General features: G+C 63.7%; 46 protein-coding genes (2 of these 46 cut by a window edge). 25 read left to right on the top strand and 21 right to left on the bottom strand.

From position 1 onward, the window contains the following. The 4 genes from ACXR2T_RS01535 to ACXR2T_RS01520 all read left to right on the top strand — a co-directional run. A protein-coding gene (locus tag ACXR2T_RS01535; protein ID WP_458840079.1) for an ABC transporter substrate-binding protein crosses the window boundary here: on the top strand, positions 1 to 1,327 show its 3' portion. 215 nt of this gene lie to the left of the window's left edge; only the last 1,327 of its 1,542 coding nucleotides appear in the window; its start codon lies off the left edge, out of view; its stop codon occupies positions 1,325 to 1,327. Between the two features lie 43 nt (positions 1,328 to 1,370). Beyond that, entirely contained in the window at positions 1,371 to 2,459 is a 1,089-nt protein-coding gene (locus tag ACXR2T_RS01530) for an aldo/keto reductase (RefSeq protein ID WP_458840080.1), read from the top strand. A gap of 55 nt (positions 2,460 to 2,514) precedes the next feature. Next, positions 2,515 to 3,495: an AraC-like ligand-binding domain-containing protein gene (locus ACXR2T_RS01525; protein WP_458840082.1), complete on the top strand. Its 981-nt coding sequence runs from the start codon at positions 2,515 to 2,517 to the stop codon at positions 3,493 to 3,495. 105 nt (positions 3,496 to 3,600) lie between these two features. Then, a complete protein-coding gene (locus ACXR2T_RS01520; RefSeq protein WP_458840084.1) occupies positions 3,601 to 4,080 on the top strand; it encodes a hypothetical protein in 480 nt (159 codons plus the stop codon). A 126-nt stretch (positions 4,081 to 4,206) separates the two neighbouring features. Here the strand turns inward: ACXR2T_RS01520 and ACXR2T_RS01515 are convergent, their stop codons facing one another. The 7 genes from ACXR2T_RS01515 to ACXR2T_RS01485 all read right to left on the bottom strand — a co-directional run bounded on the left by ACXR2T_RS01515 (position 4,207) and on the right by ACXR2T_RS01485 (position 13,188). Further along, positions 4,207 to 6,126 (bottom strand): HNH endonuclease signature motif containing protein, encoded by a 1,920-nt coding sequence (locus ACXR2T_RS01515; RefSeq protein WP_489945470.1) that lies wholly within the window; start codon positions 6,124 to 6,126, stop codon positions 4,207 to 4,209. 199 nt (positions 6,127 to 6,325) lie between these two features. After that, positions 6,326 to 6,772, bottom strand: a complete 447-nt coding sequence (locus tag ACXR2T_RS01510; RefSeq protein ID WP_458839686.1) for a hypothetical protein — start codon at positions 6,770 to 6,772, stop codon at positions 6,326 to 6,328. A gap of 59 nt (positions 6,773 to 6,831) precedes the next feature. Then, positions 6,832 to 7,812 carry a GNAT family N-acetyltransferase gene (locus ACXR2T_RS01505; protein WP_458839688.1) on the bottom strand — a complete coding sequence of 327 codons (981 nt, stop codon included), beginning with the start codon at positions 7,810 to 7,812 and terminating at the stop codon, positions 6,832 to 6,834. A 35-nt stretch (positions 7,813 to 7,847) separates the two neighbouring features. Then, on the bottom strand, positions 7,848 to 9,602 hold the full coding sequence (locus ACXR2T_RS01500; RefSeq protein ID WP_458839689.1) for an ABC transporter ATP-binding protein: 1,755 nt from the start codon (positions 9,600 to 9,602) through the stop codon (positions 7,848 to 7,850). Between the two features lie 2 nt (positions 9,603 to 9,604). Further along, positions 9,605 to 10,555: an ABC transporter permease gene (locus tag ACXR2T_RS01495; RefSeq protein ID WP_458839691.1), complete on the bottom strand. Its 951-nt coding sequence runs from the start codon at positions 10,553 to 10,555 to the stop codon at positions 9,605 to 9,607. 8 nt (positions 10,556 to 10,563) lie between these two features. Further along, a complete protein-coding gene (locus tag ACXR2T_RS01490; protein ID WP_458839693.1) occupies positions 10,564 to 11,574 on the bottom strand; it encodes an ABC transporter permease in 1,011 nt (336 codons plus the stop codon). 72 nt (positions 11,575 to 11,646) lie between these two features. Further along, complete coding sequence (locus tag ACXR2T_RS01485; protein WP_458839695.1) at positions 11,647 to 13,188, bottom strand: ABC transporter substrate-binding protein; 1,542 nt, start codon at positions 13,186 to 13,188, stop codon at positions 11,647 to 11,649. A gap of 297 nt (positions 13,189 to 13,485) precedes the next feature. Between ACXR2T_RS01485 and ACXR2T_RS01480 the strand changes: the two genes are divergently transcribed. Genes ACXR2T_RS01480 through ACXR2T_RS01465 form a run of 4 tightly spaced genes read left to right on the top strand, consistent with a single transcriptional unit; the run spans position 13,486 to position 17,172 of the window. After that, positions 13,486 to 14,310, top strand: a complete 825-nt coding sequence (locus ACXR2T_RS01480) for a helix-turn-helix transcriptional regulator (protein ID WP_458839697.1) — start codon at positions 13,486 to 13,488, stop codon at positions 14,308 to 14,310. A gap of 1 nt (position 14,311) precedes the next feature. Continuing rightward, the gene (locus ACXR2T_RS01475) at positions 14,312 to 15,595 is read left to right on the top strand and encodes a multidrug effflux MFS transporter (RefSeq protein ID WP_458839699.1); all 1,284 of its coding nucleotides are present in this window, start codon (positions 14,312 to 14,314) and stop codon (positions 15,593 to 15,595) included. Continuing rightward, positions 15,592 to 16,047, top strand: coding sequence for a hypothetical protein (locus ACXR2T_RS01470; RefSeq protein ID WP_458839701.1), 456 nt, complete (start codon positions 15,592 to 15,594; stop codon positions 16,045 to 16,047). Before ACXR2T_RS01475 ends, ACXR2T_RS01470 begins: the two co-directional genes overlap by 4 nt. Beyond that, on the top strand, positions 16,048 to 17,172 hold the full coding sequence (locus ACXR2T_RS01465) for a DmpA family aminopeptidase (protein ID WP_458839703.1): 1,125 nt from the start codon (positions 16,048 to 16,050) through the stop codon (positions 17,170 to 17,172). 70 nt (positions 17,173 to 17,242) lie between these two features. Here the strand turns inward: ACXR2T_RS01465 and ACXR2T_RS01460 are convergent, their stop codons facing one another. Both ACXR2T_RS01460 and ACXR2T_RS01455 read right to left on the bottom strand, forming a co-directional pair. Next, positions 17,243 to 18,778, bottom strand: coding sequence for an ABC transporter substrate-binding protein (locus ACXR2T_RS01460; protein WP_458839705.1), 1,536 nt, complete (start codon positions 18,776 to 18,778; stop codon positions 17,243 to 17,245). 40 nt (positions 18,779 to 18,818) lie between these two features. Beyond that, the gene (locus ACXR2T_RS01455) at positions 18,819 to 19,298 is read right to left on the bottom strand and encodes a hypothetical protein (protein ID WP_458839707.1); all 480 of its coding nucleotides are present in this window, start codon (positions 19,296 to 19,298) and stop codon (positions 18,819 to 18,821) included. A gap of 427 nt (positions 19,299 to 19,725) precedes the next feature. Between ACXR2T_RS01455 and ACXR2T_RS01450 the strand changes: the two genes are divergently transcribed. Further along, positions 19,726 to 21,120: an ABC transporter substrate-binding protein gene (locus ACXR2T_RS01450; protein WP_458839709.1), complete on the top strand. Its 1,395-nt coding sequence runs from the start codon at positions 19,726 to 19,728 to the stop codon at positions 21,118 to 21,120. A gap of 50 nt (positions 21,121 to 21,170) precedes the next feature. Here the strand turns inward: ACXR2T_RS01450 and ACXR2T_RS01445 are convergent, their stop codons facing one another. Then, positions 21,171 to 23,072 carry an FAD-dependent monooxygenase gene (locus ACXR2T_RS01445; protein ID WP_458839710.1) on the bottom strand — a complete coding sequence of 634 codons (1,902 nt, stop codon included), beginning with the start codon at positions 23,070 to 23,072 and terminating at the stop codon, positions 21,171 to 21,173. Positions 23,073 to 23,218: 146 nt separating this feature from the next. Here ACXR2T_RS01445 and ACXR2T_RS01440 point away from each other — a divergent pair, with 146 nt between their 5' ends. After that, positions 23,219 to 23,959 (top strand): IclR family transcriptional regulator, encoded by a 741-nt coding sequence (locus ACXR2T_RS01440; protein WP_458814031.1) that lies wholly within the window; start codon positions 23,219 to 23,221, stop codon positions 23,957 to 23,959. Between the two features lie 198 nt (positions 23,960 to 24,157). Here ACXR2T_RS01440 and ACXR2T_RS01435 read toward each other — a convergent pair whose 3' ends face one another. Next, positions 24,158 to 25,570, bottom strand: coding sequence for an MFS transporter (locus tag ACXR2T_RS01435; protein WP_458839712.1), 1,413 nt, complete (start codon positions 25,568 to 25,570; stop codon positions 24,158 to 24,160). A 298-nt stretch (positions 25,571 to 25,868) separates the two neighbouring features. Between ACXR2T_RS01435 and ACXR2T_RS01430 the strand changes: the two genes are divergently transcribed. Further along, a complete protein-coding gene (locus ACXR2T_RS01430; protein WP_458839714.1) occupies positions 25,869 to 27,716 on the top strand; it encodes a thiamine pyrophosphate-binding protein in 1,848 nt (615 codons plus the stop codon). Between the two features lie 51 nt (positions 27,717 to 27,767). On the opposite strand, the gene ACXR2T_RS01425 is transcribed toward ACXR2T_RS01430, so the two are convergent. Next, positions 27,768 to 28,397, bottom strand: a complete 630-nt coding sequence (locus ACXR2T_RS01425) for a TetR/AcrR family transcriptional regulator (RefSeq protein WP_458814025.1) — start codon at positions 28,395 to 28,397, stop codon at positions 27,768 to 27,770. Positions 28,398 to 28,509: 112 nt separating this feature from the next. Here ACXR2T_RS01425 and ACXR2T_RS01420 point away from each other — a divergent pair, with 112 nt between their 5' ends. The 8 genes from ACXR2T_RS01420 (at position 28,510) to ACXR2T_RS01385 (ending at position 37,768) form a co-directional block, all read left to right on the top strand. Then, positions 28,510 to 29,583, top strand: a complete 1,074-nt coding sequence (locus ACXR2T_RS01420) for a phosphotransferase enzyme family protein (protein ID WP_458839716.1) — start codon at positions 28,510 to 28,512, stop codon at positions 29,581 to 29,583. Between the two features lie 107 nt (positions 29,584 to 29,690). Then, positions 29,691 to 30,965 (top strand): aspartate aminotransferase family protein, encoded by a 1,275-nt coding sequence (locus ACXR2T_RS01415; protein WP_458839718.1) that lies wholly within the window; start codon positions 29,691 to 29,693, stop codon positions 30,963 to 30,965. 128 nt (positions 30,966 to 31,093) lie between these two features. After that, entirely contained in the window at positions 31,094 to 31,993 is a 900-nt protein-coding gene (locus ACXR2T_RS01410) for an AraC-like ligand-binding domain-containing protein (RefSeq protein ID WP_458839763.1), read from the top strand. A gap of 272 nt (positions 31,994 to 32,265) precedes the next feature. Further along, on the top strand, positions 32,266 to 33,102 hold the full coding sequence (locus ACXR2T_RS01405) for a MoaF C-terminal domain-containing protein (RefSeq protein WP_458839720.1): 837 nt from the start codon (positions 32,266 to 32,268) through the stop codon (positions 33,100 to 33,102). Positions 33,103 to 33,153: 51 nt separating this feature from the next. Continuing rightward, positions 33,154 to 34,335, top strand: a complete 1,182-nt coding sequence (locus ACXR2T_RS01400) for an ABC transporter substrate-binding protein (RefSeq protein ID WP_458839722.1) — start codon at positions 33,154 to 33,156, stop codon at positions 34,333 to 34,335. Between the two features lie 124 nt (positions 34,336 to 34,459). Beyond that, a complete protein-coding gene (locus ACXR2T_RS01395) occupies positions 34,460 to 35,335 on the top strand; it encodes a branched-chain amino acid ABC transporter permease (protein ID WP_458839724.1) in 876 nt (291 codons plus the stop codon). Continuing rightward, a complete protein-coding gene (locus tag ACXR2T_RS01390; RefSeq protein ID WP_458839726.1) occupies positions 35,322 to 37,076 on the top strand; it encodes a branched-chain amino acid ABC transporter ATP-binding protein/permease in 1,755 nt (584 codons plus the stop codon). Before ACXR2T_RS01395 ends, ACXR2T_RS01390 begins: the two co-directional genes overlap by 14 nt. Next, complete coding sequence (locus tag ACXR2T_RS01385) at positions 37,073 to 37,768, top strand: ABC transporter ATP-binding protein (RefSeq protein ID WP_458839728.1); 696 nt, start codon at positions 37,073 to 37,075, stop codon at positions 37,766 to 37,768. Before ACXR2T_RS01390 ends, ACXR2T_RS01385 begins: the two co-directional genes overlap by 4 nt. A 158-nt stretch (positions 37,769 to 37,926) precedes the next feature. Here ACXR2T_RS01385 and ACXR2T_RS01380 read toward each other — a convergent pair whose 3' ends face one another. Continuing rightward, positions 37,927 to 38,835, bottom strand: coding sequence for an SDR family NAD(P)-dependent oxidoreductase (locus ACXR2T_RS01380; protein ID WP_458839729.1), 909 nt, complete (start codon positions 38,833 to 38,835; stop codon positions 37,927 to 37,929). A 249-nt stretch (positions 38,836 to 39,084) separates the two neighbouring features. Here ACXR2T_RS01380 and ACXR2T_RS01375 point away from each other — a divergent pair, with 249 nt between their 5' ends. The 3 genes from ACXR2T_RS01375 (at position 39,085) to ACXR2T_RS01365 (ending at position 43,274) form a co-directional block, all read left to right on the top strand. Further along, the gene (locus ACXR2T_RS01375; RefSeq protein WP_458839731.1) at positions 39,085 to 40,731 is read left to right on the top strand and encodes an amidohydrolase; all 1,647 of its coding nucleotides are present in this window, start codon (positions 39,085 to 39,087) and stop codon (positions 40,729 to 40,731) included. 42 nt (positions 40,732 to 40,773) lie between these two features. Further along, positions 40,774 to 41,076 (top strand): EthD family reductase, encoded by a 303-nt coding sequence (locus ACXR2T_RS01370; protein ID WP_458839732.1) that lies wholly within the window; start codon positions 40,774 to 40,776, stop codon positions 41,074 to 41,076. Positions 41,077 to 41,192: 116 nt separating this feature from the next. Further along, positions 41,193 to 43,274 carry a primary-amine oxidase gene (locus tag ACXR2T_RS01365; RefSeq protein ID WP_458839734.1) on the top strand — a complete coding sequence of 694 codons (2,082 nt, stop codon included), beginning with the start codon at positions 41,193 to 41,195 and terminating at the stop codon, positions 43,272 to 43,274. A gap of 625 nt (positions 43,275 to 43,899) precedes the next feature. Here ACXR2T_RS01365 and ACXR2T_RS01360 read toward each other — a convergent pair. The 5 genes from ACXR2T_RS01360 to ACXR2T_RS01340 are packed head-to-tail and all read right to left on the bottom strand — an operon-like array spanning position 43,900 to position 49,641. After that, complete coding sequence (locus tag ACXR2T_RS01360) at positions 43,900 to 46,221, bottom strand: arylsulfatase (protein WP_458839736.1); 2,322 nt, start codon at positions 46,219 to 46,221, stop codon at positions 43,900 to 43,902. Between the two features lie 2 nt (positions 46,222 to 46,223). Then, positions 46,224 to 47,021, bottom strand: coding sequence for an ABC transporter ATP-binding protein (locus tag ACXR2T_RS01355; RefSeq protein WP_458813999.1), 798 nt, complete (start codon positions 47,019 to 47,021; stop codon positions 46,224 to 46,226). Further along, positions 47,018 to 47,854, bottom strand: coding sequence for an ABC transporter permease (locus ACXR2T_RS01350; RefSeq protein ID WP_458813997.1), 837 nt, complete (start codon positions 47,852 to 47,854; stop codon positions 47,018 to 47,020). Before ACXR2T_RS01350 ends, ACXR2T_RS01355 begins: the two co-directional genes overlap by 4 nt. Further along, on the bottom strand, positions 47,854 to 48,633 hold the full coding sequence (locus tag ACXR2T_RS01345) for an ABC transporter permease (RefSeq protein ID WP_458813995.1): 780 nt from the start codon (positions 48,631 to 48,633) through the stop codon (positions 47,854 to 47,856). The genes ACXR2T_RS01350 and ACXR2T_RS01345 overlap by 1 nt, the downstream gene beginning before the upstream one ends. Before the next feature lie 3 nt (positions 48,634 to 48,636). After that, complete coding sequence (locus tag ACXR2T_RS01340) at positions 48,637 to 49,641, bottom strand: ABC transporter substrate-binding protein (RefSeq protein WP_458839737.1); 1,005 nt, start codon at positions 49,639 to 49,641, stop codon at positions 48,637 to 48,639. A 215-nt stretch (positions 49,642 to 49,856) separates the two neighbouring features. Between ACXR2T_RS01340 and ACXR2T_RS01335 the strand changes: the two genes are divergently transcribed. Further along, positions 49,857 to 50,465, top strand: coding sequence for a TetR/AcrR family transcriptional regulator (locus ACXR2T_RS01335; protein WP_458839739.1), 609 nt, complete (start codon positions 49,857 to 49,859; stop codon positions 50,463 to 50,465). A 42-nt stretch (positions 50,466 to 50,507) separates the two neighbouring features. Here the strand turns inward: ACXR2T_RS01335 and ACXR2T_RS01330 are convergent, their stop codons facing one another. The 3 genes from ACXR2T_RS01330 to ACXR2T_RS01320 all read right to left on the bottom strand — a co-directional run bounded on the left by ACXR2T_RS01330 (position 50,508) and on the right by ACXR2T_RS01320 (position 56,277). Beyond that, entirely contained in the window at positions 50,508 to 52,130 is a 1,623-nt protein-coding gene (locus ACXR2T_RS01330; RefSeq protein WP_458839765.1) for a GMC family oxidoreductase, read from the bottom strand. 226 nt (positions 52,131 to 52,356) lie between these two features. Beyond that, positions 52,357 to 53,886, bottom strand: a complete 1,530-nt coding sequence (locus tag ACXR2T_RS01325; protein WP_458839740.1) for an ABC transporter substrate-binding protein — start codon at positions 53,884 to 53,886, stop codon at positions 52,357 to 52,359. A gap of 54 nt (positions 53,887 to 53,940) precedes the next feature. Then, on the bottom strand, positions 53,941 to 56,277 hold the full coding sequence (locus ACXR2T_RS01320) for an arylsulfatase (protein WP_458839742.1): 2,337 nt from the start codon (positions 56,275 to 56,277) through the stop codon (positions 53,941 to 53,943). A 156-nt stretch (positions 56,278 to 56,433) separates the two neighbouring features. Here ACXR2T_RS01320 and ACXR2T_RS01315 point away from each other — a divergent pair, with 156 nt between their 5' ends. Beyond that, entirely contained in the window at positions 56,434 to 57,027 is a 594-nt protein-coding gene (locus tag ACXR2T_RS01315; protein ID WP_458839744.1) for a TetR/AcrR family transcriptional regulator, read from the top strand. A 117-nt stretch (positions 57,028 to 57,144) separates the two neighbouring features. Beyond that, positions 57,145 to 57,671, top strand: the 5' portion of a protein-coding gene (locus tag ACXR2T_RS01310; RefSeq protein ID WP_458812249.1) for a TetR/AcrR family transcriptional regulator. Its footprint extends 67 nt past the window's final position; only the first 527 of its 594 coding nucleotides appear in the window; it begins with the start codon at positions 57,145 to 57,147; its stop codon lies off the right edge, out of view.

Here is a 57,671-nt window from a genome sequence, read left to right as displayed (position 1 = left end):
CGACCAGCTCTATGAGGGTCTGGCCGCGACCAATGGCGACGGGGAGTTGGTCTACAAGCTCGCCGAATCTATTGAGCCGGGTGACTCACTCGATGAGTGGACAATCAAGCTGCGCGAGGGTGTGAAGCTGCACAACGGCGAAGATTTCACCGCAGAAGACGTGGTGGAGAGCATCAACTGGATGATCGACCCCGAAAATGCGTGGGCATTTGCCAAGTACCTCGACTTTATGACCCCAGAGAGTATGGAGATCGTTGATGATCACACCATCAATCTTCACCTCGACGAGCCTTACGGTCTCGTGCGCCAGATGTTCTCGATGGACCGGATCCTTATGCGCAGCCTCAAAGGCGCAAGCGTCGACGAGCCGGTGGGAACAGGCCCCTTTAAGATCGAATCTTTCGCACCGGGCCAGCAGACCGTCGTCACGAAGTTCGATGATTACTGGGGCGACCCCGCCACGCTGGACACCGTCACATTTACGTTCTTCCAAGATCAACAAGCCGTCTCAAACGCCATTAGGGGCGGGCAGATCGATGTCGCGCACGGCATCGCGTTCCCCGATATTCCGGCGCTCCAGGAAACCCCGGGGCTTGACACTCTCGTACACGAAACCGCGGCCACTCCCCTGGTGGGCATGCGCGTTGACACCACTCCGACTGACGACCCACGCGTGCGCGAAGCGATCCGCTTGGCCGTCGACCGCGACCTGATCGTCGAGAATGCGTTCGGTGGTTTCGCTTCGGTAGCAAACGACTTCATCGGCAAGAACACTGCCTGCCCTACCCCCGACGTACCGCAGCGCAAGCAAGATCTTGAAGCAGCAAAGAAGCTGCTGGCCGAAGCGGGCGCCGAGGATATCGAACTTGAAATTGTTACAGATGGAGCTCTTCCAGGCATGTCAGAGATGGCGCAGCTCATCACCGGAGACGTGTCAAAGCTCGGCATCAAGACCACGGTACGCAAGCTCGACGTAGCCACGTTCCTCGATCAGTGGCTCGAGTGGCCCTTCTACGTCGGACACACCTCAAGCCCGTACTTCGTGACGGCTACAGGGCACTTTAGCCCCGGTGGTTCAGAAAACGGCACCCATTTCGATGACTCTGAGTACAACGAACTCGTCAAGAAGTTATCGGCCACCGCTGACGAAGCAGAACAGTGCGGTTACATCACCCAGATGCAGCAGATTGAACACGAGCGAGGCGGATACATTGTGCCGATCTACGCCAAGAAGGTGACGGTCTTCTCAGATAAGGTCGATGGCCTGCAGCCCGATCTCTACGGGCGTTCGGCCTGGCGTCTCGACGGCGTCACCGTCGAAAACTGACCCCGAGATCGCACTCATTCACTGATATATATAGGAGAAATTTGTGACTTTTCACGTCCCCACCAGAATCAGCGGCCCCTCGGGTCTCGAAGTTTCAACGCTCGCGCTCGGCTCTTGGAATACTTGGGATCGCGCCTCACTGACCGAGGTCATCGAGACCGTAGACCTTGCTATTTCGTCGGGTGCCACGCTTTTCGACATTGGCATTTACGGCTATGCCCTCGAGCATCCGAGCGACGGTGATACCGACATCGTGTTGGCGCGCGCGATGCGTGAGCTCAGCCTTACACGAGATCAATACCAGATCGCGGCGAAGGGCTGGCTGCCTGAGACGCTCGGGCGCCCAGTGCAGCCACTCGCGGCTCAGCTCGATGCGATTCTACAGCGCCACGGCACCGACTACGCAGAGTTCCTGGTGCTCGGCGACGTGATGATAACACCAGAAACCTATCTGCCCACGCTCGAGCAGATAAAGGAGCTCATCGACACCGGCAGGGTGCGCGGCTGGTGCGTCAACAATTGGTCGGCCGCAGAAATCTCGCGTGCCACGGCCGAAGCGAACAGCATTGGGCTGCAGGCTCCTGACTACGCACAGCTCAAATATGGTCTCACTCGACGCACGATCCCTGAGGGCGCACCTATGTTCGAGCTCTGCAAGAGCCAGGGGCTCACCATTCAGGCATCTGACACCTTTGAGGGCGGCCTCATCTTCGGTGACACCGGGTCAACACGCATCATCGGCGGCGATATTGGCGGCACACACTCGCGCATTCGCGCCAGCGTAGATGCCATGCGAGACGCCGCCACAAGCTTGGGCGCCACCGTGGCGCAGCTCGCAATCGCTGTTCCGCTACTGAACCAGCACACCTCCAACGTGCTCATTGGTTCACGCACCCCGACCCAAACCGCTGAGAATCTCGGCGCGTTTGATCTTCTTGCCCGTCACTCACGCGATGAGATCCTCGCGGCAGCGGCCCCCTTCTGGTTTGACGCAGACGTGGTCTCGCCCGACGCGTCCTGGGGCACCACGCTGAGCGATGATCCGGCCAGTTATGTCGTGCGCGATCGCGTTTCGGGCGAGGTGCCCGAGCCCCCGAAGAACCCTGAGGGAGTTGGTTCAGCCGCAGCTTAGTTCTCACGCTTCTTCTTCACACCGCAGGTTGGACAGCTACGCATAAGGAGTCATCATGACTGTGACAGGCGCCCCCATCGCGCACAGTGTCAGCCAGAACATCACAAGCTTCGCGGAGTTTCGCGAAGCAGTCTCTGATTCGTTTGTGCCGCTCGCGGTGCGGCACAAACCCACGCCCGAGTTTCAAGGCCGGGTATGCAGCACCCGTGTAGATAGATTCGCATTCGCTGAGGTTGCGGCAGGTGCGCACGAGGTTGAGCGCACGCCCCAGCTCATCAGTCGCGGACGCAGCGAGTACTACAAGGTGGGCGTGCTGCTGTCTGGGCGCGGCCTGTTGGTGCAAGATAACCGAGAGCTCACCCTGAGCCCGGGCGATATCGCAATCTATGACACTGGAAGGCCCTACTCGCTCGAGTTCGACGCCGAGTTTCGCAACTTTGTGTTCATGCTACCCAAGGAAACACTAGATATTCCGCTCGAACTCATGGATCAACTCGTAGCATCTCGATTGTGCCCCGCATCACCTGTCACGGCGCTGCTCGCGCAGCACCTACCGCTCGTCCCGCAGGCAACTGCGCATTCGAGCGCCGTCGGTGGAACGCACATTGCGCGTTCCACCGTGGGGCTGGTCGAGGCGGTCTGCCTCGACCAGCTCGGCACGGACCCTGTTGCGCTCGATCCTAAGTATCGACTGCTGCAGGAGGTTCGAGACTACATAGACTCAAACCTGGCGTCACCGACTCTCAGCCCGCCGCAGATCGCTGCAGCGCACTACATTTCGGTGCGCCACTTGCATAGCCTGTTTCGCGCTGAAGGCGTGAGCGTCTCGGCGTGGATTCGCGCGCGTAGGCTCGAACGATGTCAGAGAGAACTCGCAGACGTTCGACTCGCGCACCACGCTATTTCGGTGATCGCATCGCGCTCAGGCTTTGTTGACGCCGCGCACTTTAGCAAGCTCTTCCGCAGTCACACCGGTGTGACTCCACGCGAGTTTCGTTCGCACGCACACAATGGTTCTGCTGAGCACAGCCACTAAAAGTACCAGCTAACCCACGCCAGGTGCATCGCTCTTATTTGTCCCTGTTCATAGGGTGGATACAGATCTCAACACACATCGTTTCGACAATCCAATGGAGGAAAAATGACCGGAAAATATGACCACCTGTTTGTCAAGGAGATGCCCAATATTGGCGAGGACTTCACCAATGAGGGTGACGCGGCGGGTCTCCCTTCGCCACCAAATACGGGCACCCCGCTCGGGTTGATGCGCGCTGATGAGGTGCCGCAGAGCAAGATTCACATGAGCCACACCTGGATCTTTGAGACCGACGAACCTCACCACTGGGTCAACGTGCACGAGCACGACTACGACGAGATTCTCATCTGGACCGGCACTGACCCCGATAATCCTGAGGATCTGGGTGCCGAGATCTATATCGACATCGAGGGTGTTCGGCACATTGTAACGACCTCGGGCTCTATTTATATTCCCGCCGGCACCCGGCACTGCCCGCTCGGCTTCACGAAGGTGACCCGGCCGTTCAACTTCAGCGCGCTGTCACTGAGTTCAAACTACGGCTCTGACGAAGACGGGCGCATCATGTCTGACGCAGATCGCTAGATCTGCGTCAGACAGATCGCTGGGGCTAGTGATAAGGCCGCTAGCTCCAGCGATCTGCAACGGCGGCCAAAACCTCTGGGGGCACAGTATTCCTCCTGTGGACACACTCGTCCCAGGAGGATTCTTTTACCCCGTTCGCGGCCTGCGCTGCTGCCCCGGCACCGCCCGCCCCGCCACATGCTCCATCGCCACCGCCCACACCGACCTGGCCGGCCGCCACACCATACCGGGATCCCACCACCTCGGCCCCCGCACCTCGGGCAACCCCGCCACCATACGCACATGCCAGCCACCCGCCTCCACACTGCGGTGATGCCACCAACACAACAAAACGCCATTCTCAGGCGTCGTCTTCCCACCGGCCGCCCACCCCGTCACATGATGCACCTCACACCACGCCCCCGGCACCGTGCACCCGGGAATCACACAACCCCCATCACGCGCCGTGATCGCCCGCCGCTGCACCGCCGTAAACAACCGGGCCGGGCTCTCAAGCCCCACAATCCGCCCCGTCTCACCCACCAGCACCCGCTGCGTCGCGCCCGCACACATGCTGTGCCGCACCGCCGCAAACCCCACCGGCACCGGCACCCCGTCAGCACCGTGTAGCCACGCCGCCCCCACCCGCTCGGGCCGGCCCTGCACACCCGTGCTGGTACGGCCACCACCAGCGTGCGTGCCGCCGCGGCCCGCCGCCTGCTGCGCTTCAGCCTGATCGGCGCGCGCGATATCGCGGGCCAGGCTCGCCGCCAGCTCGGCCTGGGTCGTCTGAATGAGTACCGTCACCGGCGCCCCACCCTGAGTAGGCATCTCGGCGGCCTGCCCGGCCATCTGAGCGATCAACATGAGCGAGTCATGCATCTTCTGCCCCTGCGACCGGGCATCCTCTGGCCGGGGCGTCAAGTCGGGCTCAAGATCTTCGGAGTCTGGTTCATCAGCGACACGAAACCGCACCCGCGACGCCTCGGAAAGATCACCCGTCGGGTTGTCGGTTGACACGGCTGACTCGGTTGAGTCGGTCATGTTGCCCGGGTCGGCCGCACTCGCCGGGTCCGCCGCGCTCGCCGGGTCCGCCGCGCTCGCCGGGTCGGCCGCGCTCGCCGGGTCGGCCGCGCTCGCCGGGTCGGCCGCGCTCGCCGGGTCGGCCGTGTTGGTTGCTGTGTTCGGGGAGTTGAGCGCCGTGATCAAGTTGCCCAGCAGCGCCGCCACCTCGGGCGTGAGCGCCCCACGCACGGGCACCAGGCCCCGCCACATACGCCCCAACCGAAACGAACGACGAGCAAGCACCGACTCCTCGTCAGGCTCAGGCCCGTCTTGATCAAGCGCCGTCACCCAATACGCGCAAATCTCGCGCACCGTGTCATGCCCCACCGGCAACCGCTCCGCCACCACACCCGCATCAACATCGCCGGCCGCGTCAACATCAGCATCAGCATCAGCATCAGCATCAGCGCCAGCATCAAGGTCAGCATCACCCGCAGCACCTGCAAGGCCGTGGTCTTCGGGATACCCCGCCGCTTGATTCACAATGCACCGCTCAGCCTCTGCCACCTCCGCCGGATCAACATGACCGGGCACCTTGCGCAGCGCGTCAGCAATCATCTGCGCTGTCTCAAACGACACATCGCCCGCATAAAACGCGGCCGCGATCGCCGGAAACACGGGCCCAATCACACCACCCGAATACCCTTGGTCAGGGCGTAGGTCACTCGCGAGCAGGGCACGCTGCCGCAGCAGCCGATGAGACCTACGCGTAATGCGCTGCAGCACATCAACCCCGTCGCGACACCCCAACCGGCCCGCAAGCGTCTCACGCGTATCACCCACGCAACGCTCCACCACCGTGCCCTCGGCCCGCACAATCAACGCTTCGAGCTGCCGGGACGCCTGCTCAAGCCCGGTTACGAGGGCGAGCAGGGAGTCATCTGCGATGAGTGCGAACTCGCGGTCACCCATACGCTCAGAAAGGTCAGCCAGACCTGACACAAGCTGCTCCGCTTCAGCTTCAACGGTCAAATCCTCTGTCCCAGCAACGTTGCTGGACATGATCCAAGCATAACACATATACGAGAAACGTGTTCGAAAGAATCAAAACAGTCGAAACTAGTAACTACCGCGTTGGTCGCCCGCAGGGGCGCCCACAACCCAACACACAGCCACAACCATAACCGACCACAACCACAACCACAGAAAAACCCTGGGGCCCGCGTAAACGCAGACCCCAGGGTATAGAACTCAATCCTTATTAGACCTTGCTCTTGTACTTAGGCGCAAGCGAAAGCGCGCTGAACCGGAACGGGCGGTCAACACGCGTAAAGCCCAGCGGGCAGTGCACCGTACCAGCGGGAATGTAGACAGAACCCGACGTGGTGATCACATGCCGCTCGCCGTCGATGTCCATGTAGATCTCTGCCCCGAGATCGTGCGGATCGTCAGGGTTTGAACCCGTCCAAATGAGAATCTCATCGTAGTCGTGCACGTGCGGGTTCACCCACAATGTCTCTTGATCACTTTCGTGCACCCACACATGGGTCATGTTCGCTTGTGCCTCGGGCACCAGGTCAGAGTTCATCAACCAGTACCCCTGGCCAAGGTTTTCGGGATCAGGCAGCCCTGCCTGATCACCCTCAGCCTCGAACTCATCTTTCGTGTGTGGCATGTTGCGCACGAATAAGCGCTCGTAATCACTCATGTTTCCTCTTTCTCTAGGTATTTCGTTAGGCTCTAAAACTTTGGTCCGGTGCAGCAGTGTCAGATCTTCGCCGGGCGCCGCTGCCAGTGGTGCCACAGCGGCCTGTACCCCATGCGGCACCAGAACGGCCCCGACCTCGGATTGAGCGCGGCATAATCAAGCTGCACCCGCTCGATGCCAACTGCTTCGATGCGAGCGTGACCGAACTCGACGAGCGCCTCCCCAAGGCCACCACCGCGCACACGCGGCCGCAGATACATGGCTTGCAGGTGGGCAATAGAACCACCCTCTGCGCACATTGCCCGGTGTCTTGGTGCATCGATCTCAATACTGAGATACCCCGCAGCGCCCGTCTCGTCTTCAACGATCCAGGTCCAGCTTGGATTTTGCGCCAAACGCTCGGCGATCATTGCGCGCAACACCGCCTGCGCCCCCTGTCGCACCGTCACTGAACCGTGCTGGGCATCGTGCGCGAGCAGCTCACTGTCAAGCTCGGCGAGTAGATCGAGATCAGCTGCGCTGGCAGGCCGCACCCACAGCCCCGCCGCAGTGAGTGCATCACGGGCGCGAGCCTCGCTCGCACCGCGGGCCCCGATCCGGATCCCAGCAACGCCCACGAGCGCGAAGCCGCGCTCAAGCAGCGGGATCGCGAGAGCGGAGTCGCGTGCGGGGGCGGTGAGTGTAAGCGCGGTATCCCAGGGGTTTGGCGTACGCCACGAAGCAGTGGCAGCGTCTGTAAGCCAAGCGTCGAGCAGTGCCCCCAGAGGGCCCGGCTCACCGTCCCACCGCAGCGCAAAGTCCTCGCGTTCAGCTGCTCCCCAGATCGCCTCAGGAGCGCCTGGGTCGACGCTCACACGCGTGCGCACGCCGCCCGCAGCTATGCCGTGGGGATCGAATTCGACCAGAAATTCACCCCCCGATTTGACGTCGCGATCGGGTAATTGCGGGTCAAGCGTAGCGTCGCGCGCGTTCCACTCGGCGGCAGAATGTTCGATGAGTGCAGTAATCCCTGCGAGCGCAGTGTTGAGTTGAGGGTTCAACGCGAGTCTCCTAAGAATGGGGCACGAAATGCCGGTCAGACAACGGGCAGGTCGAGTGTGTCAGCGAGCAGTCCCTGCGTGTAGAGGTCTTGTGGGGCGTCCATCACGCTCGAAACATCGCCGTGCTCGACAATGACCCCCTGGTTGAGCACCGCTACAGAGTCCGCGATGCTGCGCACGACCGCCAGATTGTGGGTGACAAAGATCATGCCCAACCCGTCATCGGTCAGGCTACGCAGCAGTTCGACGACCGAAGCCTGCACCGAAACGTCGAGCGCACTGGTCACCTCGTCACAAATAAGCACCGTCGGCTCGGCTAGGAGCGCACGGGCGATTGCGACGCGTTGCCGCTGGCCTCCCGAGAGCTCGGCCGGAAACATGCTGGCCATGCGGCCCGAAATTTCTACACGCTCAAGAACGTCGGCGATGCGAGCTTTTGCCGCCGCGCCCCGCAACCCCGAGAACAGGGTGAGCGGCGCCGCGAGCGAGGCTCCCACCGTGAGCCTCGGGTTCAACGACCCAAACGGGTTCTGAAAAATGTATTGCAGGCTCTGGCGCGCCTCACGGGACCTCTTGGCCGCGGCCTGCACAAGCGGTGCACCGTCGAGCTCAACCGCGCCAGCCCACTGCGTATGCAAACCAATCAAACACCGAGACAGTGTGCTCTTGCCTGAGCCAGACTCCCCCACGATCGCCACACACTCGCCGCGACGAACATCAAGCGAGATGTCGTTTAGCACTCTATGCGCCCCATAGGAGGCCGATAGACCAGACACCCGCAGGAGCGGAGCGTCTCCCGCTTCGCGCGCATGGACCGGCGCAGGCACAATTTGAATGGGATCGGCAGCTGCCAGTTCGTTTGCGCGAATACAGCGGGTTTGCACTGCACCTACGCTCACAAGCTCGGGCACAGCCGCCCGACAAGCGTCGGTCACAAAAGCACAGCGCTCTGCAAACACGCAGCCGCTTGGACGGTCGGTGATGCTCGGCGCGCGGCCGGGGATCGGGATCAGGTATTGGCGCTGCTGGGTCGACGGCAACGCTCGCAGCAGCGCCCGCGTGTACGGGTGAGCTGGCGACTGCAACACGTGCTCAACGCTGCCCTGCTCGACAACCTGGCCGCCGTACATAACCGTCACGCTGTCGGCGACCTCTCCCACGACCGCAAGGTCATGGGTGACATAGATGGCAGCAATGCGGTACTCGGCGCACAGACGCTGCACGAGTTCAAGTACCTTCGCCTGCGTCGAAACGTCTAGTCCTGTAGTGGGCTCGTCAAGTACAAGCAGGCGCGGCTGCGCGACGACAGCCATCGCAATAGCAATGCGCTGCTGCTGCCCACCCGAAAGCTCGCTTGCGTGCCGCTTCAAAAATGTATCATCACTCGGTAGCCCGACCGCTTCGAGCACTTCCCTAATTCGGGCCATTGCTTCGCCCTTGGGCCCGTCTAATGCTTCGAGAAGTTGCGTCGACAGACGCATCGCCGGGTTGAGCGCCGTCGCGGGATCTTGCGCAATGTACGAGACTTGAGAGCGCCGGGCCGCACGCAGCCCCGCTTCGTCAAGCGCTAGTAAATCGGTTCCATCAATCTTTACAGAGCCAGCACTAATCGTGCCGCCCGGCCGTGTGTAGCCCAAGAGCGCAAGGGCGAGCGTGCTCTTGCCCGAGCCTGACTCACCGACAATTCCCATCACCTCCCCTTCTTCTAACGAAAGGGAAACCTGCTCGATGATGGTCGTGGGAGAGCTTGTAAGCGAAACAGTAAGGTCGCGTACTTCAATGGTGGTCACGGTTAATTCCCTTCTGTGCGCGCGATGACACGGGCGCCACCCTCGGCAATGAGGTTTCCGCCAATCGTGAAGAGGGCGATCATGACGATGGGGGCAAGCACTGCGAATGGTTGGGTAGCAAGACCTGTGCGGTTTTCGCTCACCATGAGCCCCCAGTCGGGGGTAGGCGGCTGGATTCCGTACCCGATAAAGCTGATTGAGGCGAGAATACCGACAGCCCACATGAGCCTGATGCCCAGTTCAACGAGCAGCGGCGAAGTAATGTTTGGCAGCACCTCACGCGTCAAGATTGATGCGGGCTTCACGCCGACGGCGCGCGCCCACAGCACGTATTCACGATTGACAATCGGAATTGTCGCGCCGCGAATCACTCGCGCAACTCCTGGAATGAGCGCAACGACCACGAGCAGCACGAGTAACAGAGGGCTCGGGCCAAGCATCGAGACGAAGAGAAGCGCCATGAGGATTCCGGGAAAGGCGAGCAGTACATCCATGAACCGCATGAGTAGTGTGTCGACCCAGCCACCAAAATAGGCGGCCAACATTCCAACGAGCGCGCCAAAGAAGACCCCAACGACGGCTGTTACAGGCGCCATCCACGCGAGGTAAGCGCCGCCCGAAAGCACACGAGAGAGCACATCGCGCCCCAGCTGATCAGCGCCCAGAAGCAAACCGTCGCCGGGCGGCGCGTACGGTGTCGAGACGGGCTCTGTGGGAGGAAAGGGTGCGACAAGGTGCCCGAAAAAGGCAACGAGCGTCATGACGACGACGAGCAAGATACCCCAGCGCACCTGACGCACCGCCAAGAAGCGTCGCATGACACCGGCGCGTGCGGGCTGCGCTTGGGACTCTGCCGCTGGCCCCGCCGGAGGTTCTGCAGATGGGCCTTCTACTCTGCGGCTGGGCTCGAGATTTGGCGCTGATGTGTGAACCGTTGGTTCTACGTGAGTCATGGCTTCTCCTAGGCCTCTCGCGACTTCTGGCCGCCCTGCTGAAGCAGGTCTGCGATGAAGTTAAAGACGAAGTATGCGGCCGCGATAATAAGGACCACGGCTTGAATGAGTGGCAGGTCTCGGTTGCCCACCGCTTCCACGAGCACCGATCCAATGCCCGGGTAAGAAAAGAGATACTCGACCACCACGGTGCCGCCGATCACAAAGGCAGCGACAAGCGATGCGGCCGGAATGATGGGGGCGAGTGCGTTGGGAAGCGCGTGCCTGTAGAGGATTCGCCTGGTGCTCAGACCTTTCAGCCGAGCTGTTTGAATGTATTCACTCTGCATCACGTCGATAAACGAGACGCGCACGAGGCGAGCGAGATAGGCCACCCCACCGATTACGAGCGTCATAACAGGCAGAACGAGTGCGGGGATATGCCACCAGGGCATATCTGCAGGCGGAATCAATGCGACCGGCGGAAACCAGTGAAACACGGTCGTGCCAAACAGTGCAATGAGCACTGTGCCGAGCACAAACTCGGGGGCGGCGTTGACCACCATTGAGCTTCCCATGAACACATTGTCAAAAGCGCGGTCGCGCTTTTGCGCTGCAATAACACCGATGACAAGCGCGATCGGCAGCATGATCACCATGGCGAGAAGCCCCAGCGTGGCCGAGTTGCGCACGCGAATCGCGAGAATGTCGGCAATGGGCGCACCATTGGTGAGCGATGTGCCCCAGTCACCGCGCAAGATGCCGGTGAGCCAGTTGAAGTACTGCGTCGAGAGTGGAAGGTTGAGCCCCAGTTGCTCGCGCAGGGTTTCGAGCCGCTCAGGGGTCGCATTGACGCCGAGAATGACTCGGGCGACATCACCCGGCATCGCCTGGGTGGCAAAAAAGATCAGCACCGAAACCAGCAGCAGCGTAATAACGCCCTGCAGTACCTTGCCGCTTATGCGCTTCAGTTTGCGACGCCGTGCGCTGGAGCGTGTTTGTTGCTCTGTGGCGCGAGACAGCGCAATAAGTTCAGTCATGCCCGTTTCCTTCACTTCGTTGTGGCGGTTGCAACCGGTGCGAGGCCAGGGAGATCCCTGGCCTCGCTTTCGTTAGCTGACGGTTACGCCTGCGAACTGAATCGCAGAGCGACCAAACAGATCTTTCTTGAGCCCTTGAACGTTGTCGCGGTATGCCGTGATCGACTGTGAGAATGCCGGCACAATGTAGCCGCCGCGCTCATATTCAATCTCTTGCATCTGGGTGATGAGGTTGCACTGCTCGGTCTCGTCGGCCGTGGCAAACAACTTTGCGGCGAGCGCGTTGAGCTCTGGGTCGTCCATGTGCGCGGTGTTCTCTTCACCACCTGGCAGCAGGTGCGTCTTCACAACCTGCAGGTAGGGGCCGCCTGCGTAAGCCACCGCGAACGGCCACTCTGTCCACTTCGAGAGGAACGTCGCGACGTCGAGCTTCTTGACTTGGATGTCAATGCCAGCTTCGCTTGCGTTCTGAGCAAAGAGCTGCGCGACCTCCATCATGCCTGGGAACCCACCGTCGGTGACAAGCTCAAGCTCGAGATTCTGCTTACCTGCCTCGGCCAGCAGCTTCTTTGCGCGTTCGATGTCTTGCTCGCGCTGCGCCACATCGGGTGTTGGGCAGTCGCTCTTCTTGCCGTAGAAGTCGTTTGCGACCGCAGCAAAGCCGCCAAATGCGTTATCGACAATCTGCTGCCGGTTGATCGACAGGCGAAGCGCCTCACGCACGCGCGGGTCGTCAAACGGTTCGAGATCCATGCGCATCGCGATCGTCTGATAGCTTGCGCTGTCGCTCACCAGGATCTCAATGTTCTGCTCTTTCTCGAGCGAGGCCACGTCGGTGTAGGGCACGGAGTAGGCGACATCGATCTGGCCACCGCGTAGCGCGTTCGTAATGGCCTGCTGGTCTTGGAAGAATGCGAGCTTCAGGTGATCAAAGCCGCTCGTTTCGCCCCAGTAGTCGTCGAATTTTGTGAGCTTGGCCTCTTGGCCAGCAGTGAATGAATCGAGAGTAAAGGGACCTGTGCCGACCGCCGTGTCAGGGTCACTCGGATCGTCGAGCCCGCGCATCACCAGACGCTCAGACGCAAACGCAAACGGCAGCGGGCCGTACGGTTCGGTGAGTTTCATCTCAACGGTGTGATCATCGACCTTTGTGATGCCATCGGGGTCAACCATTGAAATGGCGGTCGCTGCTGGGAACGCGTTTTCGGGGTCGAGGATGTAGTCGAGGCTTTCGATCACATCATCGGCGGTGAACTCCTCGCCGTTGTGGAGCTTCACCCCCTCGCGCAGGTGGATCGTCCACTCGTCGAGCGTGTCGTTGGGGTCCATGCTCTCCGCCAGGTCATAGTTGAGCCCACCGTCATTGCTGAGCGTCGTGAGCCCGTTATATAGCTGGCGCACGAGCGTGCCGTTAGAGATCGCGCTCGCGTCGCCGTAGGGTTGCACCTCGTCCTTCGTGCTGCCCACAATGCCCAGCACGAGAGTGTCGCTTGATGATTCGGCGTCGCTCGGAGCCGGGGCACATGCTGTTGCCGTGGCGATGAGCGCGGCGCTCAGGGTGAGCGCCGCCGCGCGGGTAATACCCCGAGCACGACTACTGGTAAACCGTCCCATGACTCTTCCTCACATGTTGTTTTCAAGGGAAATGAGGCGTAGATGCTGTGTGCCTGGCGCACGAGGTCGCTTCGTTGCGGGCTCTCGTGAGCTGCCTCACCGCCCATACTGCGCTTGGCGCGGGGCGCGAAACAACGCTCTTCAGGCAGCAATGCACCAGAACACAAAACCGCTGCTCTGCTGTACAAGAAACCGGCGACGGTCCATGAAGATACTGGATCAGCCACAGATCGGCATGCCAGGAGGTGCGCAAAGATGCGTTCGAAAATGCGTTCAGTGTGCGTGCGGGAACTTCCCGTGCACCACATCGATGATGCTGCCCAGATCGGTCTTGATCTCGCCGTCGAGACCATCTCAGACTCCGACACCGTACGTTTCGCCCATCGACACGCCTTTGCACAGTTCGTACTGATCGACAACGGTGCAGGTGAGCACGTGATCGACGGTGTAGCCTACCGGGTTCACCCCGGTTACGTTCACGTCGTCGCACCGGGTCAGGTGCATTTGTGGCGTAATACACAGAGTCTCTCGGCCCGGGCACTCATGTTTTCTGAGGAGTTTCTTGATCCTTCTGGGCCCCTTCCACCAAAGCTGCGAGAACTCTTACTGTTCGGCCAGGCACCTGAGCGCCCGACACCGGCGTCGCTGCGCGCGCTACGTTCGCTGCTCGCCGCCTTAGAAGCGGCAGTGGGCATCGAATCGAGGCGGCACCTCGCCCTCGCGTTCTTGTGGGAACTGGCTCAGGCGCCGCTCCGGATCGCTCATACGTCCACCCAGGTGACGCTCGTGCAGCAGTTTCAGGGGATCGCGATGCGCGCGCCTAACGCACGTACGAGCGTGGCGACCTGCGCGCTCAAGCTGGGGGTTACACCGGGACATTTGAGTGAACAGGTTGTCGCTGAGACCGGTTCAACGCCCGGTCAGATTCTGCGCCAGGCGGTGACTCGGGAGGCGCAGCGACTGCTGCGCGGCACCGATCTGTCGGCCGCTCAGATTGCAGCGATGCTGGGGTTCAATGAGCCTTCGTACTTCAGTAGGTTTTTTCGCCGCGAGGTGGGGTTCACACCGAGTGAATTTCGCAGCGATGCGCACTTCGCCCATCATGAGCAGGCAGCTTCATAGCGTGCCACGTTCAAGAAGCACGGCGACGTCGCTAGCAGCACCGCGTAAGGTCGGAGTCGGCCTGATCGTGCTACTAGGCCTGCTGGAGTCTTTCGGCCCGCTCTCGATGGACGTGTACATGCCGGCGTTGCCTGAGCTCGCGCGCACCCTTGAGACGAGCGACGCTGCAGCGCAACTCACCATGGCCGTGTGCATGTTGGGGCTGGGGCTCGGGCAGCTCATAGCGGGCCCGCTGAGTGACCGTTGGGGACGTCGTGTGCCCGTGCTCGTCGGAGTGTTGGCTTTCACCGTCTTTTCTCTCGCCTGCGCTTGGGCTCCGACGATTCAATGGCTGCTGGTTTTTAGGGCACTGCAGGGCATCGGCGGGTCAGCAGGCATGGTGATTGCGCTCGCAATTGCACGCGACCTCTTTTCTGGTGTGCAGCTAGCCCGAGCCCTCGCTTGGCTCACCGTGGTGGGCGCACTCACCCCCGTATTCGCACCGCTTCTCGGCGGAGTGCTGACGCTCGTGATGGACTGGCGGGGTGTGTTCGTAGTACTCGCAGGGCTCGGCGGGCTCATCTTCACGATCGCCGCGCTTTCGTTGAAGGAATCGCACCCCGTTCATCAACGAACTACTCAAGGTTCACGCTCGTTCGGGGCAGATTCTCGAGTGCTGCTGAGCTCAGCCCACTTTCGACTGTTGCTCATCATAAGTGCCTTCTCTGGCATGGCGTTCTTCACATATCTATCAATGTCGAGTTTCGTCTTACAGGCCAGCTTTGACCTCACACCGCAAGCATTTTCCCTCGTCTTTACGGCGGGGTCAGTCTGCACAATCCTGGGAGCACAGCTCAGTCGTGTGATTGTCGTGCGCACTGGTTCGCAAGCCCTCTTCCTAGCGGGACTCGGCATCGCCGTCCTAGGCGCTACTATCGCCTTCGTCAGTGCGCTCGCGCATTGGGGGCTCGTCCCGTTCGTCATTGGGTTTGCTGTGTACGTTTTTTCCACAGGCTTCACACTCCCAAACGGTAACGCTCTCGCACTCAATGATCACGGAAGCCGCGCCGGCACCGCAGCAGCTCTCATGGGCACAGCCTCTCTCGCGCTCGGCCCAATTTTTGCACCGACCATCTCGCTGCTGGGCGTGACACCACTCATCCTTGCTGCGGCCGTCACCGGCACAATGTTTTGCTGCCTCGCGATTGGGCTGTTCGGCCTCCGCCGCTCCCCCGATCCGACTCGCACGCCTCACACCTCACCTATCGAGGATCTTCCGTCATCAATATCACAGGAGAAGAAATGACTACTATCCACGACCACCTGTTCGTCAAGCACATGAACTCGTGTGCCTCAGATTTCATCTATGAGGGCGAACCAGCAGGCCTACCTAACCCCACGAACGTTGGCGAACCGCTGGGCTTGATGCGTTCGATCGACGTACCGCAGAGCAAGATCCACATGAGCCACACCTGGATTTTTCCTATCGATTCGGAAGTCCACTGGGTCGACGAGCACGAGCACGACTACGACGAGATGCTGATCTGGACGGGAACTGACCCCGACAATCCTGAGGACCTGGGCGCTGAGCTCTATTTTGAGATCGAGGGGGTACGCCATGCTGTAACAACCTCAGGTTCGGTGTACATTCCGGCCGGGGTCAAGCACTGTCCTCTCGGATTTACCAATGTCACACGCCCCTTCAACTTCAGTGCACTGTCGCTGAACGCGAATTACTCCTCTGGAGAGGAAGAGTAAGTGACACGCGTACGCGATCTCGGTTTTCCCGTCGATCTCGGCGTCTTTGAGCCCGGCCCGCACAACGCGATTACTGATGTCGATGGGGTGCGCGTCGGTCACACGACCCTCATTAGCGGTGAGGGCGAGTTGCGGGTGGGCGAAGGGCCGGTGCGCACAGGCGTCACAGTCGTGATTCCGCGCGATGAGCCCTGGCATCACCCGCTATTCGCCGCGCCATTCAGGCTCAACGGCAACGGCGAATTGACTGGGCTCGAATGGATTCGCGAATCAGGCATGTTGACGAGCTACATCGGGCTCACGAACACGCACAGCGTCGGCGTCGTGCGCGATACCCTCATCGCGCACGAAGCTGCTGCACGAGACGACCACGAGGTCTTCTTCTCGCTGCCTGTGGTGGGCGAGACCTGGGACGGTGTGCTCAACGACATCAATGGCTTTCACGTGCGCCCCGAGCACGTACATAAAGCCATCGCAAACGCGGTGTCTGGGTCGGTAGCCGAGGGCAGCGTCGGCAGCGGCACAGGGATGATGGCCCACGGTTTCAAAGCGGGCATCGGCACCTCTTCACGCGTGCTTCCAGCAGACTCCGGTGGATACACCGTCGGTGTGCTCGTGCAAGCCAACCACGGCGAACGCGAACGTTTCACGGTCTCAGGCGTGCCCGTAGGGCGCGCGTTCTCACGGGAGCTCCCCAAAGAACGCTACTTTACGGGGTCGCGATATCAAACGCGCGACTCCGACGGCTCGATCATCGTGATCGTCGCCACCGACGCCCCGCTGCTGCCGCACCAGTGTGCTCGCCTCGCGAAGCGCGCCTCACTCGGGGTGGCTCGGGTGGGCGGTGCGGGTGAGAACGGTAGCGGTGATTTGATGCTGTGCTTCAGCACAGCGCACGATGCACTGCCAGCGGGGTTCGAACGTGGCAGCGGCAAGACAGCAACGGTAGAAATGCTCTCAAACGAGCACATCGATCCGCTGTTTCACGCGGTCATCGAAGCAACCGAAGAAGCGATCTTGAACGCAATCGTCGCTTCGCCCGAGATGATTGGCGCCGATGGGCATCGTGGCCCGGGCATTCCGCTCGACTTGCTCGAACGCTACCTACGGAGTGAAGCCGCCTAGGTGGCGTGATCCGGCACAAGAAGTATCCCGGGGGCGCGAGCTGCGTCCCCGGGATACTTCTTGTGTGTGATTACTGCACACTCACGCCTTCGAGCTGAAAGGCTGTGCGGCCAAACAGGTCGGGAGTGAGGCCTTCCACGCGATCGCGATATGCCGTAATCGACTGTGAAAACGCAGGCACGATGTCACCGCCTCGGTCGTGTTCAATCGACTGAAGCTGCGTGATAATCTCGCACTGTTCATCAGGGTCGGCCGTCGCGTACAACTTCGCGGCAAGCTCGTTGTACTCGGGGTCGTCCATGTGAGTCGCATTCTCTTCGCCACCGGGGAGGAAATGGTTTGTGGCCGTCACCATGTATGGGTTCGAAGTGAACCCAATCATGAACGGCCATTCAAGCCAGCGGTTCAAGAAAGTTGCCACATCGAGCTTCTTCACGTTGACCGTCACGCCGGCCTTCTGCGCGTCTTGCGCAAACAGCTGGCCGACCTCCATCATTCCAGGGAACGCGGCGTCAGTAACGAGCTCGAGCTCGAGGTTTTCGACCCCGGCCTCCGCCAGCAGCTTCTTCGCCTGTTCGATGTCTTGCTTGCGCTGTGGCACGTCAGGCGCCGGGCACGAAGTGTTGTTACCGATGAAGTCGTTCGCAACAGTCGCATAGCCGCCAAACGCGTTCTCCACGACGCGCTCCCTGTCGACCACGAGGCGCAATGCCTCACGCACCCTGGGGTCGTCAAACGGAGCCTCATCCATGTTCATTTCGAGCAGCTGATAGCTAGCGCTATCGCTCGCAAGAATTTCAATGCCGTTCTCTGATTCGAGCGTCTTCACATCGGTGAACGGCACCGAGTAGGCGATGTCGATCTGGCCGCCGCGCAGCGCGTTCGTGATTGCGGGCTGGTCTTGCAGATACGAGAACTTAAGGTGTTCGATCTCGATCTGTTCACCCCAATAGTCGTCGAATCGCGTGAGCGTAGCTTCTTGACCGGGCGTAAATGAGTCAAGCACAAACGGCCCGGTGCCTACCGGCTCCTCCGCGGTCGCTCCCTCGATTGACCGCATCGCGATGCGGTCATCTGCGAACGCATCTGGCACTGGCCCAAAGGGGTTCAGCAGCTTCATTTCGACGGTGTAATCATCGACCTTCGTCAATCCTTCTGGATCAACGAACGCGATCTGGGTCGAGGGCGCAAACGCGTTTTCCGGATCAAGCATGTACTTGATGCTTTCGATTGCGTCGTCTGCTACGAACTCTTCGCCGTTGTGCAGCTTCACGCCTTTGCGCAGGTTGATGGTCCAAACATCAAGCGTGTCATTGGGTGTCATCGCTTCAGCCAGGTCATAGACAACTTCACCCGTACTGTCGTAGCGCGTCAGCCCGTCGTAGATCTGCTGGTACAGCGCACCACCCGACACCGAGTTTTGCGCAGAATAGGGCTGCTGTTCGTCTTTCGTATTACCGACCATGCCGATAGTCAGGTTGCCGCCCGATCCCGCGGCCGCGTCGTCAGCGGCGGGGGCGCAGCCAGCGAGCGCTCCCAACGCGAATACGCCTGTGATTCCTAGCGCGAGGCTACGTTGCCATCGCGACTGTGAAATTTTATTCATCGAGATTCACTGTGGCTCTTGAGTGGTGCCGCGCAGCGGATCACTCACTACGTTCTTCGCGTTCGTTGGCCGGGAGATACTGACCGTCACCGCTGAGCGCGAGTGCCATGAAACGGAACGGTCGATCGACCCGGTTGAAACCAAGCGGGCAGTGCTTGGTGCCGGCAGGCACATACAGTGAACCCGACGTTGTGATGATGTGGCGTTCACCCTCGACATCAATAAAGAGCTCGGCGCCGAGGTCACTTGGGTCGTCGGGGTTTGAACCCGTCCAAGTGAGGACCTCGTCGTAGTCGTGCTCGTGCTCGTGTACCCAGTCGACGCGTTCGTCGGTGGGATGCACCCAGCTCATCGTGAGGTACGCCTTCGCCTCGGGCACTTCAGTCGAGCTCATGAGGGCCCACGGTGCGCTCAGATTCGCGGGTAGAGGACGCCCTGCGGCTTCGCCCTCGTTCACCATGTCGAGGCGGCAATCACGAAGCTTACGCACGAACAGGTGTTCATAGGGGCTTTCAGTCATGGTCTTCACAGTCCTTCTCGTGTGCGGGTGCTGGGGTAGCGCCCGAGTGCCCCCAGCGTAGGCAGAGCAGAGCCGACACAGCGATGCACTGGACACGGGTTCGCTGGTACTTTCATCGAGCATTAACAGGTGTCTTAGATCATGAAAGTCCTAGCCTTACCGTCATTCGTGCATCGCCAGCGTGCCGCAAATTTCGTATGTTCGTGTGACAGTTAGCAATCCAGCAGCGTTCTTGCTGGCCGTGTGATGGCCTCGGATTGGCCGTAGACAGGTGCCAAAAATGACAAGACCCAGAGTCAAGACTGCACGACAGCTCGGAGCGGTCGTGCTCTCAGCACTGATCGCAACTTCACTTCTTTCTTGTGCGCCTAGCGCCGGGGGCGACACCGCGGGCAATGCTGCAAGCGCGAGCAGAATTTCAATTGGCATGGTTGGTGGCACAACCGACGAACTACAACCGTATGCCCAGCACGGCTCGGTATCGAACCTGGCGCTGTACCAGCAGCTCTACGAAGGGCTAACCACCTTCGACAAAGACGGCGCGGTGCAATACGTTCTTGCGGAGTCCATGGAGCCCAATGAGACGCTCGATACTTGGACAATTCATCTGCGAGAAGGGGTGAAGCTGCACAACGGTGAAGACTTCACCGCGACAGACGTCCAAGAAAGCTTGCAGGCCATGCTTGACCCGGCGGCTGCGTGGGCGTTCTCCTCATCAATCGACTTTGTCGACCCCAACAAGATCAAGGTTGTAGATGAACACACGCTCGAGCTCGAGCTCAGCGAGCCGGTCGGCCCGCTCCCAGAGCTATTCGCGATGGACCGCATCTTGATGCGCAGCACCAAGAATGCCAGCGAAGCGGAGCCCGTGGGCACTGGGCCGTACCAAATTGAATCGTTCACCCCGGGCCAAGAGGCGAAGGTCGTAAAGTTTGATGACTACTGGGGTGAGAAAGCCACGATCGACGAGGTCACTCTGGCTTACTTCCAAGAGCTCACGGCGGTCACGAACGCTCTTCACGGCGGCCAAATCGACGTGGCCCACGGGCTACCTTTTACCGAAGTGGCGAACTTTGAAAGCGATCCCAGTATTGAACTGCTCGCAGCTGACAGCGCAGCATTCTCACTCATCGGCATGCGAACCGATATCGCGCCCCTGAACGACCCACGCGTACGTGAAGCCCTCAGACTTGTGATTGATCGTGAAAAAATCGTGAGCAACGCCTACGGCGGTTACGCAACAGTCGCGAACGACTTCGTGACACTGAACACGGCGTGCGACGCCCCTGAGGTGCCCCAACGCAAGCGAGACATTTCACATGCCAAACAACTTCTGAAGGAAGCAGGGGTTGCAGACCTCTCGCTCGAGCTCGTAACGAACGCCGGGCAGCCAGGCATGCTTGAAACGGCGCAACTGTTTGCACAGCAGGCAGCCGAAGCCGGAATCGATATTCAAGTCAACCGTCTCGACACTGCGGCATTCTTGAATGAGTGGACCGAGTGGCCGTTCTACATCGGTCGCTCGTCGAGCCCCTACATTATTACTGCGACCAACCACTTCAGCCCCGGTGGGTCTGAAAATGCGTCACACTTCGATGACAAAGAGTACAACGACACCGTCGCTAAGCTCTACGAAACAAGCGATCCGGCACAGCAGTGCGAGCTGATCGGCGAGCTCCAGCAGATTGAGTACGAACGCGGCCCGTACATTACTCCGGCCTTCGGCCAGCAGATCGTGTTCTACCGCAACAACGTACACGGGCTCGAGCCCAGCCTGTACGGTCACACCGCATACGATCTCGCCGGCGTGACCGTCGACTGATATCGTCGAGCAGCGTGCGCCGCAGGTCACCTGCGGCGCACGCCACGTCGCTACTGCTGCGGCAGAAACGCGCGGCCGAGCAGCTCAGCGAGCCCGTCAGTGTCATCGAGCGTGAAGATGCCCGCCACGTACTGGTCAGGGCGCACAACGATCACGGCTCCGTCGCGGCTCACGCCACGCTCCTCGAAGATGTCGACGTCGCGGTGCACCGCGTAGATCTTCTCGTAGTCGGTGAGGCCGAAGGGTCCAGACGCCGGCAGAAATAGCTTTGACGCCCGCTCAATCGCAACATCGTGGTGCTGCTCTTGGTAGACGGCCTTCACATCGAACACCGAGTCGACATCGGTGCCCGTGGGCGTGAATCGGCGTACGGGTGAGCCGTCGGCCAGCATGGCGTCGGCCCAGCGGCCCAGCTTCTCTCCCCCGGCGTCAGCGAACGCGTAGATGCGGTAGCGGCCGTCGGCGCGGTGGTGGTGCCCCAGGTGCACGTCGACGGCGTCGGCCACCCGCGTCGTTTCAACTGACTTGAAGCGCTTGCCGATGGGAAAACCGGGCGCGAGCGCCTGGTGTGCGAGGTCGCCCACCAGCATCGACTCGGTGTACTCGGTCATAAACCCGGCAGGGAACTCGGCGGTCTGCAGGTAGAAGTCTTCAAGCTCAGACGGCGAGTCGAACTCTTCGGGCTTCTTCGCCATGAGCGACGACCATTCGTGGTCGAAGTCGATCAGGTTCTTCGAAGTCACCCAGCGCTCGGCCGAGTAGGTCTCGAGCAGCGCTTCGGGGCTGCGCCCCTCGAGCACGTACCCGAGTTTCCAGCCCAGGTTCCAGCCGTCTTGCATCGACACGTTCATGCCCTGGCCGGCCTTGGCGCTGTGCGTGTGGCAGGCGTCACCCATCAAGAACACGCGGGGCTTACCGTCAGGCGAGGTGGCGGCGTCATCAAAGCGGTCGGTGAGCCGGTGTGCGACCTCGTAGACACTGTGCCAGGGCACGTCTTGCACGTCGATCGAGTACGGGTGCATGATCGCGTTGGCCTGAGCCACCACGTCTGACAGCGGCGTCTTGCGCACCTTGCCGCCGTCGCTCTCGTCGACCTCACCGAGGTCGACATAGATGCGGCAGAGGTGGTTACCCTCGCGCGGAATATGCAGAATGCTGCCCGCTTCAGAGTGAATAATGCACTTCTTGCGAATGTCGGGGAAGTCGGTCTTCGCGAGCACGTCCATCACGCCCCACGCGTGCATCGAGGTCGAGCCCGAGAGCGATCCACCGATCGACTTGCGCACGCGCGACCCCGCGCCGTCTGCGCCCACCACGTACTTGGCGCGCACCGTGCGGGTCTCGCTCACTGTAAGGTCGTCTGCCGCCGCGTTGATGCCTGCGCCACTGTGGCCACTCACCCGGCGCAGCGTCACTTCGACGGGGAACTCACCCTCGCCTACCGTCAGGTCGACGAACTCCCAGCCGTAGTCGACCTTGCTTCGGGCGGGCGCGCGCGAGCCGTACTCGGCGAAGTAGTCGATGACGCGGGCCTGGTTGACGATGAGGTGCGGAAACTCGCTGATGCCCTTGGCGTCGTCTGGCGTAATCGAGGAGCGTACGATGTTCTCGCGGTTCTCGGGGTCAGGAGTCCAGAACACGGTCTCGGTGATCTGGTAGGCCTCTTGCCGAATCTGCGCGGCAAAGCCGAACGCCTGAAAAGTTTCGACGCTGCGCGCCTGAATGCCGTCGGCCTGGCCCAGCACGAGGCGCCCCTCGCGGCGCTCAACGATGCGGGTGACCACGCCGGGAAACTGCGCGAGCTGCGCCGCGGCGACAATGCCCGCGGGGCCGGATCCGACGATCAGCACATCGATCTCATCGGGGAGGTCTTCGGGGCGGTCTGCGCCAACGCCAGCGGCGGGGAGGACGCGCGGGTCGCCCGAGACGTAACCGTGATGGTGAAACTGCACTGTAACTCCTTGTGAGCGTCGTTGCTTTGTTCATATAATGAACATGTCGTTTGAATATCGCACACTGATCATACGCTTTTCGTGCGCCAGACTCAATACTGACTCCCACCCAAAGTTCCCAGCGGCCCCTAGAGGAGAATGTCGAGATGAGCCCAACCACCAAAGCCGCCGCGACTATTACGCCGGCGCAGCCCGCCCCCGCTGGATCGCAGACCCTCGCGCGCGGACTTAAGGCGCTCGAGATCTTAGGTGAGGCACAGCGCCCGCTGTCGATCGCTGAGCTCGCCGAGGAGCTCGGCGTGCACCGCTCAAACGCGTACCGGCTGCTGCGCACACTCGAGGAGTACCGCTTTGCGCTGCGCGACGACGCGGGGCTCATTCGCCTCGGCCCACGCATGGCAGCGCTCGCGCGCGGCGTCGCCCCGGGGCTCACGACCGCCGTCACCCCCGAGCTCACCCGGCTCGCGCAGGCCACCGGCATGACCGCGTTTGTCACGGTGCTCGACGGCGACGAGATCATCACGCTCGCGTCGGTCGAACCCGTCGGCGTGGCAGCCGCGGTAGCCCGGCGCCCGGGTGACCGCCACTCCTGGCAGCTGGGCGCCCCAGGCCACGCGATCGAGGCGTCACTCAGCCAGGCCGAGCGCACGTCACTGCTTGGGCAGGAGGCCGCCACGCCCGAGTCAGTCTCGGCGGCCGAACGCGGTTATGCGCTCAGCGAGAGCGAGGTGATCGACGGCGTCACCTCAATCGCGGTGCCGCTGCGCATCGCGGGTGAGGCGCCCGCCGCCATCGCGATCGTGCATTTCAACGCTCCGGATCCCGTTGAAGACGTCGTCGCCGCGCTCAAAGCCGCCGCCGAGCGGGTCGCCCGCAACTACCGCTAGCGCGCACCACGGGTGTGGGTCCTGCGACTCGCTTCGCTCCCGCAGGACGACGAAGTGAGAAGCTCCCGCAGGACGACGAACCACCGAACGGGCGAAGGCCCGGTCTCACCGCTTGGCTGGGTCTGGCAGGAGCGCGGGCGAAGCCTGCGCGACCGGAGAGCGGTGAGACCGGGCCTTCGCCCGTTCGGTGACACTACCTCACCATTTCGCGGGTTCCTTCTCCCAGATGAAGTGGCCCGTCTGCTGCTGCTCTTCGTACTCGTGCTCGAGCGGAATGCCCGTGCGGTCGCGCAGCAGCAGCGTGGCAATGAACGCCACCACCATGACGCCCGCGATGTAAAACGCCACCGAGGTGGCAGACCCCGCCGTAGCAACCAGCCAAGCCGAGATCATGGGCGCGAACGCACCGCCGAGAATCGCGCCGATCGCATAGGTAATCGAGACGCCCGAGTAGCGAATCGAGGCGGGGAACAACTCGGCGAAGTACGCCGCCTGCTGGCCATACGTGAGCCCGTTGCCGATGGCAAACAGTGCGAGCCCCAGGAACAGCAAGAACACACTGCCCGTATTGACGAGCGGAAACAGAATGAAGACAACGGCAAGAAACGCGATCCAGCCGGCAATGTAGGTGTTCCTACGGCCGATCCGGTCAGAGATCACACCCGCAAAGAACGTCACCGCGAGCCACACGAGCGAAGCCGCCGCGACCGCGAGCAGCACGGGCGTGCGCTCCATGCCCACGTGTCCCCCGTCTTCGAGCGGCTGCGTGGCGTAGTTCTGAATGTAGCCACCGGTCGTCATGTAGCCAGCCGCGTTGTTGCCCGCGAAGGTGAGGGCAGCGAGCAGCACGAGCAGGCCGTGCTTCTTGAACAACTGCACAGCGGGCATCGAGCTGCGCTCCTTACGTTCAGCGATCTCGTTGAACACGGGGCTCTCTTCAACCGTGCGGCGCACGATGATGCCCACCACGATCAGCACGATGCTCAGCAGGAACGGAATGCGCCAGCCCCACTCGAGGAACGCTTCGCCGGGCGAGATGACACCGGTCATGAGCGCGAGTACACCCGAGGCGAGCAGCAGGCCGATCGGCACGCCGATCTGCGGGAACGCGCCCATGCGACCGCGTTGCCTCGTGGGTGCGTGCTCGACAGCCATGAGTACGGCGCCGCCCCACTCGCCGCCCGTCGAGAGACCCTGCACGATGCGCAGCAGCACAAGCAGCACTGGCGCGAGCATGCCAGCAGTGTATGCGCCGTGGTTATATGTCGGCAGCACACCAATGAGCGTGGTGGCTACACCCATAAGAATCAGCGTGATGACGAGCATCGCCTTGCGGCCGATGCGGTCACCGTAGTGGCCCGCAAGGAACGCACCGAGCGGGCGGAAGAGGAAGCTCACACCGACCGTCGCGAACGACAGGATCGTCGCAAACTCGGGGCCGGCGGGTTCAAAGAACAACTTGCCAAAGACGAGGCCTGCGGCGCTCGCGTAGAGGAAGAAGTCGTACCACTCGATCGTGGTTCCGATCACGGTGGCGGCTGCGACGCGGCGCAGCTCGCTACGTTTCTCTGGCGTGATGGGAATGGAATATGTACTGGCGGGGGTAGACATTATGTTGAGGACTCCCTTGTCGGTTTCAAGTCAACCTCCGTGAAGTTCAACTATCGAACTCTCTGCCCGATTGTTGCACACGGTGTGTTGAGTGTCACTTTAGCCAATGGTCTCAGATTTGTCACCTTTGCACCCCTGTGCCGCTATGCTTTCAGTGTCCAGCCCGGCCGCCACAAGGCCCGGCCGGCAAGGCGCTCGAAAAAGGGGCGCTGCTGCCGGGTACGCCACAGGTGCCCCGCCCGGCGAGACATACACGGTTCCCACTCTCACCTCGCTTAGTTACGCGAAAGGCACTGTGATGTCATCACCCACCACGCTCACCCGCGCGCTTGCACGCGCCCTCGCCCAGCACACCGAGGCCAGCTTTGGCCTCATGGGCAACGGCAACGCCCACCTCATCGAAGACCTCACTGCAGAGGGCGTGAGCTACACGGCTGTGCGTCACGAGGCAGGCACGGTCGCCGCCGCCGACGCCTACACCCGCGTCAGCGGCAAGCTCGCCATCGCCACCACCACCTACGGCGCGGGCTTCACCAACACCCTCACGGCACTCGCAGAAGCTGCCCAGGCGCGCACCCCCATGCTCGTGGTCGTCGGCGACGCCCCGAGCACCGGCCCGCGCCCGTGGGACGTCGACCAAGAAATGCTGGCCGCGGCGATGGGCGTACGCACGCACACCCTCTCGATCACCAACATTGAGCGCACAGTTGAGCGCGCCGTGGCGTACGCAGCACACGCGCGGCGCCCCGTCGTGCTCGGCATCCCCTACGACATCGTGAGCGCAAACGCGGTGCCAGCTCCGGCCCCAAAGCCTAAACCCGAGGGCATCGACCTGAACGACCCGGCCGTGCTTGCCACGCTCGCTGCCTCGGTATCGCAGCACGATGCAGCCCAGATCGCAGCGCACGACACTGCGCAGAGCAAGCCCCACCCCGATGGTCTCGCCGCACTGCACGCGGCAGGAGCCGCCCCCGCCCACCAGGTCGAAACCGCGGCACACACGCTGATTGAAGCCGAGCGGCCCTTGATTCTCGCGGGCCACGGCGCTCATCTCGCGAAGGCGGGCGCCGAACTTGGCGCTCTCGCCGGGTCACTCGGAGCCCTCACCGCCACCACCGCGCTCGGCCGCAGCATCTTTCCCAACGCCCAGTACGACCTCGGGGTCACGGGTGGATTTGGCCAGACCGCCGCAATGGACGTCGTCGCCCAAGCCGACGTTGTCGTGGTCGTGGGCGCAAGCCTGAACCAGTTCACCATGCGCTTCGGGGAGCTATTCGCCCCCGGCACGACCGTGATTCGCGTCGACGCCGAGCAGGTGGCACCCCCAGTTACGAAGCACCCGATCACGCACCAGCTACTGCAGGGCGACGCGCGCGCCACCGTCACCGCCCTCACCCACGCGGTCGAGTCTGAGCGTGCACGCACGCTGCTCGAGCACGAGCGGCACGGCGACTGGGCAGTGCCGCGCGGCACCCCGCCGTGGCGCGAACAGGTGGCCGGGCTCGAGCCCGGCGGCGCCCTGCGCGTGCGTGACACGGGCACCGAAGTCTGCCCCGACGGTCGCCTCGACCCGCGCGCCGTGGCCGCCCGCGTCGCCGAGCTGCTGCCCGCAGACCGCCACGTCACCACCGACGGCGGCCACTTTTTGGGCTGGGCCAACATGTACTGGCCTGTCGCATCCCCCGAGCGCATGGTCATGGTCGGCACCGCCTACCAGACGATCGGGCTCGGCTTCGCGACCGTCGCGGGTGTCGCCGCCGCGGCCCCCGGCACGACCACCGTGCTCAGCACGGGTGACGGCGGCGGCCTCATGGCGATCGCCGACCTTGAAACCGCGATTCGGGTCGCCCCCAGCTGCGTGATCGTCGTGTGGAACGATGCAGCCTACGGCGCCGAAGTTCACCTGTACGGCGAGATGGGCCTCGATCAGGGCCCCATGCTCATACCCGACGTCGACTTCGCGGGCGTCGCGACCGCCCTCGGCGCGCAGGGCGTGCGCGTGACGCAGCTGTCTGACCTCGACGCGCTCGCCGAGTGGACGAACGCGGGCGCACGCGGCACGATCCTGCTCGACTGCCGCGTCTCGCGCGGCGTCGTCGCCGAGTACCAGCGCGAGATTCAGCGCGTCAACGGCCTCGACGTATAGCGTTTCGATGCTTAGCGGCCTCGGTGCGCAATGACACCGAGGCCCAGCGGGCTACTGCGCGATGCCGCTCGCGAGCCTACTGAAGGCACGCACGGCATGATCCGGATCAATTGCCCCCGCCGCGACCCCGGTCGCGGCCTCGCGTAGCGCCCCAACCAAGAGCAGTGCTGTCGCGTCAACTTCGAGGTCTTGCGCGACCTCGCCTGCGGCGGCAGCGGCGGCGAGCGCGTCGCGGATCATCGAGGCACTCGCGCTTGAGCCGATGCCCCGCTCGGAGCCCGTGGTGATGAGGGCAGGGCCCGAGACGTTGTAGAAGTGACCGACGCGCTCGTCGCTCGCGAGGGCGAACATGGCCCGGGCGAGAGCGGCGAGCTGCCCGCGCCAACCCGTTTCGGCTGAGACGGCGGCGCGGGTGCGGGCCACGAGGTCTTCGCCCAGCTGCGCGTATGCTGCGCGCAGTAGCTGGTCGCGGCCGCCCGAAAAGTGGGCGTAGACGGTGCCGCGGGAGATGCCCGATTGCGCCGCGACGCGATCAATAGTCGTACCCGCGACGCCCTCTTCGCCGATCACAACGAGCGTGGCTGCAACGAGATCCTGGCGCGTTTGCTGCTGCCGGCGCTGTCGCAGGCTGAGGGGTGGCGTGGGTACTGCTGGCGTCTCTTGCGACGATCGCGTGCTCATGCGTCCAGTCTATGTGCGACACCACCGTCTTGTGCACCAAGGATATAGTTTCTATACTCTGAGTACAGAAAGGCGCGTGACTGCGCGCCCCCTTGTCGAAAGGATGCCCACGGTGGCCATCGAACCCGCACTCCCCCACACGCCTGAGCCATTCGTCGTCGACCTCGAGGCAGCGATTGAACTGGCACGCGAGGCGCTCGCGCGCTACGACTTCGACCCTGCCGCCGAGCTGACGCTACTCAAACAGCGCGAGAACTTCGTGTTTGCCCTGCAGCACGAGGGCGAAGATTATGTGCTGCGCGTTCACCGTCAGGGCTACCACAGCGACGCAGAGCTTGCGTGCGAGCTCGACTTCGTGCGCGCCCTGCACGCCGAAGGAGTCGCGGTGCCGAGCTTCATCGAAGCACCGGGCGGCCGCGGCTTCTGTGTGGTCGGCGCGGGCGATTCTGGCGCAGGCGATTCTGGCGCAGGCCGAGCCGCGCACCCCGCAGGTCCCCACCAGGTCGACCTGCAGCGGCTCATTCCCAACCACGGCAACTTTGGTGACGAGCGCACCGGTGTCGACGGCACCGCCCAGCTTGAGCCCGGCGATTTTGAGGCGCTCGGCAGGCTCATCGCGCAGGTACACGACGCCACGGCCCGCTCCGGTTACGAGATGGCGGTGCCCCGCGACGACTGGGATCTCGACGGCCTCGTCGGTGAAAGCCCTGCGTGGGGCGACCCGCTGCGCATCTGGGAGCTCGCGGGCGACGATAGGGCTGCGGTCGTCGCCGCGATTGCCCGCATTCGCGAGGAGCTCGGCGACTACGGCACCCCCGCGGGCCGATTCGGGGCGATTCACGCCGACCTCACACCCGAGAATGTATTGCGCACCGACGAAGGCCTCGTGCTCATCGACTTCGACGACTTCGCCGCCGGCTGGCACCTCTTCGACCTCGCCACCGCGATCTACTTCTACACCCCGCACCCGCGGCACGACGAGTACCGCGCGGCGCTCTTCGCGGGTTACGAATCCGTGCGCCCGCTTGATGCCGACGACCACGCCGCGTTCCCCGCGATGCTGCTCGCCCGGGGCCTGACGTACCTCGGCTGGGCGGCCGATCGGCGCGGCGAGCCCACGGCTGAGTGGCACGCGACGACCGTGCTGCCGCACATCGTCGCGCTCTCACGCCAGCTCATCGCCTAGATTCTACGACTCGCTTGGCGCAATGGCGCCAACGTGAATTGCAACAAACGCTGGCGCGTTTCTCCCCAGCAATCAACGCGCACAGCATAACCAGAAAGTTTGAACCCATGACCACCACACCAGACCTCATTGCCCGCCGCAACCGCACGATCGGCCCCTACTCCCCCCTGTTCTACAACGAACCGCTGCAGTTCGTCTCAGCGAAGGGCGTATGGTTCACCGAAGCCTCGGGCGAAAAATACCTCGACGGCTACAACAATGTGCCACACGTAGGCCACTGCAACGACCGAGTGGTGCGGGCGCTCGCTGACCAGGCGGCGACGCTCAATATTCACACGCGCTACCTCAATGAGCGCGTCGTCGACTACTCAGAACGCCTGCTCGGAACGTTTCGCCCCGAGCTCGACCGTGTGCTCTATGGCAACTCGGGTTCAGAAGCCAACGAGCTCGCCATTCGCATCGCTCGCCAGCTCACCGGCAATACCGGCATGATCGTCTCTGACTACAGCTACCACGGCACCACAATCACGCTCGCCCAGCTCACCACAGGCCTCAAGACCCGCGAGCCGCTCGGCGAGCATGTGCGCACGATCCGGATCCCGGATCTCGATATCGACCCGCGCCCCGCGGCGGAGGTACTCGCCGAGACACTCGCGGGCCTAGACTCTGCGATCGCCTCGCTGCAGGAGGCGGGCTTTGGCGTTGCCGCCTGCCTCTTTGACCCGCTGTTTTCGACCGAGGGCATGCCGCGCGTGCCCGAGGGGCTTGTCGACGGCATCGTAGAGCGTGTGCAGCGCGCGGGCGGCATGGTCATCGCAGACGAGGTGCAGAGCGGCTTTGGCCGCACCGGTAGCCACATGTGGGGCCACGACTACGCCGGCATGACCCCCGATCTCGTCACGATGGGCAAGCCCATGGGCAATGGTCACCCCATGTCGGCGGTCGTCACGAGCGAGCGTGTGCTCGACGCTTTTGGTGCGCGCAACGAATTCTTCAACACGTTTGCGGGCAACCCGGTCTCGGCCGCCGTCGGCGAAGCCGTGCTCGAAGAGATGGAGCAAGAAGAGCTGATGGCGCGCGCCGCCTCGCTCGGCACTGCGGCGCTTGCGAAGTTTCAGGAGTTCGCTGCACGCTACGACTTCGTGCGTGCGGCGAAGGGCACGGGCCTCTTCTTGGGGCTCGACTTCGCCGTCGACGGGGTCGCCGCACCCCAGCTCGCGAAACAGGTCGTGGAGGCGATGAAGACTCGCCACGTGCTCATTTCGCGCATCGGCCGCGATGAGAGCGTGCTCAAGGTGCGGCCGCCGCTCGCCTTCAGCGACGCCGAGCTACCCCTGCTGCTCGGAGCGCTTCAGGAAGCGCTCGACGAGGTTTCGGTGTAGTCTCTCGGCAACGGCTGCGATAATTTCTACAGCCGTGGAGTTCGATTGACAATGAGGTGCGCTTCGTGGAGAAAGTAACTGGGCTACGCCCGGGCGCTGCCAGCACGCCGCCTGAGCGGGCAGACAACATCGGCAGTTTCAGCTCGCTCGCGTCACACTCGTTCGTGCCGCTGCGCATCTCGGCCGAGGGCAGCGGCACGTTCAGTGGCAAACTCAATTCTGCAGACGCAGACGATGTCGTGTTCACCGAGGTCGAGGCAAAGCCGCACCTCGTGGAGCGCACTCCCGAAGAAATCGCGCACGGCGGCAGCGGATACTACAAGGTCAGCCTGCTGCTGTCGGGGTCAAGCATTCTCGTGCAAGACGGGCGTGAGGTGGTTATGCAGCCGGGTGACCTCTCGGTCTACGACACCTCACGACCGTACTCACTGCTGTTTGGCGAAGACATGCGCAACCTCATCATGATGTTTCCCAAAAACCGACTCGATCTGCCCGTGCCCGTCACCGAGCAGCTCACCGCTGTAGCTCTGAGCAAAGAACACAGCGGGCTCGCCCCGGTCATCTCGTCGTTTCTGTCGCAGTTTCCGGCACAGCTTGAGCCGCTGACCGATCGAGTACGCACCAAACTTGCGCACACCAGCCTTGACCTCATCGCGACGCTATTCTCGAGCATTCTTGACACGGGATCCGCAACGCGCGACCCACACCAGCTGCTGCTCCAGCGCATCTATGCCTATATCGATGACAACCTTGCGAGCCCCGAGCTGTCACCCGGCAGCATTGCTCACGCCCACTACGTGTCTACGAGGCACCTGCACTCGTTATTTCGCCAGGCCGACACGACCGTGTCAACGTGGATCAGGCAGCGCCGACTCGAGCGCTGCCGTGAGGACCTCCTTGATCCGGTGCTTTCTGACCGGCCCGTGGCCGCGGTGGCGATGCGTTGGGGCTTTACTGATGCGGCGCATTTTAGTCGCGTCTTCAAAGCGGCTTACGGCGTGAGCCCCAGTGAGCTGCGGCTGCGCTAGCAGCGGCCCTGTACAGAACAGCCTGGCGGTAGAGCGCCCCGCTTCGCACCGCGCCGCGGCCCGGTCTTGGCGTGCGCCGTGACCGCGCCGTGACCGCGCCGTGACACTCCTTGCGCGAGCGCGCCCGGCACTTGACTGGGCGCGCACAGCACAGCCTGAGCGTGCACGAAATTTCTATACGCTGCGTACATTAAAGGTCTACGGATACCCAGACACTTGTCATGAGCGCTGGGTTGCCGTGTCACCTCATAACGCAAAGGAGCGTATTGACAATGACCAGCGCACAGCCCTATCAAGACATCGCTGTGGCCGATGATTCGCGCGCGGCAGACGCGAACGAGTGGCGCAGCTACGATGAGTTCGCGGCGGGCATCGACACGTACCGCCTGCCCAGCGGCTCACTCAACGGCACCGAGCTCACCGTGACGCTTGATGACGGCGGCACAATCGCCCTCGCGTTCGGGGCAGACCGTGTGCGCTGGAGCGCGACGGGCGCCTTCGCCACCGACGGCGAGCTGAGTGACCCCTACGATGCGGTGCGCGTACGCTCAGACATCATGTTCGTGAACCTGCCCATTGAGTCGCGCGAGCGCGAGCAGATCACGGTCGTGTACTCAGAGTCGACCCACCGTGCCCTCGTCACCCGTTCGGTGATCGGCGAGGCAGACGTAGACGGCGAGCCCCGCGTCGGCCAAACCTTCTGGGCTGGCACGACCGACCGCGGCGAAGCAACCGGTGAGGCGCCTAGCCCCTCGCGCTACCTCGTGGGCAAGCGCAACCTCTATCGCTACAGCCCGCACCACCTGTACGAACACGTCTACCTGTCGAGCGAGCGCTATGCGTGGCAGTGCGTGCAGGGTGTGCAGCGCGGCCACGGCGACGTCGACATGTCGACGGTGTGGAAGTTCGAAGATGGCCTCTACCTCTTCTGCTTTAGGGAGTTTCGCATCGCCGTTGCGAGCGTTTGGTTGCACGATCTCGGCTACCAGCTGCGCACCACCGGCGTCTTTCTGGGCATCACGGCGTCGGGCGAGGCCGAGCACTCGAAGGCGGGCGGCCACATTTACCCCGGCGGCGGCCTCGAATACCCCGACGTCTGGCCGGTCTAAGTTTCGTTTGCTGACACATTTCATCCCTTCCCCCGCTTTGAAAGGCACACAATGAAGTCACGCTTTCTCAGCGCCGCCGCGCTCACCGCGGCCTGCGCGCTCGCACTCACCGGCTGCGCCGGTGCCGATGGTGGGGGCGACGGCGCGCCCATCAAGCTCGGGTCGGTCAACACGATCAGTGGCCCCGCCACCTTCCCAGAGGCGTCTGAAGCCGCTGCGGCCGTCTTCGACAAGGTCAACGAGGCCGGCGGCATTAACGGCCGCATGATCGAGTACAAGGCGAGTGATGACAAGGCCGACCCCGCAACGGCTACCGCTTCGGCGCGCGATCTTGTGGGGAGCGACGAAGTGGTTGCGCTCGTGGGCGGTGCATCGCTGCTCGACTGCGAGATCAACGCCAAGTACTACGAGCAAGAGGGCGTGCGCTCAATCCAGGGCATCGGCGTCGACCCCGGCTGCTTCAGCTCCCCCAACATCGCCCCGGTCAACATTGGTCCGTTCAACGACACCACGCTCACAATGCTGTACGGCTCTGAAGAGCTGGGCCTCGAGAACCTGTGCGTATTCACCAGTGTGATCGGCTCGACCGGCCCCGCATATCAGGCGGCCGTTGACCGCTGGAGCGAGATCACGGGCAAGGAGCCGCTGCTCGTTGACGACACCGTGCCCTACGGCGGTGCCGACTACACGCCATACATCGTGAAGGCGAAGAAGGCCGGCTGCGACGCGATCGTCTCGAACGCGGTTGAACCCGACGGCATCGGCCAGATCAAGGCCGCCAATCAGCAGGGCTGGGACGACGTCACGTTCCTGTTTCTCACCGCCGTCTACAGCGAGAGCTTCGCTGCCGCCATCGATGACGCTGGCGCAGGCGTGTACGTGCCCGCCGAGTTCTACCCGTTCACCGAAGACAGCGACATCAACGCCGAGTGGAAATCACTCATGACCGACAACGACATCACACTCACGTCGTTTAGCCAGGGTGGCTACCTCGCTGCCACGTTTATGGTTGAGGTACTCAAGAGCATTGACGGCGACATCACTCGCGACAGCGTCAACGAAGCGCTCTCGAGCATGGCGCCCATCGACAACGACATGCTTGCCTTCTCGTACCAGTTCGACAAAATTGCCGCGCAAGACTATGAGCCCGGCGGCTGGCCCGTCGTGCTGAAGTCGAAGACGAACGCGTGGGAGAAGTCGGCCGACGACTGGCTGCTCGCCCCCGCAAGCTAACCCCCTTTCAGCCCGGCGCGGCCGCCGTGCGTCAAGCAGCACAGGCCGCGCCGGGCTCGAATTGTTTTCTTCAACGAAGGTTTCACATGCATTCTGTTTCTCCTTTCACCCCACGAGGGCGAGCGTGAACGGCGCTGCCCTGCTGCAGGGCGCGCTCTCTGGGCTCGCCGCGGGCGGCGTGTACGCGGTGCTCGCGGTCACCCTCACACTCATGTCGAGGCTCGTGCGCGTCGTCAACTTCGCGCAGGCCGCGACCGGCATGTTCGCGGCGTTCACAGCGGTGTGGCTCGCGCACAAGCTCGGCATGCCCGTGTGGCTCGCTACTATCGCGGGTATCATTGTCGGTGCGGCCCTCAGCGCCCTCATCGGATGGATCGCCGCCGTGTGGCTGTCTGAAGCCGATCTGTCGACCCGCTCCGCCATGACCGTCGCCCCGCTTCTGCTGCTCATGTCGCTCTCCTACATCTTCTTCGGCAACAAGCCCCAGCCCTTCGCCCCGCTCATCAACGGTCCCGCCTTCGAAGTCGCAGGCGTCGTCGTGAGCTGGGTCACCATCGTGACGGTGTCACTCGCGGTGATCGTGGCTGCCGCGGCTGGCCTCGTGCTGCGCAAGACGACGATCGGCACGAAGCTGCGTGCGCTGTCAGATCGGCCCACCACGGCCGAGCTCATCGGCATCGCGTCACGCCCGCTGTCGATCGGTGTGTGGGCGGTCACCGGCGCCATCAGCGCCGTCACTATTTTGATCATCGCCCCCACCCAGTCCAACGACGCGGTGAGCCTGTCGATGCTCATCATTCCGGCGGCCGCGGCCGCGCTGCTGGGCGGGTTTAAGCGCCTCGACCTCGCTGTCGTGGGCGGGCTCCTGCTGGGCCTCATCGGCGGCATGGTCGCGCAAATCTCTGAGCTGACCCTCGTGCGCAGCTTCGTGCCGCTCGTGTTCATCGTTATGATGCTGCTGTGGTCGCAGCGAAAGGAGGTGTGGGATGCTGCTCGCTAACCCTCGCCTACGGGTGATCGCGCCCGTCATTGTGGCGGTCGTAGCCGTCGCTATCGGCTACGCGCTGAGCGTTGGCCTGTCGGGCTACATCGTGTACCTCGCGATCAGCATGATCACGGCATCAATCGCGATCTTGGGCCTCGGCGTCGTCACCGGATCGGCCGGCATCATCGCCCTGTGCCAGCTCTCGTTTGGTGCGATCGGTGCCTGGGTGGTTACCTGGATGAACGCGAACGAGGCCCCCGGCGGCTTCATCGTGTGGCTCATTGCCGGTGGGCTTGCCGCGAGCGTTGCGGGCATCATTATTGGGCTCCCTGCGCTGCGTCTACGCGGGGTCAACCTGGCCGTCGTGACCCTCGGATTTGCCGCTGCCCTCGACGTGCTCATCGTGCAGACCCAGTTCCCTGGCCAGAAGGACGGCCTGTCTGTCGCACGCCCCGCCATGTTCTCGAGCGACCGCGAGTACTTCTTCTTCTCGATGATCGTGCTCGTGATCTGCGCCTACGGCGTGTTCTTGCTGCAGCGCAGTCGCGTCGGCAGCAGCTGGAAGGCCGTCGCGTTCTCCGAGCGCGGCACTGCAGCAGTCGGCCAGAGTGTGCGCCTCGCCAAGCTCTCGGCTTTCGCTGTGAGCGCGGCGCTCGGCGGTGTCGCGGGCGGACTGCTCGCGGGCCAGGTGGGCATTCCCTATGCCTCAAGCTTCACACCGATCCAGTCGCTCGCGCTCTACATCCTTGCCGTTATGAGCGGCGCGTACCTCATTGATATGGCGATCTTCGGCGGTATCTTGTGGGTGCTCGTTCCCGAACTGCTGCGCCGCTGGGGCGTACCCCAAGACTGGGGTTTCGTCGTGTTTGGCCTGCTCGGCATTCAGGCCCTCACCGCGGGCTCCAACCTGGGTGAGGGGATCCGGAGCCTGACGAGAAAGAAATTTGGGCGCAGGATCTCGCCCGCCACAGCGGGTGACGTGTCGACGAGCGTGCTCGACGTGTTCGCTGTGCCCGAGGCACGCGAGCCCGTCGCGGCCGGGGCGCCCCCCGTGCTCGCGGTACGCGGGCTGGGCGTGCAGTTTGGCGCGTTGAAGGCGCTCGACGACGTGTCGCTCGAGGTGAAGCCGCGTTCGATCATGGGTCTCATCGGGCCAAACGGCGCCGGCAAGTCGACGTTTGTCGACGCCGTGAGCGGGTTTCTGCCGCAGCACACCGGCGAAGTCTCGCTGGACGGCGCCGATATTACGCGGCTCGATCCGGTCGCGCGCGCTCGTAAGGGCCTGCGCCGCACGTTCCAACAAGATCGCGTGCCGCCGCAGCTCACCGTCGAAGCGTATGTGCGATTTGTCGCACGTAAACGCCTCGATGTTGAGGAACTGCGTGACGCGCTTGCGTTCATGGGATGCCCACCGCCAGAGGAGAAGCTCGCGAACGTCGACGTCGGTACGCGAAGGCTCATCGAGGTCGCGGCGGCCGTGCTGTCTGGCCCCAAGGTGCTGATTCTTGATGAGCCAGCCGCCGGTCTTTCACACGAAGAGCACATTCAGTTTGGCCACCGGTTGACGCGCATTCCATCGCGTTTCGACACCGCGATTGTGATCATTGAACACGATCTCGACCTCGTGCGTAGCGTGTGCACCGAGCTCACCGTGCTCGATTTTGGGCGTGTGCTCGCGCAGGGTGAGGCAGCGGCGGTGCTTGAGGATCCGGCCGTGATCGCGGCCTACATGGGAGATGCGGAGGTCATTTCATGAGCGAACTGAAGCTGACCGGGGTGACGGTGAGGCGGGGCGCTGGCCCCGTGATCTCGAACGTCGATCTGACCCTTCGATCGGGCGAAGTGCTCGCGCTCGTCGGCCCCAACGGCGCCGGCAAAACGAGCCTGCTCGAATCGGTGTCGGGCGTGATCGGTCACGCCGCGGGTGAAATGGTCGTCGATGGCGCTTCGTTTGGTGGGCTGGGGCGCGTGCAGCGCGCGAAGCTCGGTATCGCGCACATCGAGCAGGGCCGCGCGATCTTCCCGTCGCTCACGGTGCGCGAAAACATCATGCTCACCGCGAAGACGCAGCGCGCGCTCGACGAGGTGCTCGCCTCGTTCCCTGAGCTCGAAAAGCGCATCGATTCACAGTCGGTGCTGCTTTCGGGCGGCGAGCAGCAGATGGTGGTGCTCGCGCGTGCATTTGCGTCGAAGCCGAGGTTCTTGCTGATCGACGAGATGAGCCTGGGCCTCGCGCCCGTCGTCTTCATGCGCCTACTGCCGCTGATTCAAGAGATCGCTGCGTCTGGGGTGGGGGTGCTGCTTGTTGAGCAGTTCACGCACCTCGCGCTCGGCATCGCCGATGAGGCGATGGTCGTGGCGAGCGGCCGCGTGAGCGAGGCGCAGGGCCCCGCGGCCCGTCTGTCCGAGGACCCGGATCTCTTGCGGGCGGCCTACCTCGGCGGGTGACGGTTTCTCGGCACGGCTTCAAGCATCAATCGAGCGTCAGCCATCAGTATTCTGAAAATACTGATGGCTGACGCTCGATTGATGTGTAGGCCTGTTCATGTATCGGCCTCATGCTGTGCAAGAGTGCCCGTGATCGGGTTGCCCCTAATGCGCAGGAATCACATACCCGCGTGTTCGAAGGCGAGCGTGGGTAGGTCGACGATGTGCGCGCCGCCGTCTGCGACGATCACCGCGCCGGTGATGTACGACGACTGGCGCGAGCCCAAGAACCGCACGATAGACGCAATCTCTGCGGGCTCGGCGGGTCGCCCGAGCGGCACATCGGCTGTCACCGCTGCGTAGCCGGCCTCGCGGCCAGTAATCTCTGCGGCGTGTGCCGCAAACTCGTCCATCTCTGCGTCGGCCATGGGCGTGCGCACCCACCCCGGGCAGATCGCGTTCGTGCGCACGCCGAGCCTGGAGTAATCACGGGCGAGGCTGCGCGTGAGGCCGACGAGGGCGTGCTTGCCGACCGTGTACCCCGCGACCGAGGGGCCCGCGAATAGCCCAGCGAGCGACGACACAATCACGATTTGACTGCCTGCCGAACCATTTTCTGCCGCACTGCGTCGCAGTTCGGGCAGCGCTTCACGAGTCATCACGAACGCGGTCGACAGGTTCGCCTTGATCGAGCTTTCCCAGTCATCATCGCTCGTGTCACCGACCGCCGAGAAGCCATGCCCGCCCGCGTTCGCGACGAGCACGTCAATGCGGCCAAACTTCTCGATTACCTGCGCAACGGCGGCACGGGCGGATGCACCGTCTGCCGCATCGGCCACGATCGGGGTCGCCCCCGTGCGCGCCGCAGTCTCTTCGAGCGGGCCCGGCCTGCGGCCCACAATGACGACGCGAGCACCCTCTGACACATATCGCTCAGCGATGGCCGCGCCAATGCCCGTGCCGCCGCCCGTGATCACGACCACTCGGCCGCTGACATCGCTGCCTGTGTTGACATCACCCCTTGTGTCGACATCACCAATTGCGGAGACGTCGTTACTCTCGTTGGGGGTTTCGGTCTGCTGGGTCATGGTGTACCTCTCGAGTGTGTTGCGGCTGCGTTGCCGCGTAAATAGTGTGCCGAAAACTACGCGCTAGGTGCGAGTCAGCGCCAAGCTGCGCGCTCTCGGCCCATTGGTGGTCACAGTGAGACAAGCGCACGGGCCCGGCACCAGCAAGAATTGCAGCAGTACCTCAAGCCCACCGACACAACTGTCTACGATTGTAGAATAATCGATGTGTGTGCATCTCACACCCTCCCCGCAGCAGAAACGGAGTCAATGTTGACCACCTACCCAGACCTCATCATCACCGACGCTCGCGTGTACACAGTCGACGCGGCACAGCCCTGGGCAGAAGCCATCGCAGTCAAAAATGGCCGCATTCAGGCGGTGGGCAGCGCCGCAGACATTGAGGCGCTGCAGGGCCCGGGCACCGAGGTGCGTAAGCTCGGCGGCGCCTTTGTCATGCCCGGCCTCGTCGATGCCCACAACCACCACGCCGTCGCGGGCGAGGAGGAGCTGTTTCAGCTGCGCCTGCCCATCGGCGCGCACCTCGACGAGATCATCGCCGCGGTGCGCACACACGCAGCGACGCTCCCCGCTGATGCCTGGGTCGTAGGCGGCCCCTGGGCGAGCGATCGCCTGGGCGAGGTCAACACGGCAGCGGCCCTCGCGCTTCTCGACGAAGCTGCGGGCGGGCGCCCCGTGGTGCTCTCTGACGACTCGCATCACAACCGCTGGGTCTCTTCACGCGCGCTCGAGCTCGCTGGTGTGAGTGCCGGATCAGAGGGTGTCGTGGTCGACAGCGCGGGGCGCGTAACGGGTGTGCTCCTCGAAGCCGCGGGCATTCCTGTCGCGCAAGCGCAGCGCGCTGCGGGTGGGCTCACCGAGGAACAGAACCGTGACGCATCGCGTCATGGCGTCTCGATTCTCAATTCATTTGGCATCACCGCGTTTCAAGACGCCGCCATCGGCGCTCACAACCTCAGGGCGTTGCACGCTCTCGACACCGCAGGCGAACTCGACGCTTGGGTCGTCTCGTCGATGCTCGTGAACGACGACATCTTCGGTTACCCCGAGATCGGTGACGAACTGGTGTTTACGGGCGAACAGTACCGCACCACCCATCACCGCCCCGACTTCGTCAAGATCTTTCTCGATGGGGTGCCCCCCACCGGCACCGCTGCCTTCATTGAGCCTTATCTGCCCAGCGAGGCACACGGCCACGACCACCACGGCGAGACCCTTTTCACCCCGAGCGAGCTCACCGACTGGCTTCGCCGCGTCGCGAAGGTGGGTCTCGGCGCCAAGATTCACTGCACCGGCGACGCATCGGTGCACGAGGTATTGAACGCCGTCGAGACGCTGCGCGCCGAGGGCATCACAGATACTCGCTACAGCATCGCGCACGGCCAGTTCGTGCACCCCGACGACGTTGCCCGATTTGGCAAGCTGGGTGTCGACGCCGAGATCTCGCCGTTTATTTGGGTGCCCGGCCCGATCGCGCAGGCCATCAGCGAAGTGCTGCCCGCCGAGCGCGCCGAGCGTATGCAACCGAACCGCGACCTGCTCGACACCGGCGCGGTCGTCGCGGGCGGCTCGGACTGGCCGGTCTCCCCCTCACCGAATGCGTGGGAAGGCATCCACGGCCTCGTCACCCGTCAGGATCCGAGTGGTCAGTACCCCGGCACGCTCTGGGCCGAACAGGCCATCTCACTCGAGGAGGCCATCGCGGCGTTCACCATCGGTGGCGCCACATCAATGGGGCTTGGAGGCGAGGTCGGGTCACTCGAAGCCGGCAAGTCGGCCGACTTCGTGCTGCTGGACCGCAACCCGTTTGAGCACCCCGCGACCGAGCTCGTCAAGACCCAAGTCGACGAGACCTGGTTCGCTGGCCGACTGGTCTTCGCGCGCTCCGACAGCTAGTCAGCGCCCACAACGACCTGCCCCACGCGATAGGAGACCCTCGTGTATAAACTCATCGTGCTCTACCCTGAGCCCACCGATCCGGCCGCCTTCGAGTCGTACTACCGCGGCACTCACCTGCCGCTGTGCGCGAAGCTGCCGGGCGTCCAAGATATCTCGTTCGCGATTGGTCTGGGGGCACCAGCTCCCTACTTCGCGATCTTCGAGGCGGCTTTTGTCGACGAGGCGGCACTCGGGCGGGCGATGAGCTCCCCCGAGGGTCAGGCGGTCGAAGCCGACGTGCCCAACTACGCCACCGGCGGCGCGACAGTGTTCACGTTTCCGGTCGAGCAGCTGGCGCTGTAGTCCGTGACCGGGGGCTCGGGCTCGTTCCCGGCCCCCGCACCACCTCGGCTAGTTCGCTAACCAGGGGTGGCAGCGCATACTGGTAAGTGTCACCCCGACTGGCAAAGGAGCCACCCATGTCTGTTGATGCGTCCGATCGTTCCACCCACACCCACGGTCAACGAGTCACCGAGCCCACTTCTGTCGTGCACCCGCTCGATCCGCTCACTGCAGCAGAAATCGCGCAGGCGCGGTCCCTGCTCGCCGCGGCAGGGCACCTCGGCGAGCACCAGCGCGTCGCGCAGTTGTTGCCCCTCGACCCAGACAAGGCGTGGCTTGCAGCGTGGACTCCCGGTGACGAGATTGAGCGTCGCGTCGAGGTCGTGCTGCTCAATGTCTCAGACGGCACTTCGCAGCTCACCGTCGTGGCGCTGCACCCCACCAACGCAGCAGGCGCAGCCGGCACAGTCGAGAGCATTCGCGCCATCGACACCGCCACTGAGGGGCAACCGCAGTACATCTTCGAGGAGTACGACCGCGCGGCAAACATCGCGAAAGCGTCAGCGGGCTGGCAGGCCGCTATGCGCCGCCGCGGCCTCGAAGACCGCATGGAGCTCGCGTTCTGCGCACCACTCGCGCCCGGTTTCTTCGGTCGCGCAGACGAGGCTCATAAGCGCGTCATCCGCTCGCTCACGTTCTTGCGCGATGATCCGCAGGACAGCCCCTGGGCGCACCCTGTCGAGGGGCTCATCGTGCACATAGACCTGTCGAGCGGCACCGTGATCCGCGTCGAAGACGAGGGCGATGTGCCGGTGCCCACAGCCCACGGCAATTACACGGCCGACGCGCAGGGCCCCGCGCGCACGAGCCTCAAACCGATAGAGATCACCCAGCCCGAGGGCCCCAGTTTCGAGGTCAACGGCTCGCTCGTCACATGGGAAAACTGGTCATTTCGCGTGGGCTTCAATCAGCGCGAGGGCCTCGTGCTCAACCAGCTCAAGTTTCGTGATGGCGACGAGGAGCGCGAGGTGCTGCATCGCGCGAGCGTACCCGAGATGGTCGTGCCCTACGGCGACACGGCGCCCGGCCGCTTCTGGATCAGCTACTTCGATGCCGGCGAGTACCTGCTCGGCAAGAACGCAAACACGCTCAGCCTCGGCTGCGACTGCCTCGGCGTGATTCACTATTTCGACGGCTTTGTGCCCGACGATCACGGCCACCCTGTCAAGATCCCCCAGGTCGTATGCATGCACGAGGAGGACTACGGGATCCTCTGGAAGCACACCGATCTCGACGGCAACACCGAGGTACGCAGGTCTAGGCGCCTCGTCATCTCGTACTTCTCGACCATCGGCAACTACGACTACGGCTTCTTCTGGTACCTGTATCTCGACGGAACCATTCAGCTCGAGGCGAAGGCCACCGGCATCGTGTTTGCGAGCGCAGGGGTGTCCGGATCGCCCAACCCCCACGCGCCCGAGATCGCTCCCGGCATCTTCGCGCCGGTGCACCAGCACCTCTTTTGCGCGCGGCTCGACACCGCCCTCGACGGCGAAGCGAACACGCTGCACGAGGTCGAAGTGGCGGGGATTCCGATCGGACCCGAAAACCCGCACGGCAACGCGTTTACCTGGAACAGCCGCCAGCTCACCACCGAGCATGAGGCCAGGCGGCGTGCGAACCCCGCCGCCGGGCGGGTGTGGGAGGTGCGCAGCGCCGAGCGCACGAATAAGCTCGGCCACCCCACCGCGTTCAGGCTGCTGCCGCAGGGCCAACCCACGCTCATGGCGCAGCCCGAATCGACGGTCTACAGACGGGCCACGTTTGCGACCGAGCATCTGTGGGCGACACAGTATGCCCCGGGCGAGCGGTTTCCGGCGGGCGACTTTCCCAACGCGCACCCGGGTGGTGCGGGCCTGCCTGCATGGACCGCGCAGAACCGGTCGCTCAATGAAGAAGACATCGTACTCTGGCACGTGTTTGGACCGACGCACGTGCCACGCCCCGAGGACTGGCCCATTATGCCCGTCGACTACTCGGGGTTCTTGTTCAAACCGCACGGCTTTCTTGACGAGAACCCGGCCATGAACCTACCCGACGGCGCGATTCGGGGAGGAATGACAGGCGCGTGCTGTGCCAGCGGTGGCTGCGGCTGCTGCGCGGGCGGCGCCTGCCGCTGCGGCAGCGCAGGTTGCGCGTGCGGAAACCCGCGCGCCTAGTGCCTGAGTTGACCGGCTGAAGCGAATTTCGCGGCCCCCATACATTGGGGTCGCCCTGGTGTCGGAAATACCGCCCGCCGGCGCTGTAGGTTGATCCATAGCGTTCACACGTCGTTATTATGCCCACCTCTGCCTACCGTTTTGACCTGCGCCTACGAAAACTGCGGTTGTTTGACTGCGAAATCGTAGGCGCAGGTCGGACTCATAGGCGCGAGTGGGCGGCCATGACTCTGCACACAGTTACACAGGCGCAGACACAGGACTCGTGCCACTTTGGTGCTGGCGTGCATTGCACACCAACTCTTCACGTCATCCCGCGCGAGCTTGCGAGTCGCGGGATCCACACCACAGCGGCTGGATTCTGCGATGCACTCCGTGCCCGCAGAATGACAGGTACTAGGACGTGCCCGCAGAATGACAGGTACTAGGACGTGCCCGCAGAATGACAGGGCATGTAGGACGTGCCCGAAAACGGCAGGGCGGACCATGCCCAGCAAACGGCCACGACGCGTGGGGTGGGGCCTTCCGGGCCGCTGCTTGGTTGGGTCTGGCAGGAGCGGCGGCGCAGCCGACGCGACCGGAGAGCAGCGGCCCGGAAGGCCCCATCCCACGCCCCCGCCTACCATCAGTCGGCGATGGCCGCTACGGCCTCCCCGATCCGGCGCAGCACCGTGTGATCGTGGCTCGATCTGGCGCCGGGCACATAGCACAGGCGCTTAATCTCACCGCCGGTAAACCGGTAGCTGCGGTGTGCTTCGTACAGCTGCCAGTCGACCGGGCCGCCGTAGTCGTATCCGACGCTAATACCGGTAAACGGCGCCATGCCGAGCAGCATGGGCACCTGCGCGATCTCTGCGGCGAGCGCACCGTCGACTTCGAGGCGTAGCCGCCAGCGCAGCTCGGGCAGCTCGTCTACGCGCAGCACGAGCTTGTGCAGGCCCGGCGCAAGCCTGGCACCACGTGCCCGGTGCATATTGCCGTACGCATTGTACGAAATGAGTGGGGCGCTCTCGTCGATCGCGAGGAGGTAGCCGCCGCCCTGGTCGCCGTGCGCGACGATGACACCCGCCGCGTTCTCACCCACGAAGATCTCGGAGTCGACGACGAACGATCGCAGCACCGTGAGTTGAGCCGAGCGGTAGCGCTCGAGCGGCGGGCGAAACGGCACGAGCGTCACGGGGTCTTGGAGCATGCGCTCGGTCTCGGGCCGGTTCTGGTGCAGGCTGCCGTCGTCGTCGAGCGGAAATACCGCGTTGTGCCACGCTTCTTCGCGCCACTTCTCGGCGAGGGCGGCGGTGCGCTCGGGCTCCGCCGCGGCGAGGTTGACCGTTTCTGTCGGGTCGCTGGCCAGGTGGTAGAGCTCCCATGTTCCTCCCGCGGCCCCCTCGTCGCGGGTGGGGGTGTGATCAGACAGCGCCTTCCACTCCCCCTCGACCATGGCCCTGCGTCCGACCACTTCGAAGTACTGTGCTGCACGGCCCGCGGCCTGCGGGTCTGACAACACATCGACGACGCTGCGCCCGTCGGGGGTTTGTGCGGGGAGGCCGGCGAGCGTTGCAAGCGGCGCAACGCCCGCGAGCTCGAGCAGTGTGGGGGTGAGGTCAGACACGAACACAAACTGCTCGCGCAGCCCTCGTGCGCTGATGGGTGCTGCCGGCCACGACACGATCAGCGGCGCGTGCACTCCTCCCTCGTAGGTCGTCGATTTGAACGAACGAAACGGAGTATTTGAGACCCGCGCCCACCCGGTCGGGTACTGGCTAAAGAGTTTGGGGCCGCCGATGTCTGCGACGTTTCGGGGTACATCGCGCACCCAGTCGCTCGGTAGTTCACCGTTCGTGCCAAACTGCGCAAAGTAGCTGCGGGTACCGGTGGGGCCGCCCTCAGCGGTGCCGCCGTTGTCGCTCGCCAGCACGATGATCGTGTTGTCGAGCTCGCCCAACTGCGCCAGCCGTTCACGCAGCTGCCCGACGCTCTGGTCGATCGAGTCGACAGCGGCGGCGTAGACCTCCATGTGCCGCGCAAACAGGGCGCGGTCTGCCTCGCTCAGGGAATCCCAGGCCGGGATCTTGTCGCCGTCGGCGAGGGCTTCGCTCGGCAGGGTGGCGTGATCCGGCACGATGCCGAGCTCTTGCTGCCGAGCGAAACGCGCCTCGCGCAGGGCATTCCAGCCGGCCTCGTAGCGGCCCGCGTGCCGCGCGATGTCGACCTCTTTGGCCTGGATCGGGCCGTGCACCGAGGTGTGGGCGTAGTAGAGCAGAAAGGGCTTCGCGGCGTCATTGACCCGCAGCTCGTCGATCATCGCGATCGCCTCGCCCGTGAGTTCGTCGGTGAGGAAGTAGTCGTCGGCGAACTCGGCTACGTCGACGACCGAGTTGTCGCGCACGAGCCGGTGCGGGTGGTGCAGCGATGTGAAGCCGTCCATTGACCCGAAGTAGCGGTCGAAGCCGCGCTGCAGCGGCCACGACGACTTGTCGGCCGCGTCGTGCAACCGCGATTCACCCGTCAGGTGCCACTTGCCGACCATGAACGTGGCGTAGCCGCCCGCTCGCAGAGACTCGGCGAGCGTCGCCGCATCGCGCGGTAGTTCGCACGTGAACCCGGGGTAGCCGGGGTCGGTGTGGGCGACGAATCCGAAGCCTGCGCGGTGGGGGTTTAGCCCCGTGAGCAGCGCCGCTCGGGCGGGCGAGCACATGGGGGCCGTGCGGTAATTCGTGAATACCCAGCCGCCCGCGGCGGTGTCATCAATGTGCGGGGTAGGAATCTCGCTGCCGAAGGGGCCGAGGTCGCTAAACCCGAGGTCGTCGATGAGCATCACGACGATGTTGGGGGCGCCTTCGCGGGCGCGTTGCGCGGCGGGCCACCAGGGCGTCGAGTCAGAGACGAACTCGCTCGCGCGTCCCTCGAACCCTTCGTAGCCTCGGCGTGCTGGGCCCGGCGCCGCCACGGTTACCCCGCCTTTCTGATGAGTTCGAGGATCTCGGTGCGCAGCCTTGCGAACTCAGGCAGCGAGCGCGAGCTGATCTGGTCACGCGGCTCGGGCAGGTCGATGTCGAGAATTGTCGTGACGCGCGCGGGGCGTTCACCCAGCACGACCACGCGGTCAGACAGGTAGACGGCCTCGTCGATGTCGTGGGTGACGACGACAATTGTCATGCCAAACTGTTCGCGAATCTTGAGGCACAGGTCTTCGAGTTCAAAACGCGTCTGCGCGTCGACCGAGGCGAACGGCTCATCCATGATGAGCACCTCGGGGCGATACGCGATCGCGCGGGCGATCGCGACGCGCTGCTGCATGCCGCCCGACAGCTGCCACGGATACTTCTGCTCGGCGCCCGCAAGCCCCACGGCTTTCAGCGCCGATGAGATGCGCTCTTCACGTTCGGCGGCGGGCAGCCGCAGGTGCTTGAGCGGCATGCGCACGTTCTTCTCGACCGTCAGCCACGGCATGAGCGAGCGTGTGTACTCCTGAAACACGAGGGCCATCTGCTCGGGCGGCCCATCGATCAGGTTGCCGTCGATCTCGGCGCGGCCCGACGAGATCGACTGCAGCCCCGTGAGGCACTTGAGCAGCGTCGTCTTACCAATGCCCGAGGGGCCGACGATGCACGCAATCTCGGCCGCGCGCACATCGAAGGTGAGGTCGGCGATGACCGGCACAGACCCCTTCTTCGTCTCGTACGTCTTGGCGAGGCCCTGCACGCTGAGGCGCACCGGTGCGTCTGCGAGAAAAGCATTGGGGCTCATAGGTTCTTCTCCGTCTCTTGAGCGGCGATGTACCAGCGCAGCACGCGGCGCCGGAAGATGTTGAACAGTGCAGTGGACGCGTAGCCGATCACGCCCAGCACGAGAATGCCGACCCACATATCGGCGATCATGAACGACTGCTGCGCGAGGAGCGTCCACGCGCCGAGGCCCGTCGATGACCCGAGCATCTCGCTCGCGATCATCACGACGAACGCGGTGATGAGGCTCACCTGCACCCCCGAGAGAATGCGGGGACTAGCAGCGGGCAGTGTGACCGAGAAGATCCGGTCGACCCAGCCGAAGCGGTACACGCGGCTCACCATCGCGAGCGTAGGTTCGGCGCCACGAATGCCGTCGATGGTCGAGATGAGCACCGGAAACACCGAGGCGAGCGTGATCGAGAGGATACGTGTTTCGTTACCGAATCCGATGAGTGACACGAAGATCGGTACGAGTGCGACGGGCGGAATCGCACGGAAGAAGTGTACGACCGGTTCGATCAGCCATGACAGCACCGGCACCATGCCAAACGCGATGCCGAGTGCCACACCGATCACGCACGCGAGCAAGAACGACAGCACGAGGTTGCCCACTGACGAGCCCACGTTGATCCAGAACAGCTCGGTGCCCAGCACGTCGCCGAAGCGACTGAGAATCTGCTGCAGCGGCGGGAAGAACGCGTTCGTTGACGAGGCGGAGGTGACCCACCAAATCGCCAGCAGCACGACCGGTACGGCAATTTCGACGGCGATGAGGGCGCCCTTGGGCAGCCCCGAACGCCGCTGCTTGCGCGCGACACGCGTGCGCACCCTGATTGACGAGGTAAATACCATTAGTGCGCCTCCTTGCGATACTGCGGGTGCCAGTGCAGCAGCCGTCGTTCGCCCCACTGGCTCAGCCCCTGCACCATGAGACCCAGGATGCCGAGAATGAGCACGTACGCGAACAGCTGTGGCTGGTTGCCCGAGAGCTGCGAGAGCACGAGGCTCTGTCCAAGACCGGGGCCGCCACCAATAAGCCCCGCCACGACCGCGACGATGAGCGCGGTGGGAGCGGCGACACGCAGCGCGGTGCCGATGTAGGGCAGCGCGCTCGGCAGCACGATGCCAAACAGGATCTCGCTGCGGCTGAGACCGTACGACTGGCCCGTCGCCTTCGCGACCGGATCAGTATCGAACACGCCCGCAGAGGACTGCACCGCGATTGCCACGAAACAGCCGAAGAATGTAAGAAAGATGCCCATGCCCATGGTGGGGCCGAGCACGAGGACAACGATCGGAAGCACGACGATCGGGGGGATCGGCTTCAAAAACTCGAGGGGCACGCGGGTCGCGTGCATCGCGAGCGGCGAGACACCAATGCCCACGCCCAGGATCACGCCGAAGAGCGCGGCGAGCACGAGGCCCACCACTGACATGACGAGGGTGTCGTAGGTGGCCTGCCACATTTCGGCGGTGCCGAGCAGTTGCACGGCCTCAGCGATAGCCTCACCGGCGGTGGGGAGCGGCGAATCCTTGAGCGGGCCGACCGCGGCAGACACCTGCCACACGCCGAGTGCGGCGAGGGCGCCTACGGCGCCCACGCCCCACTGCGCGACTCGATTGGATGCCACGGGTTAGCCCTTGGTCCAGATGATGCCGTTCAGGTCGACCGGCTTTTCGAGGAAGCCGAGCTTCACCATCTTGTCGTTGACGTTCTCAAGGTCACGCGGGGCGACGTCGAGCGGCCAGTACGGCACGACGACCTCGTCGACGCTGAGCTTCGAGTCGGTGTACTTGAGGCCCGCCTCGATCGCTTCTTCGGGGTGCTCGTTGGCGTACTCGTTCGACTTCGTGACTGCGCGCTGGAACGCGGCGATCGCGTCGGGCTTCTGCTCGATGACCGGCTTACCGCTCACCCACAGGCCGACGGCACCCTCGCCAAAGAACGCCACCGAGGGCGCTGCGATCTGTTGCGAGCCCTGCTCCTCTGCCTCTGATGTGAAGGGGCTCACGAGCGCGGCCGCGTCAACGTTGCCACTCTTGAGCGCAGCTACCGCCGAGGTGAAGTCGAGCACGACCCACTCAACGCCGGTGTCGGGGTTGATGCCCTCTTGCTCGAGCAGGTCGGCGATGACCACCTCGAGCTGCGCCTTGCGCGCGGGGATCGCGATCTTCTTGCCCGCGAGGTCCTTGATCGAGGTGATGCCGCTGTCTTTGCCTGCGAACAGGCCGGTGTCGTCGAACTGCGTCAGGTCTTCCTCGTCAAGCACACCGGGCTGCGCGCCGTCTGCGGCGCCGACAACGTAGAGCGCGACGCCCTGACTGAGAGCGTTCATGAGCGGAATGCTCGGCGAGTAGGCGACGTCAATCTGACCGCCCTGCGCGGCCGCGAGACCGGCGGGCGGGTTCGCGACGATCGACGTTTCGATCTCAAGCCCCTCCTCTTCGAAGAAGCCCTTTTCGATGCCGTTGATCAGGCTGCCGTCAGACGTGAGACCGATCGTTGCGACCTTGAGCTTGGTGAGCCCGTCACCGCCTGTGTCGCCGCCGTCGCTCGCGCCACCCGAGCAGCCGGCGAGCACGAGGGCGGCAGCCGGAAGCAGCGCGAGGGCTGCGATCAGGCGATTGTTCTTCTTCATGTGCGACTCCTTCGTCGACGTTGTGCTGGTGTAAGCCAGGCGACCCTGCTGCAGAAACAGTACGTCACCATCTGGTGATTAACAAGGATAATCTCCAATTGGTGTCGAAAAATAACGAGCAGATAACGTTTTGTCACCAACTGGTGACGAAAAAGGGGTGCATGATCGACTCTTGTAGTGCACACTGCCTCACGTGGGCGCCAAGGGAGAGCCGAATGCCAAAGATCGTTGACCACGAAGAGCGACGCCGTCACATCGTTGAGGCGGTCACCCGCATTATCATTCGCGACGGTTTCGATCGCGTCACCATGCGCGAGATCGCGGCCGAGGCCGGCTACGCCCACGGCGCGATCGTGCGCTACTTTCCCAACAAGAACAGCCTGCTCACCGCATCGTTTTTGAGCCTCTACGACCAGGCGAACGCGCGCATCGCCACCGAGCTCCCCGGGTTGCGCGGGCTCGCGGGACTTACGCGCATCTGCCTCGAGATCCTGCCGTTTGGCGAGGTGGGGCCGCTCTACGCCCGCGTGGTGATCTCGTTCTGGGATCACGCCTCACAAAACGAGGGGCTCGTCGAGATTCACCGCGAGAACAATAACCGGTGGCGCGAGCTGTTTCGCATGTTTCTCACACAGGCGCGCGAAGACGGCGAGCTCGCAGCGCACGTCGACATCGAGGCAGCCGTCAACCAGGTCGCCGCCCACAACGCCGGCTGGCAGATGACCGCGGTGTTGCTGCCCGAAAACGCGGGCGACGAAAACGTGCAGCGGGCGCTCGACACCCTCATTCAGGGTCTTCGAGCACCCGCCGACACTGCTCAGTAGCTACCGCGCAGCAGCTACCGCGCAGCAGCTACCGCGCATCAACTACCGCTCCCCCGCCAACACAAACTTGGCGCCCAGCTCGCCGATCACGACGGCAGGGGCGTTCGTGTTGCCGGTCGTGACCCGCGGCATCACCGACGCGTCAATCACGCGCAGCCCGTCCACGCCGTGCACCGCGAGCCTCGGCGAGACCACGGCCAGCTCGTCTACGCCCATCTTGCAGGTGCCCACCTGGTGGTGGTACGTCGCGACCGTGTTGCGCACATAGTCGACCAGGTCATCGCCGTCGCCCACCGCGGGCCCCGGGTACACCTCGGTCGCGCCCCACGCGCCCGCGAGCGCGGGCTGCCTGCCGATACGGCGGCACTGGCGCACCGACGCGACGAGCGAGGCCACGTCGTCTTCGTGCCCCAGCGCGTCAATGTCAATGCGCACCGGATCCTTCGCGCCCGGCCCCGACAGCGTGAGTTCGCCGCGGGCCTGCGGTGTCACGAGCCCACCCATCAGGGTGAAGCCGTCACCCGTGCGCGGCGCGAGCGTGTCACCGTACATCGGCACCGAGAAGTTGATCGGCTGCGTGTCTGGGCGATCGAGCTCTGCGCGGCTCTTCCAAAACAGGTGCGTCTGCGTCACCGAGCGCCCCGCCACGGGCGGCCCGACGGGCTGCTCGGTCTCAAAAATCACGGGTGCGAGCACGTGATCATGCAGGTTCTTGCCCACCCCAGGCAGGTCGACGCGCGATGCGATACCGTGTTCGGCGAGCTCGCTGGCGGGGCCGATTCCGGATCTCAGCAGCACCCGTGGCGAGTCAAGGGCGCCTGCCGCGAGAATCACCTCGTCGGCGTAAATCTCGTGCAGCTCACCGCCCTGTTCGTAGCGCACGCCCGTGACGCGCGGGGTCATGTGTGGAGCGTCTGCCGCGGCCGCCGATCCGGAGCCAGCGTCAGAAGAACCCGCAGCGTCAGCAGCGAAGATCAGCTCGTGCACCTGGCAGCCGACCTCGACGCGCACGCGGTCGCGCACCGGCTTCAGGTACGCCATGTAGGTGTTGAACCGCTCGCCTTCGCGCATGTTGACCTGCTGCTGCGAGACGCCCTCGATCGATGCGCCGTTGTAGTCGGGGTTGTGCGTGAGCCCCTCTTCGACCGCGGCATCGATGATGGAGCGCTGAATTGGGGCGAGCTCATACTCGCTCGTCACATCGAGCAGGCCATCGCTGCCGTGCAGCGCGGGGTCGCCCGCACCGTGAAAGTTCTCGATGTCGCGGTACACGGGCAGCACATCATTCCAGGCCCAGCCGTCGTTGCCGAGTTCGGCCCAGTGGTCGAAGTCCTCGGGCACGCAGCGCACCCAAATCATCGCGTTGAGCGAGTGCGAGCCGCCGAGCACCTTGCCGCGGGGCAGGTGCAGCCTGCGACCGTTCGCGCCGGGCTGCGGCTCGGTGTAGTAGTCCCAGTCGTCGGCGCTGTGCCACAGCTCCCCCATGCGGCTCGGGTCATGAATCGCGGGGTTGACGTCTTCGCCGCCACCCTCGAGCACGGTTACCTGCACGCCCGCGTCGGCGAGACGCCTGGCCACGACAGAGCCCGCAGAGCCCGCGCCCACAACGATCACGCTGCGAGGTGCGACACCTGGCGCGCTGGGTGTGCTGGGTGTGCTGGGCATTGCCGCGGGGGTAGTAGTTGCTTCAGTCAAGACGATCCTCTCTTGCGCCGCGTCGTTGCAGCGCCCACCTAGTGTTGAGCCTGCCACCGCACGCGCGAGAGCGCGAGCGAAACCCACGGGTTATTCCCGCTGATACAAGGGTCTCGCTCGCGCTCTCAAGTGGGCGACGCAGGGTCGCTGTTGCCGTGAGCAGCTGCAGCGAAGTGCCGCGGCGCAGCGGCAGACGCTACTTCGCCGGCTGAATCTGGCGCAGCGTGGGGAACATCATGCCGGTGACGGGTTCGAGCTCGATGCCCGCGTCGGTGACAAACACGTTCTTCGACTGGTACCAGGGCACAAACCACGCCTCTTCAACGAGCATCGCGTTGAGCTCGCGAATCTTCTCGTTCTGCTCGTCACCGCGGGGTGCGGCGAGCGCTTCGTCGATCTTGCCCTGCAGCTCGGGGAACTCACTAATGTCGGGCTCGGGCATGTACCACTGCGGCACGGTGAGCTGGCGCGCGATCGTCGCTACGGGCTCGGCGTCGACGGCGAGTGATACGAGGAACATCGGGTAGTTGCCCGCGTTGGCCTGGTAGTCGGCCATCTGGTACTCGTCCCACTTCAGGCGCAGCCCCAGGTCTTTGAAGGCCTGTTCGACGGTGGCCTGCCAGGGCTGAAACCCGGGCGCCATCGGCAGCGTGACGTCAAAGCCGTCGGCGTAGCCCGCCTCGGCGAGCAGCTTCTTCGCCTCTTCGATGTTGGCGCCGGCTGCACGGTTAAGCTCTTCGTCGTAGCCGGGATAGCCCGCGGCAAACACCTGGTTGGTGTACACGCCCAGGCCGTTACCGACGGCGTCGAGCATGGCCTGGCCATCGAAGGCGAGATTCAGTGCCTGGCGCACGCGCACGTCACCGAGCGGCTTCAATTGCTTACCGGTGTGATCGTTGATACGAATGCCCGCCCAGGCGGCGACTTTCTCTGCCACGTTCCAGTTGTTCTGTTCGGCGAGCTCGAGCGCCGTCGCGTCGGCGAACGCGACGTTGATCTGCCCGGCCTCCATCGCGTTGTTGCGGGCGCTCGGATCCTGCAGCGGCAGCACGCTCACCGTGTCAAACGGAAACTCGTCTTCTGCCCAGTGCCCGTCGACGCGGTCGAAGTGGTACTCGGCGCCGGGAATCGTCGTGTCAGAGAGCGTGTAGGGGCCCGAACCCACGGGTGCTTCAACGAGCGTGCCCGCTTCGATCGCCTCGGGGGCGGCCATGTAGCTGCGGCCGAGCCCCATGAAGTAGAGCAGCCGGTCGTCGCGCTCGTTCATGTGGATCTCGACGGTGTCGTCGTCGATCGCTTCGAAGCTGTCGACGTTCAAGTAAGCCTCGCGAGAGGTCACCCCCTCCTTCAAGAATTCGAGGTTCGCTACGGCAACGTCGGCGTTAAACGCTTCGCCGTTCGAGAACGTCGCGTCGTCGCGCAGGTTGAGCGTGATCGTGAGCGCGTCGTCTGAGATCTCCCAGTCGGTCGCGAGCGCGGGCACCGGCTCACCGTCGCCGTTAAGAGCTACGAGCGGGTCGTACACGGCCGAGAGGTACGGGCCGTTAAAGCCGATGTCTGCGATGCTCGGATCCCACGACACGAGGTCGAGGAAGTTGCCGATCTTCAACTCGGTCGGGGCTGTGGCGGCGGCATCGCCGCCTGCGGCCCCGCCGCCGCCCGCGCACGCGGTCAGGGCGAGCGCTGCAGCCGCGAGCGCCGATGCTGCGGTGAGTGTTCGTTTCATGATGTTCCTTTCGAAAACGGGTGTTGCAAGTTTGGGGCGCGAGGGCCAAGCGGCCTAGTCTGCGAGCTCGGCCACGGCCTCGCCAATGCGCCGGATCACGGTGTGGTCGTGACGCGATTTCGCACCGGGCACGTATGTGAGCTGTTCGATCTGCCCTCCGGTGAAGGGAAAACTGCGGTGCAATTCGTGCAGCTCCCAATCGACGGGGCCCCCGTAGTCGTACCCGACGCTGATGCCGGTGAAGGGTGACATGCCGAGCAGCATGGGCACCTCGGGCAGCGCTGCCACCTCCTCGCCACGGGCGCTGAGCGACACCCGCCACCGCAGGCCGTCGAGCTCGGTGAATCTGAACGACAGTTCGTGGCTTCCGGGTGCGAGCCGGGCGGCACGAACGCGATGCATCTCGCCGTAGGCGTTGTAACTCAACAGCGGCGCGCCCGCTTCGAGTGCCAGCAGGTACCCTCCGCCCTGGTCACCGTGCGCGACAATCACGCCCGAGGTTTCGGCGGTCACGGTCACACGTGCCTGCACTTCGAACGAGCGCAGCACCGTGAGCTTCGCGGCCCGAAAACGCTCGAGCGGTGGCCGAAACGGGGTGAGCGTCACGGGCAAGGACAGCGCGTTTTCGGATTCGGGGCGGTTAAGAAACAGGGTGCCGTCGTCGTTCAACGGAAACACGGTGTTGCGCCAGGCCTCGCTGCGCCACGCCTCCGCCATCTCATGCACCCGGTCTTCGTGGGCGGCAGCGAGGTCGAGCGTCTCGGTGGGGTCCACGGCAAGGTCGTAGAGCTCCCATGCGCCGCCCGCGGCCCCGTCTGCGGAGGTGGGCGGTTTGGTCGACACAGCCTTCCAGTCCCCCGCTACGAGCGCGCGGGCCCCGAACGCCTCAAAGTACTGTTTATCGCGGCCTGGTTGCTGCGGCGTCGCAAGCGCTGGGGTAAAACTCTTGCCGTCGACCTCGAGTGCGGGCTGCCCGTGGCGCGAGGCGAGCGGCGAAACACCCGCCAAGTCGAGCAGGGTCGGAGCCACGTCTGACACGAACACGAACTGGTCGCGCAGCCCCTCCCCCTTCAACGGCTCCGGTGCAGCCGGCCACGACACGATCAGCGGCGCGTGTACCCCGCCCTCGTACACCGATCCCTTAAACGACCGAAACGGGGTGTTCGAGACGCGTGCCCAGCCGGTCGGGTAGTGCCCGTGCACGCGCGGGCCACCAATCAGCTCGGGGTCGCGCGGCACGTCGCGCACCCAGTTATCGGGCAGCTGCGCCCCGGCCACGAACTGTGAAAAGTAGCTGCGCGTGCCGGTGGGCCCACCCTCGGCGGTGCCGCCGTTATCGCTCGCGATGACGATGATCGTGTTGTCGAGCTCCCCGAGCTGGGCGAGCCTTCGTGTGAGCCGCCCCACGCTCTCATCGACCTCGTGCACCGAGGCCGCGTAGACCTCCATGTGCCGGGTGAAGAGCTCACGCTCGGCGTCTGACAGCGCACTCCACTCGGGTACCAGCGCGTCGTCGGCAGCGTCACCTGTGGGCAGCACGGCATGATCCGGAACTATGCCGGTCGCCTTTTGGCGCGCAAACCGGGCGTCGCGCAGCGCGTTCCAGCCCGCTTCGTATCGGCCGCGAAAGCGGGCGATCGTCTCGGCCTTGGCCTGTACCGGCCCGTGCACAGCGGTGTGCGCGAAGTAGAGAAAGAACGGCTTCGAACGGTCGTTGGCGCGCAGGTCGTCGACCATGCCGATCGCCTCGTTCGTGAGATCGTCGGTCAGAAAGTAGCCGTCTTCGAACTCGGTGCGCGCCACGACCGCGTTGTCACGCACGAGCCGGTGCGGGTGGTGCAGCGAGGTGAAGCCGTCCATTGAGCCGTAGTAGCGGTCGAAGCCGCGCTGCAGTGGCCAGGTGGCACGGTCACCGGCGTCGTGCATTTGCGACTCGATCGTGAGGTGCCACTTGCCGACCATGAAGGTCGCGTAGCCACCCGCGCGCAGCGATTCGGCGAGCGTGGGGGCGGCATCGGGCAGCTGGCAGTTGAAGCCGGGGTAGCCGGGGTCGACGTGCGCTACCGCACCGAAACCGACGCGGTGCGGGTTCAAGCCCGTGAGCAGCGCGGCTCGTGCGGGCGAGCAGACGGGGGCCGTGTGATAGTTCGTGAACACGCAGCCGCGGCCCGCGATCTGGTCGATGTTGGGGGTGTCAATTTCGCTACCGTACGGCCCCAGGTCGCTGAACCCGAGGTCGTCGACGAGCACGACGACGATGTTGGGGGCCGTGCTGGCCGCGCGGTGTGAGGCGGGGTACCAGGGGGTGGACTGCGAGGTGAACTCGTGAGCCAGGCCCTGAAACTCTTCGTATCCGCGTGCGCCGCCTGGGGCCTTCGCCGCCTTCGTCACATCACCCTCCATCGTTAGAGACCATCTGGTCACTAAACACTAAACCCTTTTTGTGACCATTTGGTCACAAACCGGTAACGCTTGCGATATTCGCGCTAACGTGGGTGTCATCGGGCCACAGCTGTGGCTCGTTTGCGCGAACGAAAGGAGACCGTCATGCCCAAAGTTGTTGACCACGACGAGCGTCGCAGCGAACTCGCCGCCGCCGCATGGCACGTCATCGCCCGCGACGGATTCGACCGCCTCACCATGCGCAACATTGCCGCCGAAGCTGGCTACTCCCACAGCGCCTTTGCCCGCTACTTTCCCGACAAAGAGGCCCTGTTGCACGCGGCGTTCTTGCACACTCGCAGCCTCGCCGACGAGGGCATTGTTACCGCCACGAGCGGTGAGCGTGGGCTGGCGGCCCTGCGCAGCATGTGTCTCACCATCATGCCGCTCGGCGAAGACGGGGCGGCCCACGCGCGCGTCGCCCTGGCGTTTTGGAACCACGCCGCACAAAACGACACGTTTGGGCAGTCGCAGCGCGAACACGCCCACTCCTGGCGCGAGCGCCTCCTCACACACCTGGGCGAAGCGGAGGCAGACGGCGAGCTTGCGCCGGGCGTCGATCTCACCGTGGCGTCCGACGAGATCGCGGCCGCCAACATGGGGTGGCAGACGCTGCGCCTCATCATGCCCGAGTTCGCCACAGACGCACGCATGACCGCCGCGCTCGACTCGCTGCTCGCGAGCCTGCGGCGCGCGTAACGGCGCGCGCAACGGCGAGCGCTTCGGCCGACGTACCCACGAGAGTTACCGTTTTTCGTCTACGATGGAGAACTATAAAGCGCCCCTGGCGCTGACATTCAGCTAGCAAGGATGCACATGCCCAAGATCATTGACCACGATAAGCGCCGCGCCGACATCGTTGAGGTTACCTGGCAGCTCATCGTGGAGGGCGGCATCGAGGCCGCCACCATGCGCGAGATCGCGGCACGGGCTGGCTTCGCCAACGGCGCCCTCAAGCACTACTTCTCGGGCAAAGACGCCATCGTCGCGAGCGCCTACGAGCGTTCGCTCGGCAGCCTCGGCACCCGAGTGCTCGAACACATCGAGGGCAAGCGCGGCATCGAAGCACTCGAGATGTTTATGCGTTTCACCCTGCCCATTGAGCAGGAAGACGCGACAGCCGCCCGCGTGCTGCTCTCATACTGGGAGCGCTGCGCGTTTAGCCCCGAAATCAAGGGCGGCTACGACGCTCACCTCGACGTGTGGAAGGCGGGCTACCTGACCTTCTTAGAGCAGGGCAGGGAAGACGGCGACATCGTCATTTCGACTCCGGACGACCAGCTGGCAGACGAGATCATCATGATGAACATCGGCGCCACCGTGATTGGCGTGGTGAGCCCCAG

Source organism: Leucobacter faecis (assembly GCF_054456635.2).
Note: the sequence above shows the minus strand (reverse complement) of the source record. Positions and strands in the feature narration are given on the sequence as shown.

Excerpts from the sequence above, each read along its gene's own strand:
- ACXR2T_RS01525 (WP_458840082.1), top strand. The coding sequence starts at position 2,515 with ATGACTGTGACAGGCGCCCCCATCGCGCACAGTGTCAGCCAGAACATC.
- ACXR2T_RS01520 (WP_458840084.1), top strand. The coding sequence starts at position 3,601 with ATGACCGGAAAATATGACCACCTGTTTGTCAAGGAGATGCCCAATATT.
- ACXR2T_RS01515 (WP_489945470.1), bottom strand. The coding sequence starts at position 6,126 with ATGTCCAGCAACGTTGCTGGGACAGAGGATTTGACCGTTGAAGCTGAA.
- ACXR2T_RS01510 (WP_458839686.1), bottom strand. The coding sequence starts at position 6,772 with ATGAGTGATTACGAGCGCTTATTCGTGCGCAACATGCCACACACGAAA.
- ACXR2T_RS01495 (WP_458839691.1), bottom strand. The coding sequence starts at position 10,555 with ATGACTCACGTAGAACCAACGGTTCACACATCAGCGCCAAATCTCGAG.
- ACXR2T_RS01490 (WP_458839693.1), bottom strand. The coding sequence starts at position 11,574 with ATGACTGAACTTATTGCGCTGTCTCGCGCCACAGAGCAACAAACACGC.
- ACXR2T_RS01485 (WP_458839695.1), bottom strand. The coding sequence starts at position 13,188 with ATGGGACGGTTTACCAGTAGTCGTGCTCGGGGTATTACCCGCGCGGCG.
- ACXR2T_RS01470 (WP_458839701.1), top strand. The coding sequence starts at position 15,592 with ATGACTACTATCCACGACCACCTGTTCGTCAAGCACATGAACTCGTGT.
- ACXR2T_RS01460 (WP_458839705.1), bottom strand. The coding sequence starts at position 18,778 with ATGAATAAAATTTCACAGTCGCGATGGCAACGTAGCCTCGCGCTAGGA.
- ACXR2T_RS01455 (WP_458839707.1), bottom strand. The coding sequence starts at position 19,298 with ATGACTGAAAGCCCCTATGAACACCTGTTCGTGCGTAAGCTTCGTGAT.
- ACXR2T_RS01450 (WP_458839709.1), top strand. The coding sequence starts at position 19,726 with ATGGTTGGTGGCACAACCGACGAACTACAACCGTATGCCCAGCACGGC.
- ACXR2T_RS01440 (WP_458814031.1), top strand. The coding sequence starts at position 23,219 with ATGAGCCCAACCACCAAAGCCGCCGCGACTATTACGCCGGCGCAGCCC.
- ACXR2T_RS01435 (WP_458839712.1), bottom strand. The coding sequence starts at position 25,570 with ATGTCTACCCCCGCCAGTACATATTCCATTCCCATCACGCCAGAGAAA.
- ACXR2T_RS01430 (WP_458839714.1), top strand. The coding sequence starts at position 25,869 with ATGTCATCACCCACCACGCTCACCCGCGCGCTTGCACGCGCCCTCGCC.
- ACXR2T_RS01425 (WP_458814025.1), bottom strand. The coding sequence starts at position 28,397 with ATGAGCACGCGATCGTCGCAAGAGACGCCAGCAGTACCCACGCCACCC.
- ACXR2T_RS01415 (WP_458839718.1), top strand. The coding sequence starts at position 29,691 with ATGACCACCACACCAGACCTCATTGCCCGCCGCAACCGCACGATCGGC.
- ACXR2T_RS01405 (WP_458839720.1), top strand. The coding sequence starts at position 32,266 with ATGACCAGCGCACAGCCCTATCAAGACATCGCTGTGGCCGATGATTCG.
- ACXR2T_RS01400 (WP_458839722.1), top strand. The coding sequence starts at position 33,154 with ATGAAGTCACGCTTTCTCAGCGCCGCCGCGCTCACCGCGGCCTGCGCG.
- ACXR2T_RS01390 (WP_458839726.1), top strand. The coding sequence starts at position 35,322 with ATGCTGCTCGCTAACCCTCGCCTACGGGTGATCGCGCCCGTCATTGTG.
- ACXR2T_RS01385 (WP_458839728.1), top strand. The coding sequence starts at position 37,073 with ATGAGCGAACTGAAGCTGACCGGGGTGACGGTGAGGCGGGGCGCTGGC.
- ACXR2T_RS01380 (WP_458839729.1), bottom strand. The coding sequence starts at position 38,835 with ATGACCCAGCAGACCGAAACCCCCAACGAGAGTAACGACGTCTCCGCA.
- ACXR2T_RS01375 (WP_458839731.1), top strand. The coding sequence starts at position 39,085 with ATGTTGACCACCTACCCAGACCTCATCATCACCGACGCTCGCGTGTAC.
- ACXR2T_RS01365 (WP_458839734.1), top strand. The coding sequence starts at position 41,193 with ATGTCTGTTGATGCGTCCGATCGTTCCACCCACACCCACGGTCAACGA.
- ACXR2T_RS01355 (WP_458813999.1), bottom strand. The coding sequence starts at position 47,021 with ATGAGCCCCAATGCTTTTCTCGCAGACGCACCGGTGCGCCTCAGCGTG.
- ACXR2T_RS01350 (WP_458813997.1), bottom strand. The coding sequence starts at position 47,854 with ATGGTATTTACCTCGTCAATCAGGGTGCGCACGCGTGTCGCGCGCAAG.
- ACXR2T_RS01340 (WP_458839737.1), bottom strand. The coding sequence starts at position 49,641 with ATGAAGAAGAACAATCGCCTGATCGCAGCCCTCGCGCTGCTTCCGGCT.
- ACXR2T_RS01335 (WP_458839739.1), top strand. The coding sequence starts at position 49,857 with ATGCCAAAGATCGTTGACCACGAAGAGCGACGCCGTCACATCGTTGAG.
- ACXR2T_RS01330 (WP_458839765.1), bottom strand. The coding sequence starts at position 52,130 with ATGCCCAGCACACCCAGCACACCCAGCGCGCCAGGTGTCGCACCTCGC.
- ACXR2T_RS01325 (WP_458839740.1), bottom strand. The coding sequence starts at position 53,886 with ATGAAACGAACACTCACCGCAGCATCGGCGCTCGCGGCTGCAGCGCTC.
- ACXR2T_RS01315 (WP_458839744.1), top strand. The coding sequence starts at position 56,434 with ATGCCCAAAGTTGTTGACCACGACGAGCGTCGCAGCGAACTCGCCGCC.